At 66.8% G+C, this 56,877-nt stretch carries 50 protein-coding genes and 1 riboswitch (2 of these 51 running past the window's edge); of the genes, 27 read left to right on the top strand and 23 right to left on the bottom strand.

Annotated features, from left to right (window positions below; translation table 11 throughout):
- A protein-coding gene (locus G7Y54_RS11460; protein ID WP_165079480.1) for an NAD-binding protein crosses the window boundary here: on the top strand, positions 1-208 show its 3' portion. It extends 1,604 nt beyond the left edge of the window; only the last 208 of its 1,812 coding nucleotides appear in the window; its start codon lies beyond the left edge, outside the window; its stop codon occupies positions 206-208.
- A 45-nt stretch (positions 209-253) separates the two neighbouring features.
- Here G7Y54_RS11460 and G7Y54_RS11465 read toward each other — a convergent pair whose 3' ends face one another.
- Positions 254-2,998 (bottom strand): DNA polymerase I, encoded by a 2,745-nt coding sequence (locus tag G7Y54_RS11465; protein ID WP_165079481.1) that lies wholly within the window; start codon positions 2,996-2,998, stop codon positions 254-256.
- Positions 2,999-3,110: 112 nt separating this feature from the next.
- Here G7Y54_RS11465 and G7Y54_RS11470 point away from each other — a divergent pair, with 112 nt between their 5' ends.
- From G7Y54_RS11470 to G7Y54_RS11490, 5 genes are all read left to right on the top strand, one after another.
- Entirely contained in the window at positions 3,111-4,238 is a 1,128-nt protein-coding gene (locus tag G7Y54_RS11470) for an ABC transporter permease (protein ID WP_165079482.1), read from the top strand.
- 7 nt (positions 4,239-4,245) lie between these two features.
- A complete protein-coding gene (locus G7Y54_RS11475) occupies positions 4,246-5,148 on the top strand; it encodes an ATP-binding cassette domain-containing protein (RefSeq protein ID WP_165079483.1) in 903 nt (300 codons plus the stop codon).
- A complete protein-coding gene (locus G7Y54_RS11480; RefSeq protein WP_165079484.1) occupies positions 5,145-6,110 on the top strand; it encodes an MlaD family protein in 966 nt (321 codons plus the stop codon). Before G7Y54_RS11475 ends, G7Y54_RS11480 begins: the two co-directional genes overlap by 4 nt.
- Positions 6,110-6,709: a PqiC family protein gene (locus G7Y54_RS11485; protein ID WP_165079485.1), complete on the top strand. Its 600-nt coding sequence runs from the start codon at positions 6,110-6,112 to the stop codon at positions 6,707-6,709. The genes G7Y54_RS11480 and G7Y54_RS11485 overlap by 1 nt, the downstream gene beginning before the upstream one ends.
- Before the next feature lie 207 nt (positions 6,710-6,916).
- The gene (locus G7Y54_RS11490) at positions 6,917-7,603 is read left to right on the top strand and encodes a flavodoxin (RefSeq protein ID WP_165079486.1); all 687 of its coding nucleotides are present in this window, start codon (positions 6,917-6,919) and stop codon (positions 7,601-7,603) included.
- A gap of 129 nt (positions 7,604-7,732) precedes the next feature.
- On the opposite strand, the gene G7Y54_RS11495 is transcribed toward G7Y54_RS11490, so the two are convergent.
- Complete coding sequence (locus G7Y54_RS11495) at positions 7,733-8,383, bottom strand: TetR/AcrR family transcriptional regulator (protein ID WP_165079487.1); 651 nt, start codon at positions 8,381-8,383, stop codon at positions 7,733-7,735.
- 157 nt (positions 8,384-8,540) lie between these two features.
- Here G7Y54_RS11495 and G7Y54_RS11500 point away from each other — a divergent pair, with 157 nt between their 5' ends.
- The 4 genes from G7Y54_RS11500 (at position 8,541) to tgt (ending at position 12,025) form a co-directional block, all read left to right on the top strand.
- Entirely contained in the window at positions 8,541-9,239 is a 699-nt protein-coding gene (locus G7Y54_RS11500) for a DsbA family oxidoreductase (RefSeq protein ID WP_165079488.1), read from the top strand.
- A gap of 45 nt (positions 9,240-9,284) precedes the next feature.
- Entirely contained in the window at positions 9,285-9,914 is a 630-nt protein-coding gene (locus G7Y54_RS11505; protein WP_165079489.1) for an MBL fold metallo-hydrolase, read from the top strand.
- Positions 9,915-9,916: 2 nt separating this feature from the next.
- Positions 9,917-10,792: a hypothetical protein gene (locus G7Y54_RS11510; RefSeq protein WP_165079490.1), complete on the top strand. Its 876-nt coding sequence runs from the start codon at positions 9,917-9,919 to the stop codon at positions 10,790-10,792.
- 90 nt (positions 10,793-10,882) lie between these two features.
- On the top strand, positions 10,883-12,025 hold the full coding sequence (tgt, locus tag G7Y54_RS11515) for a tRNA guanosine(34) transglycosylase Tgt (protein ID WP_165079491.1): 1,143 nt from the start codon (positions 10,883-10,885) through the stop codon (positions 12,023-12,025).
- Positions 12,026-12,028: 3 nt separating this feature from the next.
- Here tgt and G7Y54_RS11520 read toward each other — a convergent pair whose 3' ends face one another.
- From G7Y54_RS11520 to mgtE, 4 genes are read right to left on the bottom strand one after another with little or no spacing between them, the layout of a single operon-like run.
- Positions 12,029-12,529, bottom strand: a complete 501-nt coding sequence (locus G7Y54_RS11520) for a VUT family protein (protein ID WP_165079492.1) — start codon at positions 12,527-12,529, stop codon at positions 12,029-12,031.
- Positions 12,530-12,572: 43 nt separating this feature from the next.
- On the bottom strand, positions 12,573-14,366 hold the full coding sequence (locus G7Y54_RS11525; protein ID WP_165079493.1) for an ATP-binding cassette domain-containing protein: 1,794 nt from the start codon (positions 14,364-14,366) through the stop codon (positions 12,573-12,575).
- Positions 14,363-15,367, bottom strand: coding sequence for a secretion protein HlyD (hlyD, locus tag G7Y54_RS11530; RefSeq protein WP_165079494.1), 1,005 nt, complete (start codon positions 15,365-15,367; stop codon positions 14,363-14,365). The genes G7Y54_RS11525 and hlyD overlap by 4 nt, the downstream gene beginning before the upstream one ends.
- A gap of 37 nt (positions 15,368-15,404) precedes the next feature.
- Positions 15,405-16,859 (bottom strand): magnesium transporter, encoded by a 1,455-nt coding sequence (gene mgtE, locus G7Y54_RS11535; protein WP_206214957.1) that lies wholly within the window; start codon positions 16,857-16,859, stop codon positions 15,405-15,407.
- Between the two features lie 241 nt (positions 16,860-17,100).
- On the opposite strand from mgtE, the gene G7Y54_RS11540 reads away from it, so the two are divergent.
- From G7Y54_RS11540 to hypE, 7 genes are all read left to right on the top strand, one after another.
- Positions 17,101-18,702 (top strand): hypothetical protein, encoded by a 1,602-nt coding sequence (locus G7Y54_RS11540; protein WP_165079495.1) that lies wholly within the window; start codon positions 17,101-17,103, stop codon positions 18,700-18,702.
- Position 18,703: 1 nt separating this feature from the next.
- Positions 18,704-19,882 (top strand): class I SAM-dependent rRNA methyltransferase, encoded by a 1,179-nt coding sequence (locus G7Y54_RS11545; RefSeq protein ID WP_165079496.1) that lies wholly within the window; start codon positions 18,704-18,706, stop codon positions 19,880-19,882.
- 22 nt (positions 19,883-19,904) lie between these two features.
- Complete coding sequence (locus tag G7Y54_RS11550) at positions 19,905-21,095, top strand: alanine--glyoxylate aminotransferase family protein (protein WP_165079497.1); 1,191 nt, start codon at positions 19,905-19,907, stop codon at positions 21,093-21,095.
- Between the two features lie 88 nt (positions 21,096-21,183).
- Complete coding sequence (locus tag G7Y54_RS11555; protein ID WP_165079498.1) at positions 21,184-21,552, top strand: DUF1844 domain-containing protein; 369 nt, start codon at positions 21,184-21,186, stop codon at positions 21,550-21,552.
- A 440-nt stretch (positions 21,553-21,992) separates the two neighbouring features.
- Positions 21,993-23,048: an N-acetyl-gamma-glutamyl-phosphate reductase gene (gene argC, locus G7Y54_RS11560; RefSeq protein ID WP_165079499.1), complete on the top strand. Its 1,056-nt coding sequence runs from the start codon at positions 21,993-21,995 to the stop codon at positions 23,046-23,048.
- A gap of 3 nt (positions 23,049-23,051) precedes the next feature.
- Positions 23,052-24,170: a hydrogenase formation protein HypD gene (hypD, locus tag G7Y54_RS11565; RefSeq protein WP_165079500.1), complete on the top strand. Its 1,119-nt coding sequence runs from the start codon at positions 23,052-23,054 to the stop codon at positions 24,168-24,170.
- Between the two features lie 29 nt (positions 24,171-24,199).
- Positions 24,200-25,207, top strand: a complete 1,008-nt coding sequence (gene hypE / locus G7Y54_RS11570; RefSeq protein WP_165079501.1) for a hydrogenase expression/formation protein HypE — start codon at positions 24,200-24,202, stop codon at positions 25,205-25,207.
- Positions 25,208-25,242: 35 nt separating this feature from the next.
- Here hypE and G7Y54_RS11575 read toward each other — a convergent pair whose 3' ends face one another.
- From G7Y54_RS11575 to G7Y54_RS11600, 6 genes are all read right to left on the bottom strand, one after another.
- Positions 25,243-25,878: a hypothetical protein gene (locus G7Y54_RS11575; RefSeq protein WP_165079502.1), complete on the bottom strand. Its 636-nt coding sequence runs from the start codon at positions 25,876-25,878 to the stop codon at positions 25,243-25,245.
- A 205-nt stretch (positions 25,879-26,083) separates the two neighbouring features.
- Positions 26,084-26,812, bottom strand: coding sequence for a precorrin-2 C(20)-methyltransferase (gene cobI / locus G7Y54_RS11580; RefSeq protein WP_165079503.1), 729 nt, complete (start codon positions 26,810-26,812; stop codon positions 26,084-26,086).
- Positions 26,809-27,699, bottom strand: a complete 891-nt coding sequence (locus tag G7Y54_RS11585; protein ID WP_346773644.1) for an ABC transporter substrate-binding protein — start codon at positions 27,697-27,699, stop codon at positions 26,809-26,811. The genes cobI and G7Y54_RS11585 overlap by 4 nt, the downstream gene beginning before the upstream one ends.
- Positions 27,647-28,498: an ABC transporter ATP-binding protein gene (locus tag G7Y54_RS11590; RefSeq protein WP_241159471.1), complete on the bottom strand. Its 852-nt coding sequence runs from the start codon at positions 28,496-28,498 to the stop codon at positions 27,647-27,649. Before G7Y54_RS11590 ends, G7Y54_RS11585 begins: the two co-directional genes overlap by 53 nt.
- Positions 28,498-29,574 (bottom strand): iron ABC transporter permease, encoded by a 1,077-nt coding sequence (locus G7Y54_RS11595; protein ID WP_346773643.1) that lies wholly within the window; start codon positions 29,572-29,574, stop codon positions 28,498-28,500. The genes G7Y54_RS11590 and G7Y54_RS11595 overlap by 1 nt, the downstream gene beginning before the upstream one ends.
- A 182-nt stretch (positions 29,575-29,756) precedes the next feature.
- Positions 29,757-29,874, bottom strand: a riboswitch (cobalamin riboswitch).
- A 99-nt stretch (positions 29,875-29,973) separates the two neighbouring features.
- Entirely contained in the window at positions 29,974-30,903 is a 930-nt protein-coding gene (locus G7Y54_RS11600) for a phosphoglycerate dehydrogenase (RefSeq protein ID WP_165079504.1), read from the bottom strand.
- Between the two features lie 235 nt (positions 30,904-31,138).
- Between G7Y54_RS11600 and G7Y54_RS11605 the strand changes: the two genes are divergently transcribed.
- From G7Y54_RS11605 to G7Y54_RS11620, 4 genes are all read left to right on the top strand, one after another.
- The gene (locus G7Y54_RS11605) at positions 31,139-33,028 is read left to right on the top strand and encodes a flagellar hook-length control protein FliK (RefSeq protein ID WP_165079505.1); all 1,890 of its coding nucleotides are present in this window, start codon (positions 31,139-31,141) and stop codon (positions 33,026-33,028) included.
- Between the two features lie 22 nt (positions 33,029-33,050).
- A complete protein-coding gene (locus G7Y54_RS11610; protein ID WP_165079506.1) occupies positions 33,051-33,917 on the top strand; it encodes a flagellar hook assembly protein FlgD in 867 nt (288 codons plus the stop codon).
- Positions 33,918-34,013: 96 nt separating this feature from the next.
- Positions 34,014-36,167, top strand: a complete 2,154-nt coding sequence (locus G7Y54_RS11615) for a flagellar hook-basal body complex protein (RefSeq protein ID WP_165079507.1) — start codon at positions 34,014-34,016, stop codon at positions 36,165-36,167.
- 844 nt (positions 36,168-37,011) lie between these two features.
- Entirely contained in the window at positions 37,012-37,920 is a 909-nt protein-coding gene (locus tag G7Y54_RS11620; protein ID WP_165079508.1) for a flagellin, read from the top strand.
- Between the two features lie 157 nt (positions 37,921-38,077).
- On the opposite strand, the gene rnc is transcribed toward G7Y54_RS11620, so the two are convergent.
- Positions 38,078-38,821 (bottom strand): ribonuclease III, encoded by a 744-nt coding sequence (gene rnc, locus G7Y54_RS11625; RefSeq protein WP_165079509.1) that lies wholly within the window; start codon positions 38,819-38,821, stop codon positions 38,078-38,080.
- Positions 38,822-38,928: 107 nt separating this feature from the next.
- Here rnc and G7Y54_RS11630 point away from each other — a divergent pair, with 107 nt between their 5' ends.
- The 4 genes from G7Y54_RS11630 to G7Y54_RS11645 all read left to right on the top strand — a co-directional run bounded on the left by G7Y54_RS11630 (position 38,929) and on the right by G7Y54_RS11645 (position 45,808).
- Positions 38,929-39,273 (top strand): hypothetical protein, encoded by a 345-nt coding sequence (locus G7Y54_RS11630; protein WP_165079510.1) that lies wholly within the window; start codon positions 38,929-38,931, stop codon positions 39,271-39,273.
- Positions 39,274-39,349: 76 nt separating this feature from the next.
- Entirely contained in the window at positions 39,350-42,001 is a 2,652-nt protein-coding gene (locus G7Y54_RS11635; RefSeq protein WP_165079511.1) for a TIGR03960 family B12-binding radical SAM protein, read from the top strand.
- Between the two features lie 60 nt (positions 42,002-42,061).
- Positions 42,062-42,289, top strand: a complete 228-nt coding sequence (locus G7Y54_RS11640; RefSeq protein WP_165079512.1) for a hypothetical protein — start codon at positions 42,062-42,064, stop codon at positions 42,287-42,289.
- 438 nt (positions 42,290-42,727) lie between these two features.
- Positions 42,728-45,808, top strand: coding sequence for a hypothetical protein (locus G7Y54_RS11645; RefSeq protein WP_165080269.1), 3,081 nt, complete (start codon positions 42,728-42,730; stop codon positions 45,806-45,808).
- 126 nt (positions 45,809-45,934) lie between these two features.
- Here G7Y54_RS11645 and G7Y54_RS11650 read toward each other — a convergent pair whose 3' ends face one another.
- From G7Y54_RS11650 to G7Y54_RS11690, 9 genes are all read right to left on the bottom strand, one after another.
- Positions 45,935-46,597, bottom strand: coding sequence for a CBS and ACT domain-containing protein (locus G7Y54_RS11650; protein WP_165079514.1), 663 nt, complete (start codon positions 46,595-46,597; stop codon positions 45,935-45,937).
- A 104-nt stretch (positions 46,598-46,701) separates the two neighbouring features.
- Positions 46,702-47,856 carry an ABC transporter permease gene (locus tag G7Y54_RS11655; RefSeq protein ID WP_165079515.1) on the bottom strand — a complete coding sequence of 385 codons (1,155 nt, stop codon included), beginning with the start codon at positions 47,854-47,856 and terminating at the stop codon, positions 46,702-46,704.
- Positions 47,853-49,031, bottom strand: coding sequence for an ABC transporter permease (locus tag G7Y54_RS11660; protein ID WP_165079516.1), 1,179 nt, complete (start codon positions 49,029-49,031; stop codon positions 47,853-47,855). Before G7Y54_RS11660 ends, G7Y54_RS11655 begins: the two co-directional genes overlap by 4 nt.
- Before the next feature lie 6 nt (positions 49,032-49,037).
- The gene (locus tag G7Y54_RS11665) at positions 49,038-50,387 is read right to left on the bottom strand and encodes a sugar transferase (RefSeq protein ID WP_165079517.1); all 1,350 of its coding nucleotides are present in this window, start codon (positions 50,385-50,387) and stop codon (positions 49,038-49,040) included.
- Positions 50,384-51,547, bottom strand: a complete 1,164-nt coding sequence (locus G7Y54_RS11670; RefSeq protein WP_165079518.1) for a glycosyltransferase family 4 protein — start codon at positions 51,545-51,547, stop codon at positions 50,384-50,386. The genes G7Y54_RS11665 and G7Y54_RS11670 overlap by 4 nt, the downstream gene beginning before the upstream one ends.
- A 9-nt stretch (positions 51,548-51,556) precedes the next feature.
- Entirely contained in the window at positions 51,557-51,970 is a 414-nt protein-coding gene (locus tag G7Y54_RS11675) for an aspartate 1-decarboxylase (RefSeq protein ID WP_165079519.1), read from the bottom strand.
- A gap of 148 nt (positions 51,971-52,118) precedes the next feature.
- Positions 52,119-52,541, bottom strand: coding sequence for a hypothetical protein (locus G7Y54_RS11680; protein ID WP_165079520.1), 423 nt, complete (start codon positions 52,539-52,541; stop codon positions 52,119-52,121).
- A 164-nt stretch (positions 52,542-52,705) separates the two neighbouring features.
- On the bottom strand, positions 52,706-54,295 hold the full coding sequence (locus G7Y54_RS11685; RefSeq protein WP_165079521.1) for a helicase HerA-like domain-containing protein: 1,590 nt from the start codon (positions 54,293-54,295) through the stop codon (positions 52,706-52,708).
- A gap of 53 nt (positions 54,296-54,348) precedes the next feature.
- Positions 54,349-55,359 carry an MltA domain-containing protein gene (locus G7Y54_RS11690; protein ID WP_241159472.1) on the bottom strand — a complete coding sequence of 337 codons (1,011 nt, stop codon included), beginning with the start codon at positions 55,357-55,359 and terminating at the stop codon, positions 54,349-54,351.
- A gap of 120 nt (positions 55,360-55,479) precedes the next feature.
- Between G7Y54_RS11690 and G7Y54_RS11695 the strand changes: the two genes are divergently transcribed.
- The gene (locus tag G7Y54_RS11695) at positions 55,480-55,893 is read left to right on the top strand and encodes a thioesterase family protein (protein WP_165079523.1); all 414 of its coding nucleotides are present in this window, start codon (positions 55,480-55,482) and stop codon (positions 55,891-55,893) included.
- 9 nt (positions 55,894-55,902) lie between these two features.
- Here G7Y54_RS11695 and G7Y54_RS11700 read toward each other — a convergent pair whose 3' ends face one another.
- Positions 55,903-56,208 carry a hypothetical protein gene (locus G7Y54_RS11700; RefSeq protein WP_165079524.1) on the bottom strand — a complete coding sequence of 102 codons (306 nt, stop codon included), beginning with the start codon at positions 56,206-56,208 and terminating at the stop codon, positions 55,903-55,905.
- Between the two features lie 156 nt (positions 56,209-56,364).
- On the opposite strand from G7Y54_RS11700, the gene hslU reads away from it, so the two are divergent.
- Positions 56,365-56,877 carry the 5' portion of an ATP-dependent protease ATPase subunit HslU gene (gene hslU, locus G7Y54_RS11705; RefSeq protein ID WP_165079525.1) on the top strand. 801 nt of this gene lie beyond the right edge of the window, so 513 of the gene's 1,314 nt are visible here — the first part of the coding sequence; the start codon lies at positions 56,365-56,367; the stop codon falls past the right edge of the window.

Genomic DNA, 56,877 nt, shown 5'->3' on the forward strand with positions numbered 1-56,877 from the left:
CGCCGGCAAGCCGCTCATGGGCAGCGGCATCAGGAGCCTCACGCATTGCAGCGTGGTGGCCCTGCGCGGGGCCGACGGCATCCTCCACGCCAACCCGGACCCGAGCCACGTCTTCGAGGAAGGCGAGGAAATGTACCTCATCGGCGATTCGGAAGCGGAAAAGACCTTTTACGAGACCTTCGGCAAGAACGAGCCGCTGACGGCGTGAGGACAGCCGGGCCTTAAGGCTCCCGGGCGCCCCGCATCTCATGCCCTAGTGCGCGCTCCCCCAGTCGCGGCCCGTGCCCCAGTCCACCACCAGCGGCACGGAGAGCGTAACGCCGCCGGGCCTCACCGACTCCATGAGGGCGGCCACGCGCGCCCCGGCCTCCCTGGCGCCGGCTTCGGGCAGCTCCAGCACGAGCTCGTCATGCACCTGCAGCACAAGGCCTGCCTTGAGGCGGCGCAGCTCCGCATCTTCGGCCGCGGCGATCATGGCGAGCTTGATGACATCCGCGGCCGAGCCCTGGATGACCGTGTTCACGGCCTGGCGCTGGGCCTGCGCCGCGGTCTGCCCGTTGGCCGAGAGGATGCCGGGCAGCCAGCGCCGCCGCCCGGCCAGCGTCACCACATAGCCGCGCTCGCGCGCGCCCTCGATGACGCGCTCGTAAAAGGCCTTGAGGCCCGTGAGGCGCGCGAAATAGCGGTCAATGAAGGCCCGCGCCTCGGCCGTGGAAATTTTGAGCTCCTGTCCGAGCTTGTTGGCGCCCATGCCGTAGATAAGGCCGAAATTGATGGTCTTGGCCATGCGCCGCTGGTCCGGCAGCACCTTGTCCTGCGGCAGGTCGAACACGAGGGCCGCGGTGCGGGCGTGGATGTCCTCCCCCTCGCGGAAGGCGTCCAGGAGGGCCGGGTCCTGCGACATGTGGGCGAGGATGCGCAACTCTATCTGCGAATAATCCGCCGAGACGAGGGCGTTCCCCGGGCCGGCCACGAAGCAGGCCCGCATGCGCTTGCCGAGCGGCCCGCGCACCGGGATGTTCTGGAGATTGGGATTGCTCGAGGAGATGCGGCCCGTGGCCGTGGCCTCCTGGTTGAAGGTGGTGTGGATGCGGTCATGCGCGTCCATGTGCAGGGGCAGGGGCTCGAGATAGGTGGAGCGCATCTTCTCCAGCTTGCGGTACTGGAGGATGTTCTGCACGATGGGCGCGTCCGGCGCGAGGCGTTCCAGCGTCTCCTGGCTGGTGGAGGGCTGGCCGCCGCGGGTCTTCTTGGGCGCGGGCAGGTGCAGCCGCTCGTACAGGATCTCGCCGAGCTTCCGCGCGGAGCGGATGTTGAACTCGCCGCCGGCCTCGGCATAGACCTCGCGCGTGAGCGTATCGAGCTCACGCTGCACGTCGTCAAGAAAACTGCGGAAGGCCGCGGGGTCGATAGCGATCCCGCGCTCCTCCATGGCGGCGAGCACGGGCACCAGCGGCAGCTCCAGCTTTTCATAGAGCCGCGTGAGCTCGTTGGCCGCAAGCTGCGCCGAGAGCGTGTGCGCCATACCCAGGCCCACGATGGCCGGCCCGCGCCCCTCGAGGCCCAGGGCGTCGCTCCAGCGGGCGGCAAGGCGCGACCAGCCGTATTCCCCGGCCTCCGGCCCGAGCAGGTAGGCCGCGAGCCCCAAGTCGAGCACGCGGACCTTCAGCAGCCCCTTCCAGAAGGGCGCGGCCAGAAGCAGGCTCTTCAGGTCGGCCACGGCCACTTCCGCCGCCTTTTCCGCCCAGGCGCACAATGCCGTCATGGGGCCTGTCCACGCATATTCCGTCACACTGGCGAGCGCGGTTGCCGGCGCGGGCTCCACGCCCCCGGCCTGCGCCTCGGCCGGCCCCACGGCCACGCGCGGCGGCCGGGCTGCGCCCTCGGCCCAGATAAGGGCCACAGTGCGCCCCGCACAGGGCGGAAGCTGCGCCACTTCCGCCACTTCCTCGGCGGCGGGTATGGCGGGCACGCCCAGTTCGAGCTGTGCGCCACCCTTCCCGGCCCCGGCGGGGGCATCTCCGCTCGCATCCCGGGCCGCTTCCGCCGGGTCTTCGGGTGCGCCCGCCACCGCCGCGGCCATGTCCGGCGCTGTCACATGGGGCGCCCCGGCCTGCACGAGGGCCGCTATCTCGCGCCTGAGCGCGAAGAGCTCGTATTCCTGCGCCAGCGCCCGGCATTCTGCGATATTGATGGGCCCCACGGCGAGCGCGGCAAGGTCAATATCCGCGCACACGCCGCGCGAGAGCCTGGTGAGTTCGCGCCACGTGAACATGTCCTCAAGGTGCGGGCGCAACTTGTCCTGCAACTTGGGCGGCAAAAGGGCGAAATGATCCCGGATGTCCTCCAGCGTGGGGCAGATGGCGAAGATCTGGCGCGCGGTCTTGGGGCCGATGCCGGGCACGCCGGGGATATTGTCGCTCGCGTCGCCCACGAGGGCCTGCACGTCGGCCCACTGGGCCGGGGTGACGCCGTTCTCGGCCTCGAAGTCCGCCTCGGTGATGAGGCGCTCGTTCTTGGAGCCCGGGTCCCACATATAGACATTGGGCGCGAGGCACTGCTTCAAATCCTTGTCGCCGCTGATGATGACCACGGGCAGTTCCGGCGCGAAGCGCGCGGCGAGAGCCGCGATGCAGTCGTCGGCCTCGCAGCCCCGGGACTCCTCGAAGGCGAGGCCGAGCGCGTGCACCATGCGCTCGATGGGCGGGAGCTGTTTGGCGAGGTCTTCGGGCATGGCCTCGCGGTTGGCCTTGTAGCCGGCATAGATCTCGTGGCGGAAGTTCTTGCCCCGGCCGTCCTTGAGAAAGAGGAAATGCTTGGGCTTTTCCTCGCGCAGGATGCGCAGGAGCACGCGCGTGACCACCACGAGGGCATTGGTGGGGAAGCCGTCGGAGCGCTGCATGTGGCGGTTGGCGAAAAAGCCCCTGTAGATGAAGGCCGTGCCGTCCATGAGAAAGACGGGGTCCGCGTTGAGGCCGAGACGTTGCTTGAGCGACATGGCACCATCCAGCAGAGGGGCGCGCCCGGCCTGAAGGGCCGGGGCACCGGAAAAAAGTGTCGGGAGCGCGACACGCTTGCGCTTACCGAGCCGCGTGGCGTATGATAACGGCATGGAATCGAGCCCGCAAGTGACGGCTGGCGCCGTCGGCGGCGTCTGGCGCGTCAGCGTGGGCGGCTGCTGGAACCTGGACACCCCGTGGCCGCCCACGGCGGACGCGGCGCTCGCCGGCCTTGCCGACCAGCGCCTGACCGGGCTCACCCTCACGGCAAGCGGCCTCGATTCGTGGGACAGCAGCCTGCTCGTCTTCCTCGTGCAGCTCGTCAGGCGCGCGCGGGCGCGCAAGCTCAAGGTCACGCTCGACCTCCCCGAGGGGCTCAAGCGCCTCATCGAGATGGCTTTCGCCGTGCCCCCCCGCGCCGGCGCCGAACGCGAGACCGAGCGCGGCGACACCCTCGAGCGCATCGGCGCGGCGGCGCTGGCGCTCCCCCCGCGAATCGCGGATTTTCTCTCCTTTCTGGGCGACGTGAGCATCGCCGTCTGGAACCTCGTCATCGGCCGCTCGCGCATGCGCTCGCGCGACTTCATCAGCGCCATGTATGAATGCGGCGTGCAGTCGCTGCCCATCATCTCGCTCACGAGCATGCTCTTCGGGCTCATCCTCGCCTTCGTGGGCGCGGTGCAGCTCACCCAGTTCGGCGCGCAGATCTATGTGGCGGGGCTCGTGGGCATCGGCATGCTGCGCGTCATGGGCGCGGTCATGGTGGGGGTGGTCATGTCGGGCCGCATCGGCGCGGCCTATGCGGCGCTCATCGGCACCATGCAGGTCAACGAGGAGGTGGACGCCCTCGAGACCCTCGGCATCTCGCCGGTGGACTTCCTCGTTCTGCCGCGCGTGCTCGCGCTCACGCTCATGGTGCCCCTGCTCACCATCTATGCCGACCTCATGGGCATCATCGGCGGCTTTCTCGTGGGCACGCTCATGCTGAACCTCAACCCCATGGAATATCTCCACGCCACGGCGCAGATGGTGCCCTACCGGCAGATCCTCATCGGGCTTGTTTACGGCACCCTGTTCGGCGTGGTCATCGCCATCGCCGGCTGCTACCAGGGCATGCGCTGCGGCCGAAGCGCCATGGCCGTGGGCCAGACCACCACGCGGGCCGTGGTCAATTCCATCGTGGGCATCATCGTCATGACGGCCATTATCACCATCATCTGCAACGTGCTCGGCGTGTGAGGGACATATGGCCGATACCCCGCTTGCCTCCACCGCTGCCACAGCCGGCCCGCCGCCGGATTCGGCCCTCAGCGTGCGCGACCTGCAGGTGGGCTACGGCTCCTATGTGCTCATGCGCCATGTGACGTTCGAGGTGCGCAAGGGCGACATCTTCTTCATCATGGGCGGGTCGGGCTGCGGCAAGAGCACGCTTTTGCATGTGCTCATGGGCCTCAAGCGCCCGCAGGCCGGCAAGGAATTTTTCGGCAAGGTGGATTTCTGGGACGGCACCGAGGCCCAGCGCCGCGCCGCCATGCGCCACGCCGGCGTGCTCTTCCAGAGCGGCGCCCTCTGGAGCTCCATGACGCTCGCCGAGAACGTGGGCCTGCCGCTCCAGCAATATACGGACCTCGACGACGACGAGATCCGCGAGCTCGCCTCGCTCAAGCTCGCGCTCGTGGGCCTCGCGGGCTTCGAGGATTATTATCCCTCGGAAATCAGCGGCGGCATGAGCAAGCGGGCGGGCCTCGCGCGGGCGCTGGCGCTGGACCCGGAGATCCTCTTTCTCGACGAGCCCTCGGCCGGGCTGGACCCGGTGAGCTCCAACCTCCTGGACGAGCTCATCCAGGAGCTGCGCGACACGCTGGGCGCGACCTTCGTCATCGTGTCGCACGAGCTCGCGAGCATCTTCAGCATCGCCACCAACGGCATCTTTCTCGACGTGAAGACGCGCACGGTGACGGCAAAAGGCAACCCGCGCGCGCTCGCCGAAGACCCGCACACCCAGGAGGACGCCCTGCTCTTCCTCACGCGCGGCGGCAAGAACCCGCTCCGGCCGCAAGGCTGCCCGGCGGTATCCCCCGCGCCTCCCGGCGGGACGCCCGCAGCAGCCGCTTCCCCCGAACCACGGGCCAAGGACGAAAACGCATGACTCCGCAAGCATACAAAACCATGGTGGGCGCCTTCGTGGTGGGGGGCATCGTGCTCTTCACCCTGGGCATCATCCTGCTCGGCGGCGGGCGCCTGTTCAACAACGACGTGGAATATGTGCTCTATTTCGACGGGTCGGTAAGCGGCCTTTCCATCGGCGCGCCCGTGGTCTTCCGCGGCGTGCCCATGGGCAGTGTCACCCAGATAAGCCTCGTGGCCAACGCGCGTGACTCCAACGTGACCATCCCGGTCACCATCCGCATCGACGAGCGCAGCTTCATCCGGGCGAGCGGCCGGGCCCTTTCCGAGTCCGCCCAGCAGGAGATCATCCGGCGCATGGTGGAGCGCGGCCTCAGGGCGCGCCTCCAGCTCCAGAGCCTCATCACGGGCCAGTACCGTGTGGAGCTCGACTTCTTCCCCGATACGCCCATGAATTTCCGCTCGGCCACGCCGGACCTCGAGATACCCACGGTGCCGTCGCCCATCGACACGCTCCAGCGCACGCTTGCGCGCATCCCCATCGACCAGCTCATGGGCGCGCTCTCCAACATCCTCGAAAATGTCTCGGCCGCCGTAGGCAACGGCCAGCTCAAGGCCGGCATCGAGGCCTTCACCGCCACCTTCACGGAGACGCAGCGCCTGCTCTCCGACAGCCCACTCAGGCACTCGCTGGAAAGCACGCTCTCGCAGGTGGACGGCGCCACCCGCGCCATGCAGAAGGAGCTCCCGGGGGCGCTGGCCTCCTTCCACTCGGCCATGGACAATCTCGCCCTGGCGGCGGAGCGCCTGCGCCGCGTGGCCGACTCCGCCGAGAACACGCTCGGCCGCGACTCGCCCACCATGAACGAGGTGCGCCGCCTGCTTACGGAATCCATTTCCGCCGTGCGCTCGCTGCGCAACCTCGCGGACATGCTCGAACGCAACCCCGAAGCCCTGCTCATGGGCAGGCAAGGAAAACGCTGATGGCCCGCATACTCACCCTCCTGGCCCTTCTCGGCCTCGGTCTCGCGGCGCTCGCCGGCTGCGGCCGCAGCACGCCCACCAATTATTACCTCCTCGAAAGCGGCATGCCGCCCGTGACGGCCGACGAGCTGCCGCCAGCCACCCTGCGCGTGGCCATGGTGGAGGTGCCGAGCTACCTCAACCGCAACAATATCGTGAGCCGCGTTGCGGGCGAGACACGCCTCATCCTCGCCGAGTTCCACCTCTGGGCCGAGCCTGTGAGCAACGGCGTGCGCCGCGTGGTGGAGGAGACGCTGACCCCGCCCCTGCTCGAGGCGGGCGTCACCGTGCTGCCCACGGGCACGGCCAATGGCGGGGACTATGTGCTGCTCATCGACGTGCAGCGCCTGGACGGCAATTTCAACGAAAAGGCCGTGCTGGAAAGCCGCTGGACCCTGCTGGACAGGAAGGAGGCGCCGCTCGCCGACGGCATCTTCGCCGCCGAGGAAATGGTCGAGGGCAGCGACTATAATGTGCTCGTGGCGGCGGAAAGCCGCCTCGTGCGCCGCATGGGCGACTATCTTGCCGAAAGGCTGCCGCCGCTGCTCAAGCGCCGCTGAGGCAGGCGGGCCCGCAGCTGCCGACGCGCGAAGATTTCAGGCAAGGAATTGCCGTTCGCGCCGCTTTACGGACGCACGCGGCCCGCGCTATCCTGCGCCTGACGGGGCAGGGCTCTCCCTGCCGCCTACCGCGTTTTTGCGGCCGGCTTCCGGCTGTGGAAACGCGCCCCCCAGCCCGCGCGGCAACGCCGCGCAAGGAGGTTCCCCATGGCTGCCACTTTTCGCCCCTCCCGGCGCTTCTTCCTGAAACAGGCCACGGCCGGCGCCCTGACGCTGGGCCTGCTGCCCCTCGTGGGCTGTGCCGCCCCGGCCTGGGGCGCGGAGGCCCAGGCTCCGGCCGCTGGCGCCGCTGCCGCGGCCAAACCCAAGAAGCCGCTGGTGGTCTATTTTTCCCACAGCGGCAACACGCGCAAGCTCGCCGAGATCATCCACAAGAAGGTGGGCGGCGACATTCTCGAAATCGAGCCCGCCACGCCCTACCCCTCCGACTACCAGGCCACGGTGGACCTCGCCAAGAAGGAGCAGCAGGAGAACGCCCGCCCGGCCGTGAAAACAAAAATCGCCAACCCGGACGAATACGGCGTCATCTTCCTCGGCTACCCCAACTGGTGGAGCAGCATGCCCATGCCGGTCTGGACCTTCGTGGAGCAGAACAAGCTCGACGGCCACACCATCGCCCCCTTTGACACGCATGGCGGCGGCGGGCTCGGCCACAGCGTGGACGACCTCAAGAAGCTGGTGCCGCACTCCAAGGTGCTCAAGGGCCTCGCCGTGCGCGGCACGGCCGCGGGCGGCGCGGAAAAGGACGTGGAAAAGTGGCTCGAAGGGCTCGGCAACGCCCTCATCATGACCACCATTGGCAACCCGGCCATCTATCCCGACGGCGCGTACTGAGCTTTCAACACCTGAACGCAGAAGGGTCTTGCGCCGCAGAGGCGCAAGGCCCTTCATGTTTGGGGTGAGGCCGGCCCCACCCTGATTTTTTCCGCCGCGCCCGAATGCCAGGCACGCCTTCGGGCATTTTCACTGCTTCGCTTCTTCCACTCCCATAACTGGCGGCAAAAGTTTCACCCCGCGCAGGGCGATGGCGAGCAATTCCGCCTGGCAGATGTCCCGCTCGCGCGCCTGAAGGGTCAGGCCCTCGAAATAATTGGTCAACGAGCCGGTAATGGCCGGGATGTCAGAATCCGCCGGGATTTCCCGGTCGCGCACGGCCTTTTTCAGCCGCTCGCGGAAGACCTGGCGCGTGTCCGCGCGCATGTTCGCGATGGTGGCGAGGATGCGCTCTTCCCTGGCGGGCAGCGTCAGGGCGGAAAACACGGTCAGGCAGCCGCAGGGGGCGTCGGGCGAAAGCAGTATCCGCGCCGTGGCGGCGAAAAGATTTTTTGTCGCCTCATATAAATTTTCCTCGCCGAGATAGCGCGCGAAGACCGGCCCCCAGTAGGTCGCCTTGTAAAAGGCCAGCGCCTCCAGAAAAAGCTCGGCCTTGCTGCCAAAGGCGCAGTAGAGGCTTGGCGACTTGATGCCCATGGCCCGGCAGAGCTGGCTCATGGTGGTCTGCATGTAGCCCTGCTCCCAAAAGAGCCTGAGCGCGTTGCGCAGGGCGAGCTCACGGTCGAATTCCCGCGGGCGCCCCCGCTGGGAGCGCTTTTGGGCAACTGGCTCTTCGGTCATGGGCCCCTCCCCGCGCTGCGGCGAAAATCCGGCCGCGCCTGCCATTGCATTTTTTTTTGCCAAGTGCTATAAAATCTTCACGGCGGAAAGCTCCGCCCCGGCGGCCATTTGTGCCGATGGTAGTTCACTTCCCCCTTCAAGGCAACGGAGAACGCACATGCACATCATATACTGGAGCGACTACGCCTGCCCCTATTGCTACATCGCCGAGCGCCGGCTGCACAACGCCATCAAGGCGCTGGGCATGGATGGCGAGGTCACCTTCGAGCCCCGCGCCTTCGAGCTCGACCCGGGCGCCCCCAGGACGGTGCAGTCCGACACGGCCACCCGCTTTGCCCGCAAATACGGGCTGCCGCTCGCGCAGGCCCAGGCCCAGATCGAGCACATCTCGGCCCTCGGGCGCGAGGCGGGCATCGACTTCCGCTATGCGACCACCCAATATACCAACACCTTCGACGCCCACCGCCTGATGAAGCTCGCGCTCGCCAGTGGTGACAAGGAAATCGCCGCCAGGACCAACGAGCTGCTCTTCGCGGCCTATTTCACCAAAAACCTCAAGCTCGCCGACGAGTCTACCCTTCTCGGGGTGGGTGAGGAGGCCGGCCTCGAGCGCGAAAAGATCCTCGCCATGCTCCATTCCGACGAATTTGCCGACGAAGTGCGCGCCGACGAGCGCGCCGCGGCCGAGCGCGGTGTGCGCGGGGTGCCTTTCTTCCTCTTCCCGGACGGCATGACCATCCCCGGGGCCATCTCCGAGCGGGACTTCAAGGAATTGTTGCAGCGCAACCGCACGAGCGCCCCGGCGGCGCAGCAGTGCGGCCCCGACGGCTGCGCGGTGGATTTCGGCCGCAAATAACCGCCGCAACGCCGGCCCATTCCCCCATTGCCGCAGGAGCGAGCCATGATCCAGCGTGTGGAAGTCAAGGATGTTTTCGCGGAAAACGCCTATTTCTTCATTGACCCGGCAACGCGCCAGGGCTTTCTCATCGACCCCGGCGCCGAGCCCGAGCGCCTTTTCCAGATCATCGAGCAGAACGGCCTCGACATCCAGGCCATCCTGCTGACCCACGGGCATTTCGACCACACGGGCGCCATCCCCTTCCTCCATGAGCGGCTGGGCGTGCCCTACTACATCTCGCCCCCCGGCGAGGCCTACCTCACCGACCCGGCGCTCAACCTGAGCCAGGAATGCGGGCGCTGGTCCGTGCTCACCGAGGCGAAATTCTTCAAGCCCGGGGACTTCATCTCCCTGCCGGCGAACCCGCGCTTCGGGCTCGAAGTCATCGCCACGCCCGGGCACACGCCGGATTCCGTCACCTTTTACAGCGCGGCGGAAAACGCGGCCTTCGTGGGCGACACCATCTTCAGGGGCGGCCCCGGCATCACGCGCTTCCCGGGCGGCAACGAGCGCGACCTGTACGCGAGCATCATGGACCGCATTCTCACCCTCCCGGACGCGACCGTCCTCTATTCGGGCCACACCGCGCCCACCAGCGTGGGCGAGGAAAAACCCGCGTATATGGGGGCCTGACCATGCCGGATGCCCTCAACGCGCCCCGCGCTCTCGACCTTGAGGAAGTGGCTTCCTGGAAGGTGAACTGCCCGGACGCCGGCGAGCAGAAAATCGCGCTCAAGGCCGGTTCGGCCGGCTTCAACTGGTCAGCGCAAGATGTGGAGAACTTCTGGGAGGCCGTGGTCAGCGGCCGCCCGCTCGGCAGCTTCACGCTCCGGCGCGGGGATGGCCTCCCCGTGCTGGAGGACGGCGAGCAGCGCGCCACCGCCGTGGCCCTCGGTTTTTATGACCCGTGGGAGAAAAATGCCGACGCCTGGGAGGGCCTGCAAAAGGAAGGCATGCGCCGCTTCTCGCCGCAGCCCGAAGGCCCGCGCGGCATCCTCTGGATAGACCTCGCAAAGCCGGCCCAGGGGGGCGTCTCCTACGTGTTCCGGCTGGTCACCCATGACGAGCCCTGGGGCTTTTTGCGCAACCGAAAGGGCCATTTGCCCGCGCACGGCGCGCGCCTCGCGTGGGAGAACTTCATCCGCGTCATCCGCTGCCAGAAGGAGATCCCGGCCAACGAATCCCTGCCGGCATGGGCCAGCGGCGATACCCTCCCGCTCGCCTGGGCCTGGCCGTGGGACGCGAAAACCCCCATGCCCTTCAGCCTGCTCTGCGAGCTCGCCGGCATCGCCACGCCCGAGTGGGAAGAATTTTTGCTGTTCAGCATAGAAAACAATCCCATGTGGCAGCTCGACTGCCCCATGCCCACGGCCACGACACGCTGCTGGAAGGAAAAGATCTGCCAGATCCTGAAACACCGAGAGGGAGAGGACTACGAGCGCCTCTCCGCGCTCGTGAAGCTGCTCCCCGGGGCGCTCAGGGCGCGCATCCCCGTGGTGGAGGCACAGTGAGCGGGACGCGCCGCAAGATGTAATGGGGCACGCGGGCGCCCGGCAACGCGGCGCTTGCGCGCGGGCGCGCTTGCGGCTAGTCTCGCGCCCATGTCCCACCCTGCCTTTACGCTCGAACACGAGGACGGCGCGGCCCGTGCCGGCAGGCTAGCCACGGCGCACGGCGTCATCCCCACGCCCATCTTCATGCCCGTGGGCACCGTGGGCTCGGTCAAGGCGCTGGCGCCGGACGACCTTGAGGCCATCGGCGCGCCCATCATCCTCGGCAATACCTACCACCTCTACCTGCGCCCGGGCGACGAGCGCATCGCCCGGCTGGGCGGGCTGCACCGCTTCGCCTCCTGGCCCGGGGCCATCCTGACGGACAGCGGCGGCTTCCAGATCTTCAGCCTGAGCGGCTTGCGCAAGCTTGGCGAGGAGGGGGTGGAATTCCGCTCGCACCTCGACGGCTCGCGCCACCTGTTCACCCCGGAATCAGTGGTCAAGATCCAGCGCAATCTCCATTCCGACATCATGATGGCCCTTGACGAATGCGTGCCCTACGGCGCCGACCACGCCTATACCGAGCGCTCCGTGGGCCTCACCACGCGCTGGGCGGCGCGGGCGCGCGCGGCGTGGCCCGCGGGCTCGGGGCCGAACCTGCTTTTCGGCATCGTGCAGGGGGGCTTTTTTGAGGACCTGCGCCGGCGCTCGGCGGAGGAACTGCGCGCGCTCGACTTTGACGGCTACGCCATCGGCGGCCTTTCCGTGGGCGAGAGCAAGGCCGAGCTGCACGCCATGCTGCGCATGACGGCGCCGCTGCTGCCCGAAGGCAAGGCCCGCTACCTCATGGGCGTGGGCACGCCGCTCGACATCGTGCTCGGCATCCTGGCCGGGGTGGACATGTTCGACTGTGTTTTGCCCACGCGCAACGCGCGCAACGGCACGCTCTACACGTCCGAGGGCAAGATCAACATCAAGAGGCGGGAATATGCGGAAGACCAAGGCCCGCTCGACCCGGCATGCGGCTGCTACACCTGCCGCACCTTCTCGCGCGCCTATCTGCGGCACCTTTTCGTGAGCAAGGAGCTTCTGTCCTTCCGGCTCAACTCCCTGCACAACCTGACCTATTTTCTGGGCCTCGTGCGCGGGGCCCGCGCGGCCATCCTGGAAGACCGCTTTGCGGCCTTTGCGGCCGGCATCGCCGCGCGCTATCCCGACGAGGCGGCCAAAGCGGGAATTCCTGGCTTCTGATGCCTACGCCGGCGCTGCGCCCGGCATGGCCTCGCGCCGCTCGCGGCGGCGCACCAGGAAAAAGACCACAAAGGCGCCGGCCAGCTTGGACAGGCTCATGGCGACGATGCCCTCGGCCGAGGCGATGCCGATGAGCAGCAGGAAGACGAGGCTGTCCAAGGGCGCGCCCAGAAGGCTCGAAAGCAGGATGCGCTGCGAAAAGGGCTTGCGGGTGAAGGTGAAAAGCCCCCAGTCGCCGAGCTCGCCCACGGCAAAGGCCGCGGCGCTGGCCAGCGCGAGCTCCGGCGAGGCCATCCACCAGCTCACGGCGCAGCCCACGAGCATGGCCCAGAGGATATGGTGCCCGACGCGGCGCTGGGCGAAATCCCGCACCACGAAGACGAAGCCCACGATGAGCGAGGCCGGGGACCACAGCTCGCCGTTGGGCAGTTCCAGAAGCGGCGTGACCACGAAGAGCCAGTTGACGCCGACGATGAGCGCCATATAGGTGAAGAGCGAAGGCATGGCGGCACACTAGGCCACGCGGCCGGCTCCGTCAAGCGAGGGGCTAGACCGGGTGCTCCCGGTCATAGCGCTCGATATGGGCGATGAAGGCGTCCTCCAGCGTGGGGTCGCTTATGCCCGTGACCTGCGCCTTGAGCTCGTCCGGCGTGCCCACGCTGATGATGGAGCCGCGGTAGATGAGGGCGATGCGGTCGCAGTATTCGGCCTCTTCCATGAAGTGCGTGGTCACGAGCACGGCCGCGCCCGCCGCGGTGAGAGCCGAGATATGCTTCCAGAAATCGCGCCGCGTGCGCACGTCCACCCCGGAGGTGGGTTCGTCCAGAAAGAGCACCGGCGGCTCGTGGAGCGTGGCGCAGAGCAGCGCCAGCCGCTTCTTGAGTCCCAGCGGCAGGGTGCCCGTGCGGGCCTTGAGCCACGGCGTGAGGTCCAGCGCGTCGGCGAGCCTCGGCAGGAGCGCGTCGCGCCGCCCGGGGGAGAGCCCGTACAGGTCCGCGAAAATGGCGATGTTCTCCCGGGCCGTGATGTCGGGATAGAGAGAAAAGTTCTGCGCCATGTAGCCGAGACGCTCGCGCGCGGCGCTGCCGGAGCGCAACAGGTCCACCCCGGCCACGGCGCAGTCGCCCGAGGTGGGCCGAAGGAGCCCGCAGAGCATCCTGAAGGTGGTGGACTTGCCCGCGCCGTTGGGCCCGAGCAGCCCGAAAATCTCGCCGGCGCCCACCGTGAAGCTGATGTCGCGGGCGGCCACGAAGTCGCCGAACTTGCGGGTGAGGCGGTTGGCCACAATGCGCGGGCCGGAAGGCGGGGAAGCCGCCCCGGCCGCTCCCCCCGCAGCCCCCGGGAGCTTCCCGAACGGCGACGGCCGCTTGTCGATGCCGCCCACGGCGCCCATATAGGCGTCTTCAAGACGCGGCGCCACGGGCTCGCCACCTTTGGCGAGCACTTCTTCCTTAAGGCCCGGGGGCGCGTCCGCGGCGAGCACCACGCGCAGGGAGCTCCCCTGGATGAGCACGTCGATGACGCCAGGCTTCATGGTCCAGTAGGCGAGCTCCTCCCGGTGCGCGTTGCCGGCATCGGCGCCCCGCGTCCTGTCCCTGATAAGGAAGACGCGGCCGGAGGCTCTGCGGGTAAGCTCCTGCGGGGGCCCGGCGAAGAGCGTGGCGCCGTTGTCCAGCATGACCACGCCGGGGCAGCGCGCGGCCTCGTCAAGGTAGGAGGTGGACCAGAGCACGGTCATGCCGCCCTTGGAGAGCTCCTGCACCATGCTCCAGAGCTCGCGGCGCGATTGCGGGTCAACGCCCACGCCCGGCTCGTCGAGAAGGAGCAGGCGCGGCGCGCCCAAAAGCGCGCAGGCGATGCCGAGTTTCTGCTTCATGCCGCCGGAGAGCCGGCCGGCCAGCCGTTCCGTGAAGGGCGCAAGCGCCGTGAAGGCGAGCAGCCGCCGGAAAAGCCCCTCGCGCGCCGCCCCCTCCACGCCGCGCAGGCTGGCGTAGAGCTCAAGGTTCGCCATGACGGTGAGGTCTTCGTAGAGGCCGAAGCGCTGCGGCATGTAGCCTACGCTGTTGGGCGCGCGCCTCAAGAGCTCGTCCACGGGGAGCCCGAAGATGCGCACGCTCCCCCCCGTGGGCAGCATGAGCCCGGCGAGCAGGCGCATGAGCGTGGTCTTGCCCGAGGCGTCCGGGCCGACGAGGCCGGTGATGCGCCCGGCCGGGATGCTCGCCGTGACGCCCCTGAGGGCGGCCTTGCGCTGCTTCCCGCTGCCGAAGTCCATGCGCACGCCCTCGAGCACGATAGCGGCGTTCTCCGAGGCTTGCGCGGGCGCCGGCTGCTCCGTCGTCATGGGGCGGGCGTGTCCACAAAGATGGTCACGGGCATGCCCTGGCGCATGACATTTTCCGGGTCTTCGGCCCGCACGCGCAGCCGGTAGACAAGGGCGGTGCGCACCTCGCGCGTCTCCACCGTCTTGGGCGTGAATTCCGCCGTGGGCGAGATGAAGCCCACCGTGCCCGGAAAGGTCTTGCCCGGCGCCGCGTCCACGGCCACGCGCACGGGCATGCCGGGCTTGATTTTGCCAAGGTTCGGCTCGTCCACATAGGCGCGCAGCCAGACCGGCTCGGTGAGGGTGAGCGTATACACGGTCTGCCCCGGCTGCACGATGGCCCCGGCCTCGCGCGCCCGGGTGAGGATGACGCCCTTTTGCGGCGCGTGGAGCACCCCGTCGGCAAGGTCTATCTCCGCGCGGCGCAATGCCGCCTCGGCCGCGGCCACGGCGGCGCGCTGGGCGAGCACGTCCTCCTCCCTGTAGCCGGAGAGGAGCATGTCGAGCTGGTCCTCATTGGAACGCAGGCGGGCCGCGGCCTCGCGGTCGGCCGCGCGGGCGTTGTCCAGCTCCTTTTGCGAGATGGCGTTGCTCTGCCGCATGGCGGTGACGCGGTGAAGGTTGATGGCCGCGTTTTCGGCCACGGCCCTGGCCGCCGCCACCTGCGCCCGCGCCTGGGCGACCTCCTCCGCGCGGTAGCCGCGCTCGAGCCTCGCAAGGTCGGCCTTCTGGCCGGCGAGGCGGGCGGCCGCCTGGTCGCGCTGCTGGCGCAAGATGTCCGCATCCAGCCGGGCCAGCGGCTGGCCCTCGGCCACGGTGTCGCCCTCGTCCACGAGCACGGCCTCGATGCGCCCGCCCACGCGGAAGCCGAGGTCCACCTGACGGATGTCCACATTGCCGAAGAGGACGAGGCCCGGCTGCTTTCGCCCCTCATAGAGTTTCCAGCCGGCCACGGCCGCGCCCGCGCAGGCGAGCACGAGCGCGGCGAGGATGAGGGCCCTTGTTTTGCGGGAAAGCGCCATGGGCAATTCCTTAAAAAGATGGTCGCCGCGGGCGCCCTCAGAACAAGATGAGGCTCGCGAGCCCCAGGAAGATGAAGAAGCCCGCGCCGTCGGTAAGCATGGTCAAAAAGATGCTCGAGGCCTGCGCCGGGTCGCGGCCGAGCGCGCGGAAGATGAGCGGGATGGAGCCGCCGGCCACGGCCCCGAGAAACATGTCGCAGAGGATGGCCCCGCCCATGACCCCGCCGACCATCAGGTTGCCCGTGAACCACCATGCGCCGAGAAAGGAGGCCAGGGCCATGAAGAGCCCGGTGGCGAGGCCGATCTTGCCCTCGCGCAAGACCGCCTTCCACGCCTTTCTGTGGTCGAAGCGGTCGGTGGCGAGCTGGCGGATCATGACGGCCAGCGCCTGCTGGCCCGTGTTGCCGGCCTGGTTGGCCACCATGGGCATGAGCACGGCGAGCACGGCCATCTGGGCGATGGTGCCCTCGAACATGTAGACCACGGACGCCGACAGCGCGGAATTGAGCATGTTCACCGCGAGCCAGGGCAGGCGCTTGCGCACGCTCTCGAGCCACGGGGTATCCACGCTCTCCTCCGGGTCGGCGCCCACCATGCCGAGCATGTCGGCGCTGGCCTCGTCGTGGATGATGTCCATGATGTCGTCATAGGTGACGACGCCCATGATGTGGCCCTCGTAGTCCACCACGGGCATGGCGAGATAATTGTAGTGCGAGAGCAGGTTCGCCACCTCGCCCTTGTCCGTGTCGTAGGTGACGCTGACCACGTTCTGGCCCGAAACCGCGTCGCCCACCACGGTGCCGGGCCGCGCCAGCATGAGGTCGCGCAGGGAGAGCACGCCCACGAGCGTGTCGTGGTCGTCCACCACATAGCCGTAATAGGGACTCTCCTTGTCCGCGTACATCTCGCGCCGGATATGCGCGATGGCCTCGTCCACGGTGAGGTCATGCTCGAGCAGGATGATCTCCGTGTTCATGACGCCGGCGGCGGAGTCCGGGTCGAAATTCAGGAGATTGCGGAGCTCTTCGGAATCTTCACGGGTGAGCCGTTCGAGGAGGACATCGCGGTGCTCCTCGTCGAGCTCGTCGAGCACGTCCGCGGCGTCGTCGGGCGCCATCTCGGCGATGATCTGTGCGGCCACGTCCGCGTCGAGATTCTCAAGCACGTCCACGGCCGCGTTGCCCTCGAGCTCGGCCAAGGCCTCGGCCGCGTCCTCGGTGGACATGTGCCTGAGCGCGCAGACGCGCTTTTCGAGGCTGAGGTTTTCGAGATGGTCGGCGAGGTCGGCTGGGTGGATGAATTCCGCCTCCTCCCCGGCGTCAAGGCAGATGTCGGGCACGCTCAGGCCGCGGGATTCGCCCTTGCCGCCCTTGCCGTGGGCGCCCCCGTCCCCGGGCGCGGCGGCAGCGGGAGCCCCGGTTCCGGCAGGCGCGCCCGGGCCTTCGGGGCTGTCCGCAAGCGGGCGGTGCTGGTCGGCGCCAGAGTCGGTCATGTGGCTCCCTCTTCCTCAACGGGCCTTGCTTGACGCGCGGCGCAGGGCATTTTATGAACAGCCCGGCGCGGTTGCCGGGGCCCGTTTACCGCTCCACAGGTCGCAGGCTCCGCAAGCGGCTTGCGCCGCCACCGGCGTAAACGCCGCTTTTACCATGCGCCCCGCCACGGGACAAGCCCCCCTGCGCGCCCAAGGCCCGCCAAACCTTTCTGCGCACCGGCCGCAGGATGCCGAGGACACCATGAAGAATCTCCCCCGCCGCGCGGCCATCGTCGTCCTCCTGCTCCTGGCGGCCTTCGCCGGCCTCGCCTGCGCGCTCGTTCCGGGCTTCGTGGAGGACGCCGCGCGCCGGCAGCTGGCGGAACTTCCCGCCGGGCTTGCCGCCCAGGGCATCGCGCTCGAGGCGCCGCAAGTGGAAGATGTCCATTTTTCGCTGCCCTCGCGCGAGCTCACGCTGCGCAATATCCGCCTTCAGGGCGCGCTCACAGGCGAGGGCGGCGCAAGCCGGGGCAGCTTCCTCTCCACCGCCGAGGAGCTCAGGCTGCGCCTCACTGTGCGCGGCATGCTTCTCACCACGCCGCTCGCCCGCTTCCTCCTGCCCGCAGGGGAGCCCGGTGCGGAGCTCATCCCCGTTGCCGACAGCCTGGACGCCCGGGAGCTCACCTGCGCGGTGGCCGAGCCCGGCCTTGCCATGAACCTTTCCGCCACGGACGCCACGGCCAATGACGTGGCCGTGGACGGCGCCCTCTTGCGCGTCCTCCTCACAGGCAGCCCCGCCGCCAGTGAGCCTGACGCCCTTGACTGGCTCTATGGCTTCGCCGTGGCGGACTTCCGCATAACAGGCCTCGCCCTCGCCATGGACGCGCCGCAAAGCGGCGAAAGCTTTTCCCTGAGCTGTGCGGAATTCCTCACGCGCGGCCTCGAGCGCCGCCACATGGCCGAACAGGAGGCGCGCGGCATCCGCTGCGAGCTGCCGGACGGGCAGGCCGTCAGCATCGCCTCCCTGCGCGAGGAGGCCATCGCCCTGCCGGAAAAGGCGCTGCTGCGGCCGCTCCTGCAGGAGCTGGCCCGGCCAAAGCTCTCGGAAAAGCGGCTTCAGGAGGCCCTCAAGACCGCCTTTTCCGGCCCGGAGCCGCTGGCCGGCTCCTGCGTCCTCACCGGCCTTGTGCTGCCCATCGCCGGAGCTCCTGAAGGCAGCGACCTCAAGCTCCAGCGCGCGGCCCTCACCTGGCGCGCCACGAAGCCGCTGGACCAGGAGCTCGCCATCGAGGGCTTTTCCATGCCCACGGCGCCGCTCACGCAGGCTGGCGGCTTCGCCTTGCCCGGCCTCTCCACGCTCGCGCTCGACGCCACGCTCGCCGTGCGCGGCACGGGCGCCGGGCCTTCGGGGCCCGAGCAGCACAGCGGCACTATCGCCGCCCGGGAGCTCTGCACCGTGGCCTATGCCTTCACGCTCGACCCGCAGGGCTATGGCGCCGAGCTCGCCGCCCTGCGCGGCACCTATTCCGCCGCCTCGCTGCGCTACACCGATCAGGGGCTTTTGCCGCGGCTCGCGGCGAGCTTCATGCCCTCGGCCGAGGCGGCCATGATGGTCATCAAGGTGGGCCTCGCCCGCTTTTGTTCCGGGCCAGCGCCGGAAAATGCGGCCCTGCGCGCCGCCCTCGAGACCTTTGTGGAGCGGCCGGGCACGCTCGCCCTCACCGCGCGCAAGCCTTTCAACCTGCTGGAAGCCATCGTCACCGTGGGCGAGGGCAATGCCGGGGCGCTCGTGAGCGCCGAGGCCACGCCCGGGCCGCTCACTCTGGGCCAGGCCATGCGCCAGGCCGGGAGCGGGGGCCGCTAGGATGCGCAGCCTTGTGCTTAAAAAGGATGAAGACCGGCGCATCCGCGCGGGGCATCTCTGGGTCTTTTCCAACGAGGTGGACACCAAAAGGACCCCGCTTACGGACTTCGCCCCCGGCGAGGAGGCCACCCTGCTCGACGCGCGCGGCAAGGCGCTCGGCAGCCTTTGCGTCAATCCCGCTTCGCTCATCTGCGGGCGGCTGCACAGCAAGAGGCCCGGCATCCCGCTGGACGAAGGCCTCCTGCGCGAACGCCTCGCCACGGCGCTGGCGGCGCGGGAGCAGTATTTTTCCGAACCGTGGTACCGCCTCTGCCACGGCGAGGGGGATTACCTCCCCGGGCTCGTCATCGACCGCTACGGCGCCCACCTCACGCTCCAGCTCGGCACGGCGGCCATGGAGGCCCGAAGGGATCTCATCGTGCGCGCCCTCGAGGAACTGGTCCACCCCGCCTCCCTGCGCTTTGACAACGACATCCCGGCTCGCGGCCTGGAAGGGCTTTCCCGGCTGCCGGAGAGTTCCGGGCCAGTGCCGGAATTCCTCGAAGTGCCGGAAAACGGCTGCCGCTTCACCGTGGCGGCCGCGCAAGGCCAGAAGACCGGCTGGTTCTATGACCAGCGCGCCAACCGGCGCGAATTCGCGCGCTATGCCAAGGGCGCGGACGTGCTGGACATTTTTTCCTATGTGGGCGGCTTCGGCGTCACGGCGGCGGCCCATGGCGCCCGCTCCGTGACCTTTCTCGACGCCTCGGAGCCGGCGCTCGCGCTTTCCCGCCGCAACATGGCGGCGAACGCTCCGCACGCGGCCGTGGAGACCATCCTCGGCGACGCCTTCCAGCGCCTTGGCGAGCTGGCCGCGGCCGGCCGCCGCTATTCGCTCATAAGCCTCGACCCGCCGGCCTTCATCAAGCGCAGGAAGGACGCGGCCCAGGGCCTCGCCGCCTACCGCAAGATCAACCTTCTGGCCGCAAGACTGCTCGCGCCCGGGGGCGTGCTCGCCACGTCCTCCTGCTCGCACCACCTCGACGGGGCCGAGCTCGGGCGCTCAATAGCGCACGCCTCGGCGAAGCTCGGGCGCCCGGCGCGCCTCCTCTATACGGGCGCCCAGGGGTCCGACCATCCCGTGCATGTGGCCATGCCGGAAACGGCCTATCTCAAATGCCGCATCGTCCGTTTTGACTGAGCGGCACTTCCGCGGAGACACCATGTTCAACAAAACCCGCCTGCTCACCCCCGGCCCCACCCCGCTGCCCGAGCGCGTGCGCCTGGCCCTCGCCCAGGACATGATCCACCACCGCAAGCGTGCGTTCGCCGAAATCATGCGTCGCGTGCAGGAAAAGCTGCGCCTGCTCTTCGGCACCGAGGGCCCGGTGCTGCCGCTCTCCTGCTCGGGCACGGGCGCCATGACCGCGGCCGTGTATTCGCTCTTTGAGCCCGGTGACAAGGTGCTGGTGGTGGAGGGCGGCAAGTTCGGCGAGCGCTGGCGCAACATCGCGGCCTCGCGCGGGCTGGCCGTGGCGAGCCTGCGCGTGCCGTGGGGCGAGGCCGTGCGCCCCGAGGACGTGGCCGCCGCGCTCGACGCCGACCCATCCATCAAGGGCGTGCTCATCCAGGTCTGCGAGACTTCCACGGGCGTGCTGCACCCCGTGCGCCAGGTGGCCGACCTCATGGTGGGCCGCGAGGCCCTGCTGGTGGCGGACGGCATCTCGGCCGTGGGCATCTCGCCCTGCCCCATGGACGACTGGAAGCTCGACTGCCTGCTCACCGGCTCGCAAAAGGGCCTCATGCTGCCGCCGGGGCTCGCCCTGCTGGCGCTCTCGCCGCGCGCCTGGAAAAAGGCCGAGGCCACGCGGCCGGGCTGCTTTTATTTCGACCTTGCGCGCGAGCGCGACAACGTGCTCAAGGGCCAGACGCTCTTCACCACGCCCGTGAACCTCATCGTCGGGCTGGACGCGAGCCTCGACATGCTGCTCGAAAACGGCCTTGAGCTCGTCTACACGAAGCAGTGGGCGCTGACCATGCTCGTGCGCGCGGGCACGGCGGCCATGGGGCTCGCGCCGCTCGCGAAGGAGCATTTCGCCTGGGGCCTCACGAGCGTGTGGCTCCCGGAAGGGGTCAACGGCGGGGACGTGCTGCGCCTCGCCATGGAGGACTGGGGCGTGTGCATGGCCGGCGGCCAGGACCAGCTCAAGGGCCGCATCGTGCGCATCGGCCACATGGGCTGGGTGGACTGGGCCGACGCGCTCGCCGGGCTCTACGCGCTCGACCGCGGCCTCATCGGCATGGGCGGCTATTCCGCGGCGCGCGATTATCTCGAGACGGCCATGAGCGCCTACCGCGCCGCGCTGGAGCTGGGGCCCGGCATCATCCCGGCCCGGGCCGGCATCCGCAGCTAGGCCTTGCCTCGCGCGGGAGAGGCCTTATGTTTTGGGGAGCCGCGGACGAAACCGCGCTCGCGGCAAACCGTCGGCCTACGAGGTTTCCATGACTGACAAGACCAGTTCCCAGGGCGCCGGCAAGGAAGGCTGCGGAGCCTGTTCCGGCGCGTGCGCGGGCCCGAGCCCCATGCCCGAAGTGACCTTTTCCGCGTTCATCATTTCGCTGGCCTCGGCCGCGCTGGTGGGCCTCGGCGAAGTGCCGGACCCGGCCACCGGCCGCGTGACGCGCGACCTCTTGCTCGCGCGGCACAATATCGACGTACTGGAAATGCTGCGCCAGAAGACCGAGGGCGGGCTCAACGCCAAGGAGCGCGCGCTGCTCGACCAGATTCTCTGCGATTTGCACCTCAAGTTCGTCATCAACAGCGACGCCAAGGCGGGCTCAGCCGCGGCGGGCAAGGGCGCGGGCGCCTGACCGGCGCTTGTTCTTTCCCTGAGGCTTTGTTATATTGCCAAGTTGGTGGTGCACCTGTGCTGCACGGGTGACGCCGAAATTATCCGTCAAAAACAGCCTTTTCGGTGCTGGCTGCGTCAGAGAAAAATTTCCTCGGTCGAGTACTTGAGTACACTCCCTTCGGAAATTTTTATCTTCCTTGCCTCAGCCGTTGCGACGAAGGAAGCTACGGATGAAGACAGCAGTTAGTTAGCGCGCTGGTAAGTCAACGCTATCACTGTCGCTATCCGCAAGGCTCGTGGACTCGCCAACGGCTAGCGCGCCAGCACCGAAAAATCTTATTTTTTAGGATTCTTCCGGCACCAGCACCCGTCTTCCGCTGCGCTCCAGACGGAATTATGGAATATTCTGCCAACTGCTTGGTATAACATAACCTTTCCTGATCAAGGGGCGGGAGTGCCATGAAAAGCATCAATGTGGGCCTTGTGGGCATCAGCGGTTATGCGGGCATGGAGCTGGCGCGCCTTCTGACGGCGCATCCGGCCATGCGCCTCACGCTGGCCTGCTCGCGGGCCGAGGCGGGCAGGCGCCTGGGGGATTTTTATCCCTTCCTGCGCCAGCTCCCCGGGGCGGACGTGGTCATCAGCGTGTTCGACGCCGGGGAGGCCGCGAAAACGTGCGACCTCGTGTTCATGGCCGTCCCGGCGGGCACGGCCATGCGCCTCGCGCCGCCCCTGCTCGAGGCCGGCGTCAAGGTGGTGGATTTTTCCGCCGATTTCCGGCTCCATGACGCCCAAGTTTATGAGGAGTGGTACGGCGCGCCCCACACCTGCCGCGAGGTGTTGCCCCGGGCGGTCTACGGCCTGCCCGAGCTCTACGCGGCCGAGATTTCCCGCGCCAAGCTCGTGGCAAACCCGGGCTGCTATCCCACCTCGGTCATCCTCGGCCTGTACGCCGCGCTCAAGAACGGCCTCGTGGAGCCCGGCGGCATCATCGTGGATTCCAAGTCCGGCGCGAGCGGCGCGGGCCGCAAGGCGGCGGTGCCCACGCTTTTCTGCGAAGTGTCGGACAATTTCCGCGCCTACGGCCTCCCCCGGCACCGGCACACGCCGGAAATGGAGCAGGAGGTCTCGCGCGTGGCGGGCGAGGACGTGCGGCTTGAGTTCACGCCGCATCTCGTGCCCATGAACCGCGGCATCCTCTCCACCATCTATACCACTATCAAGAAGCCCGGCCTCACGCTGGAAGAGGCGCACGACGCCTTTTCCCGCACCTGGGAGGCCAGCCCCTGGGTGCGCGTGCTCCCGGCCGGGAGCCTCCCCGAAACGCGCTTTGTGCGCGGCAGCATGTTTTGCGACATCGGGCTCGCCGTGGACGCGCGCACCGGGCGCCTCGTCATCCTTTCGGTCATTGACAACCTGTGCCGCGGCGCGGCCGGACAGGCGCTCGCCAACGCGAACCTCATGTGCGGCCTCCCCGTGGAGACCGGCATGGAACACCTGGCACCCCTCGCGTAAGCTATGGACGAGACGCAGCACGACCCCGGCGCCCGGCTCGAAGCCGCCGTGCAGGACCCGGAGCTCTGCGCCGGCCTCCTCCGCCGGCTCGAAACCGCCCTTGACGACGCCAGCCTGCGCTTCATGGAAGTCTGCGGCACGCATACCGTCTCCATCTTCCAGAGCGGCCTGCGCTCGCTCCTGCCCGGCTCCGTCACCCACCTATCGGGCCCCGGCTGCCCGGTCTGCGTGACGCATGACGCCGAAGTGGCGGCCATGCTCGACCTCGCCGGGCGCGACGGCGTGATCTTCGCCACCTTCGGCGACCTTTTGCGCGTGCCCGGCCCTGGCGGCCGCTCGCTCAAGCACGCCCAGGCGGCCGGCGCGCGCGTGGAAATCGTCTATTCCCCGCTGGACGCGGTGCGCCTCGCCGCCAAGAATCCCGGCGCCACGGTGGTCTTCGCCGGCGTGGGCTTCGAGACCACGGCGCCCACGGTGGCGGCGTCGGTGCTGGCCGCGCGGGCGCAGGGGCTCAAGAACTTCTCCGTGCTCTCCATGCACAAGCTCGTGCCGCCGGCCCTGCGGGCTCTGGCCGCTGACCCGGAATGCAGGGTGGAGGCCTTCCTCCTGCCCGGGCATGTGGCCACCGTGCTCGGGCTTGCGCCCTTCCGCTTCCTCGCGTCGGAACACAAGGTTCCCGCCGCCGTGGGCGGCTTCGCCCCGGCGGACATCCTGCTGGCGCTCTGCGAGATGGCCGAGATGCGGCGTGACGGCGCCCCGGCCGTGGTCAACGCCTATCCCCGCGCGGTGGCCGCTGGCGGAAATGCCCGGGCCCGCGCCCTCATGGACGAGGTGTTCGCGCCCGGGGACGCGCTCTGGCGCGGCCTTGGCCGCATCCCGGAGAGCGGCCTTGGCTTGAGGCCGGAATTTGCCGATTTCGACGCCACGGCGCGCTTCGGCATCGCGCTTGCCGAAACGCCGCCGCTCCCGGGCTGCCGCTGCGGCGCCGTGTTGCGCGGCCGCATCACCCCGCGGGAATGCCCGCTGTTCGGCAAGGCGTGCACGCCGGCCTCGCCCGTGGGGCCCTGCATGGTCTCCACCGAGGGGAGCTGCGCGGCCTATTTCAAGTACGCCGCACATTGACCGCACGGCGCCGCCGACAAGGACTTCACATGGACGACTGTCTTCTTCTGGATGCGGGCAGCGGCGGCCGCGCCTCGCAAAGGCTCGTGAGCCAGTGCTTCTTGCGCCATTTCGCCAACCCGCTCCTCGAGCGGCTGGACGACGCGGCCGAGCTCGCCCCGGAGCGCGGGCCCCTCGCCATGAGCACGGATTCCTACACGGTCACGCCGCTTTTTTTCCCGGGCGGCAGCATCGGCACCCTGGCCGTGCATGGCACGGTCAACGACGTGGCCATGCTCGGCGCGCGGCCGCGCTGGCTCACCTGCGCCTTCATCCTCGAGGAGGGCCTGCCCCTCGAGACGCTGGAGCGCGTGGCCAAGGACATGGGCGACGCGGCGAAGAGCGCCGGCGTCGCCATCGTCACGGGAGACACCAAGGTGGTGCCGCGCGGCGCCTGCGACAAGATCTTCATCAATACTTCCGGCGTGGGCGAGATCTACGCCCATCCCGTGCCCTCGGGGCATGCCGCGCGCCCGGGCGACGCGGTGCTCGTGAGCGGGAGCCTCGGCGATCACGGCCTCACCATCATGGCGAGCCGCGAGGACCTTTCCTTCCTCACGGACGTGCGCTCGGACTCCGCGCCGCTCGCCGACATGGTGCACGCCATCATTACAGCCTGCGGCGAGGTGCACACCCTGCGCGACCCCACGCGCGGCGGCCTCGCCACCACGCTCAACGAGATCGCCGAGCAGTCCGGCGTGGGCATCCAGGTCGACGAGGCGAAGCTCCCCGTCCACGAGGCCGTGCGCGACGGCTGCTCCTTCCTCGGGCTCGACCCGCTCTATCTCGCCAACGAGGGCAAGCTCATCTGCATCCTGCCGGAGGACAAGGCCGACGCGGCGCTGGATGCCATGCGCGCCTCGCCCTACGGCCGCGAAGCCGCGCGCATCGGCACGGTCACGGAAGGCCCGGCCGGGCAGGTCTCCCTGCGCACGCGCATCGGCGGCTCGCGCCTGCTCTCCATGCTCGAGGGCGCGCAACTGCCGCGCATCTGCTGAGGCTGGGACACGCCTGGGGCATTAGCGTCCGCGACTCAACCTGCCGCCACTGGTGAGTCCCCAAAAATGGCATAGAGGACGTCTATGCTATAACCGTAGCCAAGGTCCAATACCGGCATTACGCCCCGCCGCGCGTTGCAGAGCGTCTCTTTGAGCTTTCCCCAGCCCGGGGCGGTCCGATAATCGTTGTTTCCCTTGTGCCGCGGTGCAACCTGCGCGTCGTCACGCCACCACTCGGTCAGCTCTTCTAATCCCCAATTCTGGGTGATGACGATATTGAAGTGATGTGCAAACCCCGCTTCGTCATCGTCCGTCACTTGGTCCGCTCTCCTCATGCCCGGGTAAAAGGTACATCGTTTCATTCGCCCTATGTCCGCAAGGATTGCTTCATAACCGCTCTCCAGATTGCCCTTGGCTTCTACCTTGAGCTGGATACTCTTGTGCGTGAGGCGGGACCGCCTCATGGCCACCAGGTCAAAACGCTCTGTATTTTTTGATCCCTTCGAACTGATGACCGTCTGCCCTTCCCCTGACGGCTTCGGACAAACGCTCTGCTCATTGAATACGGCAAAACCTTCGTTGATGAGTGCCCATGAAAAATAGGTCACAAAGCAGCTCTCAGGGATGTAGGTGATGCTTTGGGACCCGCGCCAAAAGGGAACGTGCTCCAAGCACGCATCCTCGAACCTGCCCATCCCCGCAAGCAATATTCTTTCTATTTCCTCCAAAGGCCTTGGGTCACCTGTCACAGGTACAGGAGTTACCATGCAATACCTCCGTGGTTGAGAATGAATAAAAAAACAGAGAAAGGCCGACTCGCCCGAGCCGAACTTCCCCCGTTAAAAGTGGTAATTGTCGATGGCAACTGCCAAAAAACTAGCTTTCGTCGCTCCCGCTGTCATCCCGGGGAGCCGCGCTCAGGATGAGCGACATATAGGGCGGCCGGGCGTCACCTTCATCCACGCCCCGGCGCACCTCTTCCCCGGGGCGTTCCACATGGCTCGCCAGGAGTGCGTCTTCCGCGCGGCCCGTGGCCGAGAGCGCCCGGGCTATGGCCGGGAAGTTGCGATAGGCCTTGAGGATGACCGCCATGTCGGCCCCTTCGAGCTCGCGGGCAAGGTCTTCGCCACGGCGGATGCCGGGCAGGATGTGCAGGCTTTCTTCCCCTTCGCAGAGGATGGTCTCTGTGCGCGCGGCCGCTGCCTGGAAGGACGTGATGCCGGGGATGACCTCCACCGGCGTTTCCGGCGCGAACGCCCGCACGGTGCGCAGCAGGTAGCCGAAGGTGCTGTAGATGAGCGGGTCGCCAATGGTGAGGAAGGCCGCATCCTCCCCGCCGGCAAGCACGGCCAGCGTGGTTTCGGCGGCTTTCCGCCAGGCCGCGCGCAGTTCCGCCTCCTCGCGCGTCATGGGAAAGTCAAGGCGCAGGATGCGAGCCAGCGGCGAAAGGTGCGGCCGCGCGGTCTCAAGCGCGGCCGAGGTGTCGTTGCGCGGCGAGGCCGCGGCCAGAATGACCGGCACGGAGCCCAGCACCCGCACGGCCCGCAGGGTGATGAGGTCCGGCGCGCCGGGCCCCACGCCCACGGCATAGAGTGTGCCGCTCATTTTCCCTCCCCCTTTGTGCCGGCAGCCGGCCTTTTGAGCCCCATGAGCCATTGGGCGAGCTGTTCCGCCGCCTCCACGGAGCGCGGCCCGGGCCTGGAGAACAGCGCCTCGTCCACCTCCAGCGTGCGGCCCGCGCGCACGGCGCCGAGCCCGCGAAAATGCGGCCGCCCGGCAAGTGGCTCGGGCGCGGGGTTCATGGGGCCGCGCTGGACGAGATAGACCTCAGGGTCGGCCAGGAGCACGGCCTCCTCGTTGAGGCGGGCGAGCTTGCGCTTTTCGCTGACCACGTTCTCGCCGCCGGCCGCCTCGATGATGTCCGACACGATGCCGCCGCGCCCGGCCGCCAGAAGGTCGGGCGAGCGCACCTCATAAAAGACGCGCCACGGCCTCTGGCCCGCATGTTCGGCGGCCAGCGCCGCAAGCCGCGCCTTCCAGTCCGCCACAAGGGCCCGCGCCTCGGCCTCGCGGCCGCAGAGCCGGCCAAGGATCTCCATCACCCGGAAGAGCTGGGCAAAGGAATTGACCTCGAAGCTGAGCACCGGCACGCCCAGCTGGCGCAGGGCCTCGGTCTGGAGCAAGGCCTCGCCGCGCCCGCTCATCTGGAGCACAAGGTCGGGGCGCGCGCCGGCCACAAGCTCCGCATTGGGCCGCATGTGCGTGCCCACGGCGGGGAGCTGCGCGAGCCCGGGCACAGTGGCGTCCGCGTCCGTGCGGCCCACGAGCCTGTCGCCGCAGCCCAGCGCGAGCAGCATTTCGCCAAAAGCCCCGTAGAGCGGGATGATGCGCCGCGCGGGCTTCTCCAGCCTGAGAGTGTGACCCGTGTCGTCCGTAACCTCAATGGGGGCGGCCAGCGCCGGCAACCGCGGGAGCAGGAGCAGGCACAGCACGAGCGGCAAGGGCCGGCAAAGCCTGCGGGATGTCGCCGTCGGGATGGCGAAACACGGTAAGCGGCAAGTCATAGAGGGCACTAAGGTTCTCCTCGGTAAAGACAGCGGCAACCGGGCCGTCGAACAGGATGCGCCCGGCCTTGAGCCCCATAAGGCGCGTGGCGTGGCGCGCGGCCAGGTTGCAGTCATGGGCCGCCTGGAGCAGGGCCGCGCCGCCCTTGCGGCGCTCGTCCAGCAAGGCGAACACTTCCTCGGCCCGGGCCGGGTCGAGGCTCGCGGTGAGCTCGTCCAGCAAAAAGAGCGGCGCGGCCACGCCGTCCATCTGGGCGAGCGAGCGCGCGAGCAAGGCCCGCTGCCATTCGCCGCCCGAGAGGGTTTCCACGGGGCGCCCGGCAAGATGTGCCGCATCCACGGCGGCGAGGGCTCGCGCCGCGGCGGCGTGGTCCGCCCGGCTGTAGACGCCTGACCACGAAAGCCACGGATAGCGCCCAAGAAGCACCAAGTCGCGCACGGAAAGGCCCCGGGGCCGCTCCGGCTGCTGCGGCAGCACCGCCACCAGCCTGGCCCGCGCCCGGGCGGAAAGGGTGTGCGCCGATTCCCCGCCAAGGCGTACGGTCCCCTCCTGCGGCCGGAGCGCCCCGGCCGCGCAGCGCAAAAGCGTGGTCTTGCCGCTGCCGTTGGGGCCGAGCAGGATGACGTTCTCGCCCGGCGCCACCGCAAGGGTCACGCCCGAGAGCGTCCGCGCCCCGGCATAGCCCGCGGCGACGCCCGTGAGCTCCAGCGGCGGCGCGCCAGCCATCAGCGCCGCCATACCAGGAGGGCGAAAAAGGGGCCGCCCAAAAGCGCCGTGACCACGCCCACGGGCAATTCGCGGCCGCCGTCGAGCACGCAGCGCGCCGCCACGTCCGCCCAGAGCAGGAGCGCGCCGCCGCCGAAAAAGGCCCCGGCCAGCAGGGGGCCGTGCGCGGGGCCCATGAGCAGCCGCAGCACATGCGGCACCACGAGGCCCACGAAGCCGATGACCCCGGCCACGGCCACGCAGCCCGCGGTCATGCAGCTCGCCCCGGCCAAAAGCCAGAAGCGCGCCGGGCCCACGGCGAGGCCGAGGTGCGCCGCCTCCTCCCGGCCCAGCGCCAGCACGTCGAGCCTGCGCCACGAGAGGCCCACGCAGAGGAGGCCGGGCACGAGGGCGGCCAGCAAAAGCGGCATGCTTTCCCAGCCGCGCCCCTGGAAGGAACCCAAAATCCAGAAAACGATGCTCGTCACGGACTCTTCGTTGAGCGCCTTGACGAGCGCCACCAGCGCCCCCAGGAAGGCCGCCACGGCGATGCCCGCCAATATGACGCTCTCGCGGCTGAAGGCGCCCCGTCCGCGCCCGAGCCAGAGGGCCAGCGCGAGGGCGATCATGGCGCCGCACATGGCCGCGCCGGCCACGAGAGCCGTGTGCGGGAGGCCGAGCGCCAGCGCGAGCCCCCCTCCCACGGCGATGGCGAGGCTCGCCCCGCAGGCCGCGCCGGCGGAAATGCCCAAGGTGAAGGGATCGGCCAGCGGATTACGGAGCACCCCTTGCAGGGCCACGCCGGCCACGGCCAGCGCCCCGCCGCAGAGCAGGGCGAGCGTGACCCGCGCAAGGCGGATGCCCCCCACCACGAGCACGGGCACCTCCCCCGCGCCCTCCCCGGCAAAAAATGCCCTGAGCGCCCCCGCCACCTCCCCCGGGGCCAGCGGATAGGGCCCGGGCAGGCAGGCGAGCGGCACGGAAACAAGCCAGAGCAAGGCCAGCGCGCCCATGGCCCGGCGCACGCGCGCGTCACCGTGGGGAAGGGAAAGGAAGGAAGGGGCCACCGCCATGCACACCGGGAAACTGCGGGTCAAGCGCCCCTCGGGCACACAAAAAGGCCCCTCCCCGCCATCCCGGAAGGCCGGGAACGCGGCGGGAAGAGGCCCGTATTTCCTCCGCCAGGACCGGCAAAAACCCGTTGCCGGACAGCCGCCGCCCGGCTTTCCGGATGGCGCGTCACGTCATGCCGGGCAGTCCGGCATGGCTGGGGCACGGCAGGTCTTCCGGCTCGATCCCCCCGCTCCGGCCTTCCCGTTGCCAGTGGCGCAAAAAGGAACAGGGTTCGAGGATCTCACGGCGGCGGGTCCGCTCCCGCATTGCACGGGATTCCCTCTCCGGGGGCGTGGCCCCCTCGCGCCGCGCCAGAAAATCGGGGCGCGGCGACCGTATCCGCCAGCAATCTATGCGGCCGGCCGCGCCCTGTCAACGCGGGCCTACAGCGGCAGCCCGAGGTCGCGCAAAAGGTTGTCCACCGCCATGGTGCCCATGAGGTTGACGGCCCCGGCCGTGGACGAGGAGCAGTGCGAGCCCATGATGACATTATTAAGGATATACCAGTCCGGCTCCTCCGGCGGCTCGTGCGCGAACACGTCGAGGCCGGCGCCCCAGATGCTCCCGGCCTTGAGCGCGGCGAGCAGCGCCGCCTCGTCGATGAGGCCGCCGCGCGCGGTATTGATGAGCACGGCCGTGGGCTTCATGGAGGCGATGCGCCGTTCGTTGATGATGTTGCGCGTCTCGTCGTTGAGCAGGCAATGGAGCGTGATGAAGTCGCACTCGCGGCAGATGCGGTCCGCGTCCGCGCGCTCGATGCCCTGCTCCACGGCGAAATCCCCGTCCCACACGCTGTCGCTGGCGAGCACGCGCATGTCGAAGCCTTTGGCGCGCTTCGCCACGCGCCGGCCGATGGCGCCGAGGCCGATGATGCCGAGCGTCTTGCCGTACACGTCGATGGAGGTGATCTTGCTCCAGTCGCGCTCGCGGCAGCGGCGGTCGATAAAGGCCACGCGCCGGGCCACGCCGAGCATGAGCGCGAAGGCGTAGTCGGCCACGGCGTCGCTGTTGGCGCCCACCGTGCGCGAGACCTTGATGCCCCGCGCCTCACAAGCCGCGAGGTCGATATTGTCGAGGCCCACGCCGTACTTGGCGATGGCGCGGAGCTTGGGCGCGGCCGCGAGCACGGCCGCGTTCATGGGGTCCACGCCGAGGATGACGCCCTCGCAGGGCGCGATGAGCTCCTTGATGGCGGCTTCGTCGAGGATGCCGCCGGTCTCGTTGCGGATGACCTCAAGCCCCGCGTCCTTGAGGCGGTCGAAAAGCCCGGGGGCGGTCTTGCCGAAGGAACGCGGCGTCACAAGCACTTTCACGGTTCACTCCTTTGGCCGCCCACCGAAGTTGAGAGCCGGCCCTTCGCCCCACGTTCCTGAAAAAGCCGCGCCCTGTCAACCGTGAAGCCGGGGCCAACGCCCGGCAGGCTTTGCCGCCGCGAAGAGACGCCGCGGGCGGGGCATCATACCCATATTTCCTGATATTTCATAATGTTGCATCCAGTTTCCCCAACTGGAACATTCCTTGAATACTTAGGGCCGCAAGGAGTGGACCATGCAAATTATGCCTACCAGTTCCGCCGATGCCAGCCTGGGCTTTTTCGGGAGCACGTCAAACTCCGCCGGCAACGGCAACGGCGACTTCCTCCAGTCCATGCAGGACGCCATGGAAGCCGTGGACGACGGGAGCGAGCTCTCCGTGAGCGCGGCCCTCGAGGCCGACGCCGAGGCCGGGCGCCCGGTGGTGGAAAGCCCCTATACCCGCACCACCACGGACGGCGTGACCTATACCCTGAGCGAAGTCTGCTTCACCAAGCAGGAGCTCGCCGAACTGCGCCTCCAGCTCGTCAAGGAAGGCGCGCCGGAAGAGGCCCTGAAGCAATTTGACATCCTGGCCTCCCAGCCCAACGGGGCCACGCTCGCGCAGGTCATGGCCAGCCTGCGCGTGGCCGGCAACGCCCCCTCCCTCAACGAAGAGGACGAGCATGCCATCATCGCCCTGCTCGGCCAGATCGACCCCACGGGCGACCTCGCCCAGGACGTGCTCGCCAAGATGCGCGACGGCAACGGCGAGGCGGCCCTCGAGCTCATCGCCCAGGGCTTCGCCAGCATGGATGCGGGCAGCACCATCGAGATCAGCATCGAGGACGCCCTGGCCCTCGGGCGCGGCCTCGGCCTCGATACCGGCAGCCTCATGAACCTGGCCGGCAACTTCGGCGGCTTCCCGGCGCTGAAGGTCACGGCCGAGCAGTTCGGCAACCTCATGGCCCCGGCCACGGCCCAGCTCACCCAGCAGCGCGCCAACCAGGAAAAGCTGGACGCGGCCGTGGAAAAGACCCTGAAGCCCATCATCAGCAAGGCCCGCGACCGCATGGAGAAGGAAAAGGCCGCGAGCGAGCTGGAAAACCGCCGCGTGCAGCAGAGCCGCATCCTCATCGACCGCACCGTGCAGGAAAAGAGCCGGGGCATCCTTGACGAGACGCTGGCCGCCGACGCGCAGGCCGCCGACAGGCAGCAGGCCAGCGTGGCCGAGGTCATGAGCCGCAAGGCCGATGCCGAAAAGAGCGCCATGGTCGGCCATGCCGGCAAGGAAGAGAGCGCCAGCCGCCGCCCGGGCGCCGAAGCCGTGGAAAACGCTTCGCGCCGCCAGAACGTGGCCGAGACGGCGCAGGAGCGCCAGGCCGGCGCCGCCTCCAATGCCGAGGGCGCCCGCAACACCGCCGTCACCCGCGACATGGGCAATGACGCCCGCCACGGCGCGGACGATTCCGCCGCGCGCGACAGCAAGGACAACAAAAACCCCGAGTGGAACGAGCTCCTCGGCAAGGTGGAGACCCGGGCGGCCGCTCCCGCGCAGCCCACCACGGCGGCCAGCGGTTCCTTCCTCTACACCATGCTTCAGGGCGGGCAAAATATTCCCGATGCCGTGCCGGCGCAGGATGCGGGCCAGCTCCCGCAGATCTCGCGGCAGGTGGCGCAGCAGGTGGAGCAGGGCATGCTCACCGCCATGCGCGACGGCGCCACGCGCCTTGACCTTCAGCTGCACCCGGCGGAGCTCGGCGCCATCACCATCACCCTCGTCGCGCGCAACGGCGAGGTGAGCGCGCAGATCCGCTCCGAGAAGAGCGAGACCGCCGAGATGGTCTCCCGCCAGCTCGACACCATCCGGGTCAACCTGGAGCAGCAGGGCATCAAGGTCGACAAGATAGAAGTGCAGATGGAAAATTCTGCCGACCAGAACCCCTCCACCGCCTGGCAGGACCTCGGGCAGCACAACGCGAGGCAGGAAGAAGATGCCCGCCGGGAAGAGCTTGCCCGGCTGCGCAATCTTGCAACCGTTCGCAATAACTCAAGAAATTCTGAACCGACCGTTTTGGAACAGCCTGTGCATATTAGCGGCCAAACGGCACGATATGCCGGGCAGGCCATGCACCTCGTAGCCTAGGCCGCCCAAGACGGAGAAGACCATGTCGAGCATCACGCAAGCCCTCAACCAGACCAACAACGAGTTCAATTCCGCCCTTTCCAAGCAGAAGGGCAGCAATCTGGACAAGGACTCGTTCATGCTCCTCCTGGTCACCCAGTTCAAGTATCAGGACCCGTTGAACCCGATGGACGACAAGGAGTTCATCGCCCAGATGGCGCAGTTCTCCAGCCTCGAACAGCTCATGAACCTCAACACCAGCATGGAAGGCCTGACCACCGCCACCAACAACCAGCAGATGGTCAACGCCACTTCCTACATCGGCAAGCTCGTGAGCGTTTCCGGCAACACCATCGGCAAGTCCACGGCCGCCAATGCGGACGGCAAGATGGAGACCTCCATCAGCACCTTCCGCTACGCCTTCGGCGACAACGTGGTCAAGGGCACCCTGAGCGTGAAGGACGCCAACGGCAACACCATCTACACCGAAGACCTCGCCGGCAAGCAGGCGGGCGTGACCTTCGAGTTCAACTGGAACGGCAAGATGGGCAACGGCCTGGACGCCCCGGACGGCGTGTACACGGTCTCCCTCGGCGCCTTCAACGACAAGGGCGAGGCCGTCCTCTCCGACCAGGTGGTCGACGCCACGGTGACGGGCGTGGTCAACAGCGACGGCACGGTCTACCTCGGCATGGACGGCGGTCAGCTCATGGAGCTCGCCAATGTGCGCCAGGTGACGACGCCCAAGGTCAAGGAAAGCTCCGCCGCGAAGGACGAGAGCGACGCCAAGGCCGAAGACGGCAAGAACGAAGAAAACAAGACGGACGAAAGCGAAACGGCGGATGCCGAGAGCGGTTCCAGCGAACAGGAAGCCGCCTCCGGCGAGACCGAAGAAGCCAAGGCCGCCTAAACAACCAAGCTATCCCGGCGGCAACACCGCCACAAAACATAACCAAACAGCGCCACTATCCCAATAACGGCGCGGAAAGTTCAAACGGAGGAAGTCATGGGTCTTTCAGCCAGCATGTGGACCAGCGTTTCGGGCCTGCTCGCTCACGGTAACAAGATGAACGTCGTGGGCAACAATATCGCCAACGTCAGCACCATCGGCTTCAAGAGCCAGCGCATGGATTTCAACGACTATCTGTACATCAACGGCGGCTCCACCAGCGGCCCGGTGCAGATCGGCGCGGGCGTTTCCACCTACGCGGTGCTTGGCGACTTCTCGCAGGGCTCGCTCGAATCCACCAACTCGGTCACCGACATCGCCATCGACGGCGAAGGCTTCTTCAAGGTGCGCAAGCCCAACACGGACCAGATGTACTACACCCGCGCCGGCGACTTCTACTTCAACGCCGACCGCCAGCTCCAGAACCCCGAAGGCTACCGCCTCCAGGGCTGGAAGGTGGACAACTCCACGCGCCTGACCTTCAAGAGCGAGTCCATCAATCTTGGCAAGGACAAGGCCAACGAGTCCGCCTTCGTGGGCACGGGCACGCCGCAGGACATCGTGCTGGACTCCTGGTACCTTGAGCCGCAGCGCACCACCAGCGTGAGCTTCACCATGGGCCTCACCAGCGACGGCCGCGGCGACCGCTCCACCAGCGACACCTCACCCATGACCGCCCTTTACGACCAGTGGGACGCCTCCAAGAACCCGCCCATGCCCGACACCTCCCGCGCCACCTCCTCGGCCATCAAGGTGTACGACGAAGGCGGCAACGCCCACACCCTCACGGTCTACTACGACCAGGTGGCGTCCAAGCAGGTCGATTCCGACGGCAACACCATCTACGAGATCGAGGGCCTGCCCGCGGGTTACACGGTGTACGAATATGCCGTGACCATTCCCCCGGAAGAGGACATGCGCAGCTACGGCGGCAAGGGTTATGACCAGGTCACCAACACCTGGCAGGAAAAGCCCACCCAGTTCTACAATGACCCCGTGATGGGCACCAACAAGAACGCGGGCATGCTCATGACCGGCCACCTGATCTTCGACGCCGCCGGCAACCTGGTCAACCAGACGGCCTACACCTACGGCGCCAATTCCGAGCCGGGCGACCTCAACCAGTGCGACCTGCCCCCGGACGAGCTCTCCAGCTGGCAGTCCACCAAGTTCTCCAGCAACGGCCTGCCCACCTTCTGCGCCAACTTCACGGGCCAGCCGCTCGCCAACAGCGTGAGCGAGACCATCTCGCCCACCCAGTCCCAGGCGCAGGACTACATCATCGAGCTGGACTTCGGCCTGCGCTGCGTGAGCAACTGGGACAATTCCGGCACCCTGGCCGACCTCCGCGGCACGGAAAGCGCCCCCCAGCAGGTGAATGCCAAGCTCTCGCCCGTGACCAAGAAGGTCTATGACGGCCCCGACTACACCTGGGATCCGGCCACCTCTTCCTGGACCGGCACCGATGTGCCCCCGGCCAACACCGTCCTCTACAAGCAGGACGCCAACGGCAACTGGGTGGCGGCCACCGACAAGGCGGGCACCCCGCTCGACCCCACGGATACCGGCCCCTTCCGCGCGCAGACCACGGCCGACTTCGTTCCCAGTAACGTGCAGGCCATGGGCGTGGACATTCTGGACGCCGACGGCAACAAGGTGACGGTGGGCGCGGACGGCCGCATCGACCCGGCCGCCAAGGGCCCCTTCCACTATGAGACCACGGTGACCAGCCGCACCATCAGCTACAACGACGACGTGTCCAAGTACGGCGACCCGCTCAAGACCGAGAACGCCAGCTCCGCGGGCAACTCCAGCTACATCACGCAGGACGCCCATGCCGACGGCTACCCCTCGGGCGTGCTCTCCGGCACCAACATCGACAACGCGGGCGTGGTGTACGGCTACTATGACAACGGCGAAACCATCCCGCTCTACCAGATCGCCCTCTATGACTTCCACAACAAGCAGGGCCTCCGGCGCGAGGGGGGCAACCTCTACGGCCAGACCAAGGAATCGGGCGAAGCCCGCCAGGGCGTGGCCGGCGACAACGGCTTCGGCGTGACCCGGGCCTACAACATCGAAGGCTCCAACGTGGACCTGAGCCGCGAATTCGTGAACATGATCACCACGCAGCGCGGCTTCCAGGCCAACTCCAAGGGCGTGACCACCGTTGACACCATGCTTGAAACCGTCATCGGCATGAAGCGCTAGTAAGAGACAGTTTCCGGACTGGCGCGGCCCCGGAGCGGTTCCGGGGCGCGCGCCGCGGCGAAGGGATAGCGCCGCTTCCGGCTTCTTCCGTGAAAAAGTCCCCCCTGGCCGTGCCGGGGGGACTTTTTTGTGGCCTTTTGTGGCCCGGCAAAAACAGCCGCCGGGAATGGTCGTTCCCGGTCGCACGTGCGAAAAAGCGGGCACCGGCGGCGGGACTCCCCGGCATGCCGGCGCATTTTGCCGCCTTGCGGCCCGGCGCACGGGCGTGGCGAGAGCCGGCCGGAGCGCCCGCCGCCGGGGCGGCGGCATTCTGGCTCCCGCATCTTGCACCGCACCCACACGACGCCCCGCGGCAGCCCTGAAACGGCTTCTCCGGCACTTCCCGCTTCATCTCCCATCCGGCAAGCGCGCCGACCGCTCCAGCGCACAACGCAAGCTGGAGGGCCTTTCGGGCGTGGCGGCATCCTTTGCCCGCGCCGACAGGATGGCGTCCTGTGCCGGCACAGCCCACAGCTGGCAGAACGCCCCCCAGGGAGCGCGCAGGCGCCTCTTCCCCCTCCCCACCCGCAGCGGCCCCGGTTCGATCCCCCTTTTCACGCCCCGCGCGAGGCCCGCCATCGCCGCTGCCCGGCAGCTTCTGCCTGTTATCCTTAAGGAATTGTTCCCGATCCGCTGGGAAAAATCGTCGCCCACCCCGCCAAAAATGCGGCGCCGGGCCTGGGAAAATTTTGCCCTGAAAGTCTAGAAAATATGTAATATGCTAAAAAACAACGCTATTTAGCGTTTGGCATATGCGTTGCAATATGACGGGCACAGCTTATTCAACCACCCTAGGAGGTGCCCAATGTCTTTGGTCATTAACAACAACATGATGGCCGCCAACACGGCCCGAACCCTGAACTCGCATTACAGTAACCTCGCAACCTCAACCCAGCGGCTCTCCACCGGCCTGCGCGTCAACAGCGCGGCTGACGACGCCGCCGGCCTTGCCATCCGCGAGCTCCAGCGCGCGGACATCGCGGCCCTGCACCAGGGCGCGCGCAACGCCAACGACGCCATTTCCATGATCCAGACGGCAGACGGAGCCATGGGCGTCATTGACGAAAAGCTCATCCGCCTCAAGGAACTGGCGGAACAGGCCGCCACGGGTACGTACGACTCCACCCAGCGCCTGATGATCGAGTCCGAGTATCAGGCCATGGCCTCGGAAATCACCCGTATCGCCAACGCCACGGACTTCAACGGCATCCACCTGCTCAACGGCACGCTCTCCGGCGACCACGACGGCAGCGGCAAGAAGGCCGAGGACGGCATCTCGTCCACCGGCAGGATGAAGATCCACTTCGGCACGGGCAACGATTCCGCGGAAGACTACTACTACATCACCATCGGCAGCGTCACCGCCTCGTCCCTCGGCGTGGGCAACCAGGCGAGCATCGATGCCGACGGCTACACCGTCTCCACGCAGGAGGCGGCCCAGAAGGCGCTCGTCGCCATCAACGAGGCCATCGTCTCCAAGGACAAGATCCGCGCCCACCTCGGCGCCATGCAGAACCGGCTGGAGAACACCATCACCAACCTCAATGTCCAGGCGGAAAATCTCCAGGCCGCAGAATCCCGAATTTCGGATGTGGACGTTGCCACGGAAATGACACAGTTCGTGCGCAACCAGATCCTCACCCAATCGGCCGTGGCCATGCTCGGCCAGGCCAACTCGCTGCCCCAGATGGCCATGCAGCTCATCGGCGGCTAGGTCATCTAGACATAGGCTGTGGCAGACCAAAGACGGGAGGCCCGGGGGGTTGTTCCCCCGGGCCGGGTCACCCACCCGGTCCCTCCCGAAACGGCACAGCGCGGGCCAGGCCCGCGGGCCGGGTCATGGCCAGGGGATGTTCAGCACTTGGGGGAGTTCAACGCCATGTGTCCGCCGGCAAAGATTTTTGCGCCACAAGCGCCTCGAGGGCGCGGCGCGCGGCATCCTGCTCCGCTTTCTTCAAGCTCGTGCCCTGGCCGGCAAAGTTCCGCCCGTCAGGCAGCGTGAGGCGCACCTGAAAGTGCTTGGCATGTTCCGGGCCGCTGGTTGCCGCCTGAGTATAGACCGGCATGGTGCCGAAACGATGTTGTACCGCCTCCTGGAGGCGTGATTTGTAGTCCCGCGCCTGTGGCGCGCCCGCGCCAGACGGCCAGTGCCCCGCAAAGATGCGGGCGACGGCGTCCCTGGCCGCGGCAAAACCTCCATCCTCATACACAGCGGCAAGCACCGCCTCCAGCGCATCGCTGAGAATGGCATCACGGTCGCGGCCGCCCTGTTGCTCCTCGCCCCTTCCGAGCCGGAGGTGGGCGTCCAGCCCCAATTCCCGCGCGCGCCGGGCAAGGCCCCGCGTGCTCACGAGATGCGCCCTCAGGCGTGTCAGTTCGCCTTCCCTCAATTTCGGAAAACGCCGGAAAAGCTCGGTGGAAACGCAGAGCTCCACCACCGCGTCGCCCAGAAATTCCAGTCTTTCGTTATGCGCGCTTCCCGCGCCGCGCTCATGGGCCCACGAGCTGTGGGTGAGCGCCAGCCCGAGCAGTTCCGGGCGCCTGAACCTGTGGCCGAGTTTCGCGGCCAGGTCTTCCATGTCCGCGCCGTCCGGCGCCGTTTTTTTGTCGTCCATGGGCGCAAGTCTAGCCCAACCCGTGAGGATGGCAACCGAAAATCCCTTGACACGGGGCCGCCTGTTGCCTACCTAACAAGGGGACTTTATCCCTTAAGGAGCACACCATGGCATATGACATCCGCCTGATGAAGCTGGTGACGGGCGAGCTCGTCATCGGCAAATATGACGAGGCCAAGGACTGCCTCACCGACGCGGCCGCCATCCAGACCATCCCCTCGCAAGCCGGCGTGCAGATGATGATGCTGCCCTACGGCTATCCCTTCGAGCCGGATTTCACGGGCGTCCTGGACGGCAAATTCTTCCTCTACCGCTACGCCGACACCCCCAAGGAACTGCAGGACAAGTATATCGAGGCCTGCACCAACCTGACCGTGGCCGGCGGCCTCGGCAAATTGCAGTTCGGTTCCGGGCCCCTGCCCGGCGCGGGCGGCAGCGGGCTCATCTCCTAGGGGCCTGACAGTCTCCTGACAGCAAAAGGCGGCCGCGCGCCGCCTTTTTTATGGGCCTCCCCCAAGGCGAAAAACCATGCGCGACCTCCTGCCCCTTCTGCCACGGCCGAGCCGCTACGCCGGCATCGAGGACGGCGCCGTGCGCAAGCAGGCCGATTCCGTGCGCATGCGCGTGGCCCTGGCCTTTCCCGACCTCTACGAGGTGGGCATGTCCTACCTCGGGCAGAAGATCCTCTACGGCATCGTCAACGCCCATGACGGCTGGTGGGCCGAGCGCGTCATGGCGCCCGACCGCGCCGCCGCCGCCATCCTGCGCGAGCACAAGGCCCCGCTCTGCACGCTCGAGTCGGACACGCCGCTGGCCCGCATGGACTGCGTGGCCTTTTCCATCACGCACGAGCTCTGCTACACCAATGTCCTTTTCATGCTCGACCTCGCCGGCATCCCGCTGCGCCATGCCGACCGCCCGGACGACCTCGGCGCCTGCCCGATCGTCATGGCCGGCGGCGGGGCGCTGCTCGGGGCCGAGCCGCTCGCGCCCTTCATGGACCTCATGGTCTTGGGCGACGGCGAGGAGACATTTCCCGAAGTCCTCGAGCTGCTTGAGCGCGCCCGCGCCGAAGGGTGGGGTCGCGCCCGTTTTCTTGAAGAGGCGCGCCATATTCCCGGGGTCTATGTACCCTCCTTTTTCAGTGCGTGGCGGGGCGGCGGCCTCATCCCCCGCTTTGCCGACCACGCCCGGCCGGCGCGGCGCATCGTGGCCGACCTCGAGGGCGCCATCTATCCCGCGCGGCAGGTCATCCCCGCAGGCGCGGTGCACAACCGCCTCTCGCTCGAGATCGCGCGCGGCTGCACGCGCGGCTGCCGCTTCTGCCACGCGGGCATGGTCTATCGCCCGGTGCGCGAGCGCTCGCCCGAGAGCGTCGGCGCCCTGCTGGAGGCCTGCCTCAGCGAGACCGGCTTTGAGGAAATTTCCTTCCTGTCGCTCAGCACAGGCGATTATTCCGCGCTCAAGACCCTGTGCGAGGGCACCATGGAGCGCTGCGCCCGCGAGCAGGTGGTGCTTTCGCTGCCCTCGCTGCGCGTGGGCTCCATCGACGACGAGATCATGGGCCGCATGGCCGAGCTTAGGCGCACGGGCGTGACCCTCGCGCCCGAGGCCGCAAGCCAGCGCCTGCGCGATGTCATCAACAAGGGCATAAGCGAGGAGGACATCCTGCTCCACGCGCAAAAACTGCTGGAGCACGGCTGGCGGCAGGTCAAGCTCTATTTCATGATCGGCCTCCCCACCGAGACGGACGAAGACCTCGTCGCCATCGCCGAGCTCTGCCGCAAGGTGCGCGACGCCGGCGGCCGCGGGGCGCCGCGCCTGCAGGTGACGGCCTCGCTCTCGCCCTTCGTGCCCAAGCCGTTCACGCCCTTCCAGTGGGAGGCGCAGATCGGCCTTGACGAGATCGACCGCCGCGTGCGCCTCGTGCGCGAGCAGTTCAAGGGCCAGAAATGCCTCAAGCTGCGCTGGCACGAGCCGGCCATGAGCCACCTTGAGGGCATCCTCTCGCGCGCCGGCCGGGAAATGGCCGACGTGGTGGAACTGGCCTGGCGCAAGGGCGCGCTCTTCGACAGCTGGATGGAGAGCTTTGCCATCGCCCCGTGGCTCGAGGCCCTGAAAGAATGCGGCATCGCGGCCCAGGACTGCACCGGCGCCCGCGAGCCGGGCGCACCCCTGCCCTGGAGCCACCTCGAGGCCGGCGTCTCCGAGGATTTTCTCCTGCGGGAGCGCGAGCGCGCGCTGGCCGGCAAGGTCACGCCCGATTGCCGTTACGGCGCCTGCCGGCATTGCGGCGCCTGCGACACGGCCGCCGGGCCTTCGCTGTTGGCCGCGCCCGCGCGGACAGAGGGCGAAGACGCCACGCGCCGCAACCGCCTCGTCTTCAGCCAGCGCGACCAGGCCGCGCACCAGCCCCGGCGCGACGCCGAAGGGCGCCTCATCTGCAAGACCCAGAAGCAGGAGCCGCCCCACCTCGCGCCCGAGCTGGTGCACAAGGCCGCGCAATACCGCTTCTGGCACACCAAGACCGGCGGCAGCGCCTGCCTGAGCCAGCTGGAGCTCCAGGCCACACTGGAGCGCGCGCTGCGCCGCGCCGGCCTGCCGCTCGCCTTTTCGCGCGGCTTCCATCCGCTGCCCCTGCTCTCCTTCGGGCGGGCGCTCCCTGTGGGCGTGGAGAGCGAGGCCGAATGGTTCGCCCTCACCTTGCGGCGCCTCCTGGCCCCCGCAGAAGCGGCGGAACGCCTCGGCGCGCACCTGCCGCCGGGCATGCGCCTGCGGCTCGTGGAATTCACGCCGGCCGAACGGCGCACCGAACAGGCCGTGGCCGAAGTCTTTTCCTGCCACCTGGCCGGAGAAAGCGCGGGAGGCGGCACAGACGCGGACGGGCTGCTCGCGCGGCGCCTGGAAACTTTTGCCGCCCTTGCCGAAGCGCCCTTCACCCGCGAGGGCAAGAACGGCCCGCGCAGCATGGATCTCAGGCCCCTGCTCCTGCGCTGGGCGCCACAGCCCGGGGGCGGCGTGACATTCACCCTCGATTGGACTATGGGCTATCTTTCGCCGCTCGCCTTCACCCTGGCCGTGCTCGGCCCGGAGGCCGGGGAGCCGCGGGTACGCGCCCGGCTCAGACTGCGCAAGACGGGCCAGATCTTCGCCGACGGCCGCAAATTCCCGGCGGAGTGAAGGCCCTGGCAACGCATTGCCGCGCAAGGGCTATCAAGGCGCAAAGCGTGAGGAGGCTCCATGGCACAGTCCACCCCGTTCCCCGACGACATGCCGTTTTCCCAGCGGGTAAAGAGCCTTGCGGACGAAGAACTGCTGGAGATCTGGGAAGAGACCCAGCAGGTGGAACAGCTTCTCAATAAGGAGATGCGCACGGCCATTTCACTCGCGCCCGAGTATGAACGGGCCATCGTGGAGGAATTGCGCCTGCGCTCCACGCGCGGGCTCTGCCGCCGCGAGGCCCGCTGAAGCGCAGCCACCCCTGTCTTTGCCACCTTCAGGGTATAAAAAGCACGCGCCGCCACGCCCCAGGCCCTTTCCGCCAAAAATTCCGGCACTGGCACAAATGGCATCGGCGCGCCGGAGAAACCAGGCGCGTCCATGCCAGCCCCCTGACACCCTCTCAAAGCGCGAGCCCACGTGAGCCAAAAGGTAAAGTCAGGGCCATGCCCGGGCGCAGCGGGCGCCATCCGTGCAATGCCCACACCCGGCGCCCTGTCTTGCGCCACCATTGAAATCTGTGTATTAAAGCCGCCGTGCAGCCCGGCCTGGGTGGCAAGATGCCGCAGGCAGAGCTGGCTCCACCCCGGTTCTTGATTTCCGTCCGCTCCCTCAAAAGCGACAGGACGGCCAGGGCGCCCTGCGCCACTACGAGCCTCTTTGTCTGGCAAGCAAGGAATGCCCCGCATGCAAGAACTCTCATCGTTTCCACAGCTGCTGACAGGCCGCCAGGAAATGTCCCTGTGCAAATTCGTTGTCAGCTTCCTGCTCGCATGTTGCGGCTGTTATGTATACTACCTGACTTTTGATTTTACCTTGACGAAAACCTATGATTTTACCGTCAGCATCGCGCTGGAAGCGGGCGTTGATGCTCCCAAAAGGGTTTCGCTGTATTACCAGCTTCTTGCGATTTTTTGCTGCGTATATATAGCGGCCTATAAAGTTGTGGACAAGCTGCTGGCCATCTTGCAGCAAACTCTTCAGGAGCACCAATTAAGATTTGTGCTTCAAAATGGCATCCTCCTTGGTTCAGGCCTTGTTGCGCTCCTTTCGCTGCAATTCATCTTTCCCAATCCCACGCCGTATTTTATAGGTGTCCTTTCCGTCTTCATAGCCATATTCGCAGCGCTCTATCTTGCGCACTATTCCCGGTTGTCTCTCGTTGCCCACCGCCTCACCGGTTTCTGCATCGCGCTCCGTTCCCGAATCAATGCGGTCATACAAAACCTGTCGCCCGTGACGTATGTCCATCTCTGGATGGCCTTTGCCTGCGCGGCGACATTGTTTCTCTCCATCTCCAGAAAAGGCGAAATCAAGCCCAACCCCTTCTTCTATGTAGCGCTGGGAATTTTTTGCGCCTCCATCACACTCACATGTCTTGGCAAAGTTGCAAAAAATTTCCCGGGATTCTTCTCTTCCAGGCAGCTCTCCCGGGTGACGCGCTTTCTTTCCCGGGCTGTCCAGCCCGATACGAATACGGCGTTGATCTTTCTGCTCCTGTTGTCCCTTCAATTTTTGTTTCGCGCGGTCTTCTTGTTTCCCGCCAATATATCCTTTTTCAGCTGGAACCCCTTTATTCTTTCCTGTCTTCTCTACATGGTGACGATTTTCCTCCAGGCCAGCCGCCCATTTACCGGGCGGCTGTTTTTTGCGCTCTCGCCCCTGCTCTGGGGCCCTTTCTGTTACACCTTTTCCGCAGAAGTTCAATATTTTCTCTCAAAATGGGCAATCATCAATACATATCATATATTTCTTTCGCTTATTTTTTTGCTGTGCCTTGGCTCATATTTTCTATTGCTCCTCAACAAGGACTTTAATAAAGACGCGCTCCTCAAATATTTATACCTCCCCATTGTATTTTGCACTTTATATATCTGCGCCGCGTGGCAACCCACGAGCGTGCTCAGGGAAGACCTGCTGCACACGGGGAATGCGGTTGTATTGCCGCAACAAATTTTGGAATATAATCAATGGCCCTTTATCGACTTTATGCCCGCCAGGGGTTTCCAGTGGTCTTTTGGCCCGCTTCTCTACAACCTCCTCAATGGCCTTGGTGAGAGCGGTATTGAAAGCGTTGTGACGAGGAGTGTTTCACTGGAGCTGCTCGTCGGCTGCCTACTTGCCTATTTTGTCCTCTGTTATTTCCTCCCACCACTGGTTTCCGTTATCATAACGGAAGTGTTTTGTTTTAATATGGGCTTTTTCAGTTATGGGTATTATGGAATTACCCTTGTGGAAATACCCATTTTTTTATGGTACTTAAAAAATAAAACCAATGTCCGGCTTTGCCTCACATGGCTGGCGCCCATCCTTATTTTCGCTTTTCACCCGGCATCAGGCAAGTTTGCCATCATCTCCGCGAGCCTCCTGTTCCTCGTTACCTATTTAAAAGCCCCAAAAAAATTATTCAAAGTTTTTCTCTTCGGCGCCGGAGTTTTTCTTTCCTGCGGCATGTGCTATTTTCTTGTCCTGCACCTGTGCGATAAATCCATTGCCGAAACGCTGCTCCAGATACTGGCTTTCGGCAAGTCGCAGAACCTGATAGGGGCTTATCCCCATATTTTGAAACAGGTTTCGGCCAGCACATTTTATATTTTTCTTCTTATTCCCATTGTTTCCCTCCTTGCTGTTCTTTTTTGTTCCAACAAGATCATTAATTACGGCAATCCCACTCCGCAAACCATTTGCTTGCTCTATGTTGCCCTGTGCCTCATTTTTATGACGACCATCAGCCTCAATCGGCATTCTCCCTATGAAGGGGCCTATATTCCCTCCTATTTTTCCTTGATCCTCTTTATCTTCCCCCTTTTGCTGAATATAAAGAAAATATATTATATCGTCTGGTTAGCACTGGTACTCATTATCCATCCCTTGTGTTTCCCAAATATTCCCTTTTACAAGCCGAATTCCATGACCTTTAAAACCGCCCAGTGGCATGAAGCGCGGCCCACTCGCGTCACGATAAAGGCCACGGGCACCAATTATGGCGCAAACTATGCTGGGATTACGGAATTCTTAAAAACCCATCTTGGGAAGAATGAGACGTTCATTGACTTGACGGACGCCCATCTGTTGTATTCCAAGACGCATAAGCCCATGGCCTTCTTTCAGCATACGATCAGGATGATACGATTCTTGTCGCCCCAAAAAAGTTTTGTCCGCATGATGCAGGGGAAATATGACCGGGGCGAGGTCCCGCTGGCGCTCGCCGACAGCACCTCCTGGGGCATCGCCAACATGGACGGCTCGCCCTCGCAGACACAATTTCACATCATCCAATGGCTGTACAAGCATTACGAGCCTTATAAAATCGTCAATGGCTTCCAGATATGGGCGGCAAAAAACAGCCGCTTCGCACAGGAGGCGAGGCCAGATTTCCCCATCGCCCAAAACCATGCATGGGGCAAGCTGGCGGGCCTCTGGGCCACTGCGCTTTTGCCGGAAACTTCCCGGGTCGAAGCCACTTCCCCCGGAACGTACCCGGTCCAGCTTGATACCGAGCCAAGGGCGCTGCCGCTCAAGGATTTCGACTTCATTGAAAACGGGGCCTATATCGTCTTTAACATCCGTGCCCACGAAGCCACCACATTGCATGGCGAAGTTTCGGCCAACAATGCCAGCGGCAAGTTTTCCTTCCAGGTTGACCCCTCGGAGGCGGGAAAGGACTACACCATACCCCTTGATGCCCTGTATGCCGGCTTTCTCCGGCCTGAAAATATCCTTCTCTCAGCCGACAAGCCCGTGGAGTTGGAGCTTTCCCGGAAATAGACGCCAGGCCGGCAGAGGCCTTGCGAACGCCGGGCCGTTTCCCCCTTTTCACTCGTTGCCGATGCAGAAAGAGCGCGCCACCCTGGGGACGGCGCGCTCTTTCTCTTGAGCCGGCAAAAAATCCGCTCAGGCCAGGTGCACCTCGTCGCGCGCCCAGTAGAGCAGGCGCGCGTGCTCCTGCACGTCGCGCAAAAGCGCCTCGCGGGCGTCGTCCGGCAGGTCGCGGATGCGGAGGAAGATATTGCGCTGCCCCTCCTGGTTGTTGGTGGAAAGCACCGAGAGGATGCGCGCCCCGTGCTTGCGCAGGAGGTCGAAAATGGGCCGCATGGCCCCGGCCTCGTTGGCGATCTCCATGCCGAGCTGGATGCCGCCGTCGCGCACGCCGGTGATGTTGACGAGCGCCTTGAACACGTCCTGGTCGGAGATGATGCCCACGAGCTCGCCCTTCTCGTCCACGACGGGCAGGCCGCCGATCTTCTTGTCGAGCATGATCATGGCGGCCTTTTCCACCGTATCCGTGGGCTTGATGGTCACGGGCCTCGGGGTCATGATGTCCTTGGCCTTGATTTCCGCCAGGAGGTAATGCATCTCGTACATGTCGAGCGTGGTGGCCTTGGAGGGCGAGGCGTCGCGCACGTCGCGGTCGGAGATGATGCCCACCACGCGGCCGCTGTCGAGCACGGGGAGGCGGCGCACGCCGTGATCCCGCATGAGTTTGCCGAGCTTGAGCAGGCTCGTGTCGGGGGTGACGGTGATCACCTCGGGGGTCATCCAGTTCCGTATGAGCATAAGGCCTCCCTGCGCCTGTCTTTGCCGGGCGGTGCGCCCGGCCTTCTCCGTCAAGCATACCCGAGGCGCGCCCGGCGCACAAGCCCGCGCCCCGGGGCAGCCGCTCACGCCCTGCGGCGGAACATCCACACGGCCACGCTCACGGCCGCCACGCTGATGAGCCCGATCTTCCCGAGGTTGACCAGCGCCGCGCCGAGGGTGATGTCCTTCAAAAAGACGCCCTGGCAGAGCGTGGTGAAGTGCCTGAGCGGGTTGATCTCGCTTGCGCGCTGCAAGAAAACCGGCATGTTCATGACCGGCGTGACCGCCCCGGAAATGAGGATACAGGGGACCCCGACGGTGAAGGCGCCGAGAAAGGCCTGCTGCTGCGTGGCCGAGAGCGACGAGACCATGAGGCCCACGCCGCCCGCGGCGATGGAAAAGACGAGCATGGCCACATAGAGCAGGGCCACCGAGCCGTTGAAGGGCACGCCGAAGCCGAACACGGTGATGAGCAGGAAGAGCGTGCCGTGCGCGAGCCCGATGAGGCAGCCGGGCACGAGCTTGGCCAGCGCTATCTCCGTGGGCGTGGCCGGCGAGACGAGCAACTGGTCAAAGGTGCCCACCTCGCGCTCGCGCGCCACGGAAAGCCCGGTGACGACCAGCCCGAGCATGAGGCTCAGCATGCCGATCAGGTTGGGCAAAAAGAACCACTGGAATTCCAGGTTCGGGTTGAACCAGCAGCGCGTGCGCACATCGAGCCTGGGCACGGCCGGGGCCGCGTCCTCCGCCTGCGCTTGCGCCGCCCCGGCCATGGGCGTGGCCCGGGCCACCCCCTCCACTATCTGCGAGAGGTAGGAGGCCGCGATCTGCGCCGCGTTGGAGCGCCGCCCGTCGAGGATGACCTGCACAAAGGCCAGGCGCCCGCGCTCCACATTGCGCGAAAATTCCTCGTCGAACACGAGCACGAAGAGCGCCTTCTGGGCGTCCAGCACCGGGCGCACCTCTTCTTCCCCCATGAGGTGGAAGACGCTGCGGAAGGTGGGCGAGCCCCCGATGCGGTGCAGTATCTCGCGGCTCCAGAGGCCGCTGTCGCGCGAGAGCACGGCCACGTCCACATTGCGCACTTCCATGGTGGCCGCCCAGCCGAAGACCACGATCTGCAAAAGCGGCGGCACCACGATGAGGAAGCGCGAGGTGCGGTTGCTCAAAAGCACCAAAAGTTCCTTGCGCACGATGGTGAGCATGCGCCGAAGCGGCGCCGGGAGCTGGAGCTTCATGCGCGCGTGTCCAGTCGCTTGGTGAGGTTTTTATACACGAGCCCGAGCAGGATGGCCGCGAGCAGGCCCATGAACAGCAGGCTCGGGGCAAAGATGCTCCACACGTCGCCGGTGAGGAAGATGGTGCGAAGGCAGGTGTTGAAATAGCGGGCCGGCAAGAGCCGCGTCAGCATCTGGAGCGCTTCGGGCATGCTGTTGATGTCGAACACGAAGCCCGAAAGCATGAGCGCCGGCAAAAAGCCGGAGAAAAGCCCGGCCTCGGCCGCCACGAGCTGCCCGCGCAGGCACACGGAAATGAGCAGGCCCTGCCCGAGCGCGCTCAGCATGAACACCGTGGAGAGCAGAAGCAGCGCCCCGAGAGAACCGCGGAAGGGCACCTCGAAGAGCGTCACCGCCGCCGCGGCGCAGAGCGCCATGCTGAACATGCCCATGCAGAAATAGGGGACGAGCTTGCCGAGCAAGAGCTGGAGGCGCGTCACCGGCGTGGCGATGAGCGCCTCCATGGTGCCGCGCTCCCACTCGCGCGCGAACACGAGCGAGGTGAGCAGGGTGCCGATGAGGGTCATGATGACCGTGATGGCCCCGGGCACGAGAAAGCGCTCGCTCTTGGCCGTGGGATTGTACCAGTAGCGCGCCTCGAGCGTCACGGGCGCGGGCTGCGCCTGCCCGCCGGGGCGCGCCGTCACCTGCCAGTCGCTGATGAGACCCTGGCTGTAATTGCGGATATATTGCGCGGTGTTGGGCTCAGCCCCGTCCACGATGACCTGGAGCGCGCCCGTGCGGCCCGCGGCGAGCTGCTGGTCGAAGTCGCCGCGGATGACGAGCACGCCCTGCACCTCGGAGTCGCGCATCTTTTGCGCCGCGTCCCCCATGCTTGCCACATGCACGGTCTCGAACCACGGCGAATGGGCGAAATCCGCGGCCAGCGACAGCGCGTGGCTGCCGCCGCTTTCGTCGAGCACGGCGAGCTTGAGGATGCCGGCGTCAAGGGTGATGCCGTAGCCGAAAAGGAGGAGAAAGCTCAGCGGCAGCACGCCCGCTACCAGATAGGAGGAGGGATCGCGCACGATCTCTTGGAATTCCTTGACGATCAGCGCGAAAAGCTGGCGCAGCCAGAGGTGCCGCGGGGGCGCAGCGTTGCCCGGGCTTCCTTCCGCAGTGGCGCCCGCGTCCATGGCGCCCTACCGCGCGCCCTTGGGGAAGAGCACCACGCCCACGGTCTTGAACAGGATGTGGATGTCGAGCAGCATGGACATGTTCTTGATGTAATAAAGGTCGTATTCCAGCTTGCGGCGCGCGTCCTCCTCCGAGGCGCCGTAGGGATAGCGCACCTGCGCCCAGCCGGTGAGCCCGGGCTTCACCGTGTGCCTCAGGCTGTAATACGGGATGGTCTTCCTCAGCTCGCGCACGAAGGCCATGCGCTCGGGCCTCGGGCCGATGAAGCTCATGTCGCCCTTGAGCACGTTCCAGAGCTGGGGCAGCTCGTCGATGCGCACCTTGCGGATAAACTTGCCGAAGCGCGTCACCCGGGCGTCGTTGGCGCTCGCCCAGACGGCGCCGTTCTTCTCCGCGTCGGAGCGCATGGAGCGGAACTTGTAGACCGTGAATTCCTTTTCGTGCAGCCCCACGCGGTCCTGCTTGTAGATGACCGGCCCCGGGGATTCCAGGCGCACGATGAGCGCGGTTATCAGCATAACGGGGAGCGTCAGGATGAGCAGGACGAGCGAGATGCCCACGTCCAGCGCGCGCTTGAGGCGCCTGAGCGAGCCGCGCGTGTTGAGCGAGAAGCCCTCGGTCTGGAGCAGCCACTCGTCGTTGATCTGCGAGAGCGGCAGCCGCTGCACCACATGCTCGTAAAAGGAGCGGATGTCCACCACCATGCTGCCGCGCAGCTTGGCCTCGAGGAGCTCATGGGCGATGTCGTCGTCGAGCGGCGCGTCCGGCAAGAGCACGATCATGGTGGCGCCCTTTTTTTTCGCCACCTCGAGGGCCATGAAGGGCGGGCCGAGATATTCGCCGGCCTCCGGGCCCTGGCCGGGCTCGCCCACATAGCCGATGATGCTGGCCTTGGGGAGGCCTTCGGCCAAAAGCTGGCGCACCTTGCCCGCCGTGTCCACCCCCACGAGCAGCACGCGCAGGGGGTGCGTCACCTTGTCGGCATTGCGATAATAGAGCCAGCGCCAGCCAAGGCAAAAGACAAAGGAGAGCGTGAAGAGGAGCAGCAAGGTCTCGCGGTCGAAGCGCCAGTGGTCGAAGGCGTAGGAGGCCGTGGCCGAGGAGATGATGCCGAGGCAGCAGGCCACGAGCACGCGGCCCGTGGTCTCGCGGAAGTCCTCCTGGGCCACGCTGTAGGCGTCGAGGATGTAGAAAAAGAGCATGTAGAAAAAGACGGTGAAGAGCGAGGCGCCCGTGTAGTCGTCAAAAACGCTCAGGTCCGGCGCGATGGTGGTCATGCCGGAAATGGTGAGCGCCAGGAGCAGGCAGAAAATATCCAGCGTTTGTAAAAGGGCCCGGCGGTAGACGCTGATCACGGCTGTTCCTCCCCGTCCTGTTGCGACGCATCCGGCACGCCCATGTCCTCCAGGATGCGGGCGGCCACGGTTTCGGCGTCAAATTCGGCGAGCGCCAGCTTACGGCCGGCCGCGCCCATGCGCGCGATGGAGGCCGGGTCGGCCACGAAGCGCTCCATGACGCGGGCCAGGGCCTCGGGGTCGCGCGGCGGCGTGAGCCAGCCGTTGACGCCGTCCCGCACCACCTCGCGGCAGCCCGGCACGTCCGTAACGATGGCCGGGCGCGCCATGCTCAGCGCCTCCATGACGGACGTGGGCGTGCCCTCGCGCCACGAGGGCAGCACCAGCACATGCGAGGCCGCGATATATGGCCTGACATCGCGCGTTTCGCCGAGATATTCCACAAAGCCTTCTGCCTGCCAGCGGCGGATCTGCGCGAGGTCCACGCCGCCCAGGCCCGTCTCCTCGGGGCCGAGCAGGTGGAGGCGGCAGTTTGCGCCGCGTTCCTTGAGCAGGCGGCCGGCCTCCGCGTATTCATTCAGGCCCTTGGCCTCCAGCAGGCGTGCCACGAGGAGGAAGATGACCGGCCCTTCGGGCGGAAGCGGCGGATAAGGCGCCGCCGCGAAGCGCGCGGTGTCCACGCCCGTGCCCCCCCGCGCCATGAGCACCCGCGCGCCCGGCGCGAGGATGCCCTGCTCGCGGAAAACGTTAAGGTCGTCCTCATTCTGGAAAAAGACGCCGTTCACATGGCTGAGCGCCAGCCGGTAGAGCAGAACGCCGAGGCAATTGACGCATTTCTTGAACAGGCTGTCGGCCTCGAAGGCGTAGCCCAGGCCCGTGATGGTGGCGTAGACGCGGGGCACGCCCGCCACGCGCGCGGCGAGACAGCCGTAGATGACGGGCTTGATGGTGGTGGCGAAGAGGAGGTCGGGCCGCTCCGCGCGGAAGAGCCTCGCCAGCGCGAGGAAACTTTCGGCGTCGCGCACCGGGTTCAGGCCCTTGCGGTCCAGCGGATAGTTGACCACTTCCGCGCCGAGCGCCCGCAGCGCGGCCTCGGCGGCGGCGTCGCCGGGGGGCGCCGCGCAGATGACCGTATGCCCGGCCGTAAGCATGCGGCGGATGAGGACGCTCCAGAAATTGCTCATGGAGCGGGCCTGGTTGCTCAGGATGACGATCTTCATGCCGCCCCGTCAGTCCTCCCGGCGCACGGCGAAGCTCATGCGGCCTCCTCCGTCGCCCACTTCGTAGCGCAGGGCGTCCGTCACGCGGTTGCCCTCGCCGAAGCAGAGCACCACGGGCCTGCGCGTGGCGAGCTCGCGGGCGTCGGCCACATATTCGGACGCGCAGATGATGAGCTCGTCGCCCGCCTGGCAGGTGCGCGCGGCCGCGCCGTTGAGCACGCAGCAGCGGGAGCCGGGCTCGCCGTAGATCACATAGGTGGAGAGGCGCTGGCCGGAATTCTTGTTCCAGATTTCCACGAATTCCAGCGGCAGGATGCCGGCGCGGGCGCACTGCTCGGGGTCGAGCGTGACCGAGCCGTGGTAGTTGAGGTCGCTTGCCGTCACGCGGATGCCGTGGAACTTGGCGCGGAGGATCTTGAGCATTGTCGTCCTTTCGGGGGGAGCGGCCCGGGCCGGGCCAATAAAAAAGCCGCTTTCGCGGCGGCTTGGGGCGGCGCCGGGTGCGCTTGCGCGCGGGGCGCCTGGCGGCGTCCGCCTGCGGCCGGAAGGGCAGGCGGAACGGCAAAAAACGCTAATAGGCCTTGATATAGTCGTCCAGGCTCTCGGCCGAGCAGTTGCGGCTCACCCAAAAGGCCGAGGCCCAGACCATGAGCGCCGTGGCCTGGGTGTCATCAAGGCTCTTGAGCTTGGACTCCAGGCTGGACTTGCTCGCGCCGTGGCGCATGTGGATGCCGTTCCTGTCGCAGGCGTCGGCCACGCGCAGCAAAAGATACGAAAGGCGCGTGTTGTCCGGCATGAGCTTCATGTCCTTGTGGGCGTCCACGATGGTCTTGAGCTCGGAGGCGCTGAAAATCTGCTTGATGCCGGTAATGGCCCGGAAAAAGGTGTCCACCGCCCAGGGCAGGATGAATTCCGCGCCGGCGCTCTTGGTCCTGAAATAGTCCTTGAGCCAGCGTTCCTGATCGTCATTGATGCGTGCTGCGACCTGCGGCATGGATGCCCCCGTTGCGTTTCAGCCCGACCGGCCGGGCTCACGCCCCGCGCCATGCGCTGTACCCTACGGTATTGCCATGCCGTACACCACATTGGAGAATTATTCAAGACACAATCTAGAGCATTTCTCCTCCTGCCCGGCAGGGCCTTTGGCGCCGGTGCCCGCTAGCGCCGGCCGCCGAAGAGGCCGCCCAGGACCCCGCGCAGGAGCGTCTTGCCGATCTCGCGGCCCACGGTATTGCCCACCTGGCGTGTGGTCTGCCTGACCACGGAGCCGAGGAGGTCGCCGATGTCCACGGCGCCCGAATCCTTCCGGGCCTTGCGCTCGGCGGTCTCCCGGCGGCGCGCCTCGGTCTCTGCGCGGCGCAGCGCCGCCTCCTGCTGCTTGCGCTCCCGCTCCGCCGCCTGCGCGGCCTTGGCCATGTCCGCGCGCCGGGCTTCGGCCGCCTCGGCGGCCTGCTTTTCCTGCGCGCGGGCCATGAGCTTCTCATAGGCCGATTCCCGGTCAACCGCCTTGTCATAGACGCCGGCCACCAGCGAACGCCGCATGACCGCGGCCCGCTCCTCGGGCGTCACCGGGCCGACCTGGCTTTCCGGCGGCACGATGAGCGCGCGCTCCACCATGGCCGGCGCGCCCTTGGCATCGAGGAAGGACACCAGCGCCTCGCCCACGCCGAGCTCGCCGATGGCCTCTTCCGTGGCGAAGGCCGGGTTGGCGCGGAAGGCCTGGGCCGCGGCGCGCACGGCCTTCTGCTCCTTGGGCGTGAAGGCGCGGAGCGCGTGCTGCACGCGGTTGCCGAGCTGGCCGAGCACGCTGTCCGGGATGTCCGAGGGGTTCTGGCTCACAAAATAGATGCCCACCCCGCGCGAGCGGATGAGCCTCGTCACCTGCTCGATCTTTTGCAGCAGGGCCGGGGAAATGCCGTCAAAGAGCAGGTGCGCCTCGTCAAAGAAAAACACCAGCCGGGGCTTGTCCCTGTCGCCCGCTTCGGGGAGGTTTTCGTAGAGCTCCGAGAGCAGCCAGAGCAATACGCACGAATAGAGCCCCGGCGCGTTCATCAGCGATTCGGCCTCGAGGATGTTGATGACCCCGCGGCCCTCGGCGTCCGTCTGGAGGAGGTCATTGATGTCGAGCGCGGGCTCGCCGAAGAACACGTCCCCGCCCTCCTCCTCGAGACGCAGAAGCGCCCGCTGGATGGCGCCCACGCTGGCCGTGGAGATCTGGCCGTAGCTCGTCTTGAAGGCGTCGCGCTCCTCGCCCACATATTGCACCATGCTGCGCAGATCCTTCATGTCGAGCAGGAGGAGCCCCGCGTCGTCGGCGATGCGGAAGGCGAGCTGGAGCACGCCGGCCTGCACCTCGTTCAGGTTGAGCAGCCGCGAGAGGAGCAGCGGCCCCATCTCGCTCACCGTGGTGCGCATGGGGTGGCCCATCTTGCCGAACACGTCCCAGAAGCAGACCGGGAAGGCCTTGGGCGCGTAGCCGAGCTCCCTGAGGCCGAGCTGCTCCGCCCGCTCCGCCGCCTTGCCCGTGCCCCCGGCCTTGGCGAGGCCCGAGAGGTCGCCCTTGACATCGGCCATGAAGACCGGCACGCCGAGCGCGCTGAAGGTCTCGGCCATGCTTTGCAGGGTCACGGTCTTGCCGGTGCCCGTGGCGCCGGTGATGAGGCCGTGGCGGTTGCCCATGGCGGGCAGGAGGCAGAGTTCCTTTTTTCCTTCCATGGCCACGAGGGCGTTGCGGTCCTTGTCGAGCATGGCTTGTCTCCCTGGCCTGTGTGCGGCCGTGGTTCTGTGCGGTCCAGTGCGGTTCAGCGCGCGAGCAGCACCCAGGCAGGCCCGTGCGCGTCCAGATGGCTCGCCACGTAGTTGGCCCGCTCATTGCCGCCGCAAAAGATGTCGATGCGGTTGCGCTTGATGGCGCCGCCCACGTCCTGCGCGAAGCCGATGCCGCGCAGGGGCACGCTGCCGAGGTGTTCGTCCGGGATATTCACGCCATAGGCCACCACCGAGCCCAGGGGAATATAGCCGCGATCCGTGGCGAGGGAAAGCCAGTCATCCACGGTGTGGCCCATGGCGCCGGTGGGGCCGCGGCCCCCGAACTTGAAAAACACATAGCTCGGGTTGTCGTTCAGGATCTCGCGCACCCTGCCGGGATTGTTGCGGAACCACTCCCGCTGCTCGAAGATGTCGCCCCGTTTCAAGAGGCCCTTTTCGCGCATGATGCGGCCCGAGCTCTTGTACTTGTGGCCGTTCTGGCCGGCATAGTTGATATAGGCCTCGGTGCCGTCGTCAAAGACGAGCTTGCCCGAGCCCTGGATCTCGAGAAAGAACACATCCACCGGGTCTCTGGCCCAGGCGAGCTCGAGCCCGCGCCCGGCGAGCACCTGCTTTTCCTCGATGGTGCGCCGGTCATGATAGCGGCCGCGGCGCGCCTTGACCTTGGCGAGGTCGGGCGGCACGGCGTAGATGGCCTGCTCGTAGCCGGGCTTCTTCGCGCGGCTCGCGGCCACGCGCGGCTCGTAATAGCCGGAATAGTCGATGCCCCCGGGCACGGGCACCCAGCGGAAATTCTCGGCGAGCAGCCGCGGCTCGGCGTCAAGGCGCGGCAACAGCTCCTGCAGGCGCGTGAGCGTGCGCGAAAGCTCGCCCCACGTCACTTCAAGGCCGGGGCGCCGGATGGCGTACGCGCCCTGCGGCTTCGAGTTGACATAGGTGAGAGACTTGCGCACGGTAGGTGCCATGTCCTTCCAGCTTTCGAGCTCCTGGTTGGCCGGGGCGAGCCGGGAGAGGAACACCTCCGCGCTTTCCTCCGCGGTCACGGCCGGCCCGGAACGGCGGGGAGGCGGCGGAGCCTTGTGGGCGCATGCCGCAAGAAAGACGCACAACAGAAGGGCCAGCGCCCCCAGCCGGAGGGGCGCCCGCCCGCAAGGAAGCGAACGATGCCCGATTTTCCCACTCCCGAAACCTGGTTTCCCCATCGCGTGTCCTACGGTGAAACGGATTGCATGGGCGTGCTCTACTACGCCGAATACCTGCACATCTTTGAGCGCGCCCGCAGCGCCTATATCCGCGAGCGCGGCATGAGCTACGCCGACGTGGAGAAAAAGGGCGTCATCCTGCCGGTGCGCGAGGCCGAATGCCGCTACCGCTCGCCGGCGCGCTATGACGAGCTCGTGCTGGTGCGCACCGGCGTCAGCGAATGGGGCCGCGCCTCCCTGCGTTTTGTATATGAGATGTGGAACGAGGACAAGACGCGCCTTTTGGCCACCGGCATGACCCAGCACGCCCTCGTGGACGCGAGCGGCCGCCCCATCCGCATGCCGGAGTGGTTCCGCCGGCTGGGCGACGCCTGAGCTAGGCGCCTAGCCCTTGCGCCACGCGAACCAGATGCCGGCAAGCGCCAGCGCCTCGCCCACGGCCACGGTGATGTCCCTGTCCAGCGCGGCGCCCGTGAGCACGAGGAGGGCGCCGGCGCCGCAGGCGAGCCCGGATGGCGGGGAGAGCGGCCTTTTGCGCGCCCCAAGGAAGGCGAGCGCGCCGAGCTGAAGGGCCACGCCCGCGAGGATGCAGACCGGCGCGAGCCACGGCAGGAAGGGCGCGGGGAGCATGAAGATCCTTCCGGCCTCCGCGGCGGCTTCCGGGAGCACATGGGCGGCAAGGGCGAGCATGGCCCAGCTTAAAAGTAAAGCCTTTCTCCCGCAAGGCGGGCGCGACGGCGCGAAAAAGCGCGGCCGGCCGATTGCCATCTCGCGTAACGTGCCTATTTTCAACAGCGGCCCGCCGGAATTTCGCCCCCGCGCCTTTCGCGGGCCAAAGGAGCACCCATGAGCGCGTTGACGCCCCGCGAGATCGTGGCGGAACTGGACAAGTTCGTCATCGGCCAGGAACAGGCCAAGCGCATGGTGGCCGTGGCTGTGCGCAACCGCTGGCGCCGGCAGCACCTGGCGCCAGAGTTGCGCGACGAGATCGCGCCGAAAAACATCATCATGATGGGCCCCACGGGCGTGGGCAAGACCGAGATCGCCCGGCGTCTCGCGCGGCTTTCGGGCGCGCCCTTTCTGAAAGTGGAGGCCACCAAGTTCACCGAGGTGGGCTATGTGGGCCGCGACGTGGAATCCATGGTGCGCGACCTCATGGAGATCGGCATCAACCTCATGCGCGAGGAGGAGAACGCCCGCGTGCGCGCCGCCGCCGAGGCCGCGGCCGAGTCCCGCCTCATGGACCTCCTCCTGCCGCACTCCTTCGGCCAGGAGGAGCGCAGCAAAACGCGCGAGAAATTGCTCCAGCAGTTCCGGCTCGGCTACCTCGACGACCGCGAGGTGGAGATGGAAGTCACC

The sequence above is a fragment of the Desulfovibrio sp. ZJ746 genome, from assembly GCF_011039155.1.
In the GTDB taxonomy this organism is placed as follows: Bacteria; Desulfobacterota; Desulfovibrionia; order Desulfovibrionales; family Desulfovibrionaceae; genus Desulfovibrio.

Coding starts and splice junctions, on each gene's coding strand:
- G7Y54_RS11465 (WP_165079481.1), bottom strand. CDS start 2,998: ATGTCGCTCAAGCAACGTCTCGGCCTCAACGCGGACCCCGTCTTTCTC.
- G7Y54_RS11470 (WP_165079482.1), top strand. CDS start 3,111: ATGGAATCGAGCCCGCAAGTGACGGCTGGCGCCGTCGGCGGCGTCTGG.
- G7Y54_RS11475 (WP_165079483.1), top strand. CDS start 4,246: ATGGCCGATACCCCGCTTGCCTCCACCGCTGCCACAGCCGGCCCGCCG.
- G7Y54_RS11480 (WP_165079484.1), top strand. CDS start 5,145: ATGACTCCGCAAGCATACAAAACCATGGTGGGCGCCTTCGTGGTGGGG.
- G7Y54_RS11485 (WP_165079485.1), top strand. CDS start 6,110: ATGGCCCGCATACTCACCCTCCTGGCCCTTCTCGGCCTCGGTCTCGCG.
- G7Y54_RS11490 (WP_165079486.1), top strand. CDS start 6,917: ATGGCTGCCACTTTTCGCCCCTCCCGGCGCTTCTTCCTGAAACAGGCC.
- G7Y54_RS11495 (WP_165079487.1), bottom strand. CDS start 8,383: ATGACCGAAGAGCCAGTTGCCCAAAAGCGCTCCCAGCGGGGGCGCCCG.
- G7Y54_RS11500 (WP_165079488.1), top strand. CDS start 8,541: ATGCACATCATATACTGGAGCGACTACGCCTGCCCCTATTGCTACATC.
- G7Y54_RS11505 (WP_165079489.1), top strand. CDS start 9,285: ATGATCCAGCGTGTGGAAGTCAAGGATGTTTTCGCGGAAAACGCCTAT.
- G7Y54_RS11510 (WP_165079490.1), top strand. CDS start 9,917: ATGCCGGATGCCCTCAACGCGCCCCGCGCTCTCGACCTTGAGGAAGTG.
- tgt (WP_165079491.1), top strand. CDS start 10,883: ATGTCCCACCCTGCCTTTACGCTCGAACACGAGGACGGCGCGGCCCGT.
- G7Y54_RS11520 (WP_165079492.1), bottom strand. CDS start 12,529: ATGCCTTCGCTCTTCACCTATATGGCGCTCATCGTCGGCGTCAACTGG.
- G7Y54_RS11525 (WP_165079493.1), bottom strand. CDS start 14,366: ATGACGACGGAGCAGCCGGCGCCCGCGCAAGCCTCGGAGAACGCCGCT.
- hlyD (WP_165079494.1), bottom strand. CDS start 15,367: ATGGCGCTTTCCCGCAAAACAAGGGCCCTCATCCTCGCCGCGCTCGTG.
- mgtE (WP_206214957.1), bottom strand. CDS start 16,859: ATGACCGACTCTGGCGCCGACCAGCACCGCCCGCTTGCGGACAGCCCC.
- G7Y54_RS11540 (WP_165079495.1), top strand. CDS start 17,101: ATGAAGAATCTCCCCCGCCGCGCGGCCATCGTCGTCCTCCTGCTCCTG.
- G7Y54_RS11545 (WP_165079496.1), top strand. CDS start 18,704: ATGCGCAGCCTTGTGCTTAAAAAGGATGAAGACCGGCGCATCCGCGCG.
- G7Y54_RS11550 (WP_165079497.1), top strand. CDS start 19,905: ATGTTCAACAAAACCCGCCTGCTCACCCCCGGCCCCACCCCGCTGCCC.
- G7Y54_RS11555 (WP_165079498.1), top strand. CDS start 21,184: ATGACTGACAAGACCAGTTCCCAGGGCGCCGGCAAGGAAGGCTGCGGA.
- argC (WP_165079499.1), top strand. CDS start 21,993: ATGAAAAGCATCAATGTGGGCCTTGTGGGCATCAGCGGTTATGCGGGC.
- hypD (WP_165079500.1), top strand. CDS start 23,052: ATGGACGAGACGCAGCACGACCCCGGCGCCCGGCTCGAAGCCGCCGTG.
- hypE (WP_165079501.1), top strand. CDS start 24,200: ATGGACGACTGTCTTCTTCTGGATGCGGGCAGCGGCGGCCGCGCCTCG.
- cobI (WP_165079503.1), bottom strand. CDS start 26,812: ATGAGCGGCACACTCTATGCCGTGGGCGTGGGGCCCGGCGCGCCGGAC.
- G7Y54_RS11590 (WP_241159471.1), bottom strand. CDS start 28,498: ATGGCTGGCGCGCCGCCGCTGGAGCTCACGGGCGTCGCCGCGGGCTAT.
- G7Y54_RS11605 (WP_165079505.1), top strand. CDS start 31,139: ATGCAAATTATGCCTACCAGTTCCGCCGATGCCAGCCTGGGCTTTTTC.
- G7Y54_RS11610 (WP_165079506.1), top strand. CDS start 33,051: ATGTCGAGCATCACGCAAGCCCTCAACCAGACCAACAACGAGTTCAAT.
- G7Y54_RS11615 (WP_165079507.1), top strand. CDS start 34,014: ATGGGTCTTTCAGCCAGCATGTGGACCAGCGTTTCGGGCCTGCTCGCT.
- G7Y54_RS11620 (WP_165079508.1), top strand. CDS start 37,012: ATGTCTTTGGTCATTAACAACAACATGATGGCCGCCAACACGGCCCGA.
- rnc (WP_165079509.1), bottom strand. CDS start 38,821: ATGGACGACAAAAAAACGGCGCCGGACGGCGCGGACATGGAAGACCTG.
- G7Y54_RS11630 (WP_165079510.1), top strand. CDS start 38,929: ATGGCATATGACATCCGCCTGATGAAGCTGGTGACGGGCGAGCTCGTC.
- G7Y54_RS11635 (WP_165079511.1), top strand. CDS start 39,350: ATGCGCGACCTCCTGCCCCTTCTGCCACGGCCGAGCCGCTACGCCGGC.
- G7Y54_RS11640 (WP_165079512.1), top strand. CDS start 42,062: ATGGCACAGTCCACCCCGTTCCCCGACGACATGCCGTTTTCCCAGCGG.
- G7Y54_RS11645 (WP_165080269.1), top strand. CDS start 42,728: ATGCAAGAACTCTCATCGTTTCCACAGCTGCTGACAGGCCGCCAGGAA.
- G7Y54_RS11650 (WP_165079514.1), bottom strand. CDS start 46,597: ATGCTCATACGGAACTGGATGACCCCCGAGGTGATCACCGTCACCCCC.
- G7Y54_RS11655 (WP_165079515.1), bottom strand. CDS start 47,856: ATGAAGCTCCAGCTCCCGGCGCCGCTTCGGCGCATGCTCACCATCGTG.
- G7Y54_RS11660 (WP_165079516.1), bottom strand. CDS start 49,031: ATGGACGCGGGCGCCACTGCGGAAGGAAGCCCGGGCAACGCTGCGCCC.
- G7Y54_RS11670 (WP_165079518.1), bottom strand. CDS start 51,547: ATGAAGATCGTCATCCTGAGCAACCAGGCCCGCTCCATGAGCAATTTC.
- G7Y54_RS11675 (WP_165079519.1), bottom strand. CDS start 51,970: ATGCTCAAGATCCTCCGCGCCAAGTTCCACGGCATCCGCGTGACGGCA.
- G7Y54_RS11680 (WP_165079520.1), bottom strand. CDS start 52,541: ATGCCGCAGGTCGCAGCACGCATCAATGACGATCAGGAACGCTGGCTC.
- G7Y54_RS11685 (WP_165079521.1), bottom strand. CDS start 54,295: ATGCTCGACAAGGACCGCAACGCCCTCGTGGCCATGGAAGGAAAAAAG.
- G7Y54_RS11695 (WP_165079523.1), top strand. CDS start 55,480: ATGCCCGATTTTCCCACTCCCGAAACCTGGTTTCCCCATCGCGTGTCC.
- G7Y54_RS11700 (WP_165079524.1), bottom strand. CDS start 56,208: ATGCTCGCCCTTGCCGCCCATGTGCTCCCGGAAGCCGCCGCGGAGGCC.